The 57,178-nt window shown below is 72.2% G+C and carries 51 protein-coding genes (2 of these 51 only partly in view); 30 read left to right on the top strand and 21 right to left on the bottom strand.

Annotated elements, in window-relative coordinates:
* The 4 genes from OIE67_RS04830 to OIE67_RS04815 form a co-directional block, all read right to left on the bottom strand.
* Positions 1 to 300: the beginning of a S28 family serine protease gene (locus OIE67_RS04830; RefSeq protein ID WP_326637040.1), read on the bottom strand. Its footprint begins 1,083 nt before the window's first position; the window shows 300 of its 1,383 coding nt (coding positions 1-300); its start codon is at positions 298 to 300; its stop codon lies beyond the left edge, outside the window.
* A 151-nt stretch (positions 301 to 451) separates the two neighbouring features.
* Positions 452 to 2,290, bottom strand: a complete 1,839-nt coding sequence (locus OIE67_RS04825; RefSeq protein WP_326637038.1) for a DUF2264 domain-containing protein — start codon at positions 2,288 to 2,290, stop codon at positions 452 to 454.
* Between the two features lie 100 nt (positions 2,291 to 2,390).
* Positions 2,391 to 3,641: a phospholipase D-like domain-containing protein gene (locus OIE67_RS04820; protein ID WP_326637036.1), complete on the bottom strand. Its 1,251-nt coding sequence runs from the start codon at positions 3,639 to 3,641 to the stop codon at positions 2,391 to 2,393.
* A gap of 187 nt (positions 3,642 to 3,828) precedes the next feature.
* Positions 3,829 to 4,638 carry a helix-turn-helix transcriptional regulator gene (locus tag OIE67_RS04815; protein WP_326637034.1) on the bottom strand — a complete coding sequence of 270 codons (810 nt, stop codon included), beginning with the start codon at positions 4,636 to 4,638 and terminating at the stop codon, positions 3,829 to 3,831.
* Between the two features lie 73 nt (positions 4,639 to 4,711).
* Between OIE67_RS04815 and OIE67_RS04810 the strand changes: the two genes are divergently transcribed.
* Together OIE67_RS04810 and OIE67_RS04805 are read left to right on the top strand one after the other, a co-directional pair.
* A complete protein-coding gene (locus OIE67_RS04810) occupies positions 4,712 to 5,443 on the top strand; it encodes an SDR family oxidoreductase (protein ID WP_326637032.1) in 732 nt (243 codons plus the stop codon).
* 102 nt (positions 5,444 to 5,545) lie between these two features.
* Positions 5,546 to 7,063, top strand: a complete 1,518-nt coding sequence (locus OIE67_RS04805; RefSeq protein ID WP_326637030.1) for an ABC transporter substrate-binding protein — start codon at positions 5,546 to 5,548, stop codon at positions 7,061 to 7,063.
* A gap of 10 nt (positions 7,064 to 7,073) precedes the next feature.
* Here OIE67_RS04805 and OIE67_RS04800 read toward each other — a convergent pair whose 3' ends face one another.
* From OIE67_RS04800 to OIE67_RS04780, 5 genes are all read right to left on the bottom strand, one after another.
* Complete coding sequence (locus tag OIE67_RS04800) at positions 7,074 to 8,525, bottom strand: serine/threonine protein kinase (protein WP_326637028.1); 1,452 nt, start codon at positions 8,523 to 8,525, stop codon at positions 7,074 to 7,076.
* Positions 8,526 to 8,734: 209 nt separating this feature from the next.
* Positions 8,735 to 9,244, bottom strand: a complete 510-nt coding sequence (locus tag OIE67_RS04795; protein ID WP_326637026.1) for a hypothetical protein — start codon at positions 9,242 to 9,244, stop codon at positions 8,735 to 8,737.
* A gap of 88 nt (positions 9,245 to 9,332) precedes the next feature.
* Positions 9,333 to 9,704 (bottom strand): arsenate reductase family protein, encoded by a 372-nt coding sequence (locus OIE67_RS04790; RefSeq protein WP_326637024.1) that lies wholly within the window; start codon positions 9,702 to 9,704, stop codon positions 9,333 to 9,335.
* A gap of 24 nt (positions 9,705 to 9,728) precedes the next feature.
* Positions 9,729 to 10,220 (bottom strand): hypothetical protein, encoded by a 492-nt coding sequence (locus OIE67_RS04785; protein WP_326637022.1) that lies wholly within the window; start codon positions 10,218 to 10,220, stop codon positions 9,729 to 9,731.
* 27 nt (positions 10,221 to 10,247) lie between these two features.
* Positions 10,248 to 10,757 (bottom strand): DUF2231 domain-containing protein, encoded by a 510-nt coding sequence (locus OIE67_RS04780; RefSeq protein ID WP_326637020.1) that lies wholly within the window; start codon positions 10,755 to 10,757, stop codon positions 10,248 to 10,250.
* A gap of 119 nt (positions 10,758 to 10,876) precedes the next feature.
* On the opposite strand from OIE67_RS04780, the gene OIE67_RS04775 reads away from it, so the two are divergent.
* The 3 genes from OIE67_RS04775 (at position 10,877) to OIE67_RS04765 (ending at position 13,056) form a co-directional block, all read left to right on the top strand.
* The gene (locus OIE67_RS04775) at positions 10,877 to 11,572 is read left to right on the top strand and encodes a helix-turn-helix transcriptional regulator (protein WP_326637018.1); all 696 of its coding nucleotides are present in this window, start codon (positions 10,877 to 10,879) and stop codon (positions 11,570 to 11,572) included.
* A gap of 197 nt (positions 11,573 to 11,769) precedes the next feature.
* The gene (locus tag OIE67_RS04770; RefSeq protein ID WP_326637016.1) at positions 11,770 to 12,207 is read left to right on the top strand and encodes a nuclear transport factor 2 family protein; all 438 of its coding nucleotides are present in this window, start codon (positions 11,770 to 11,772) and stop codon (positions 12,205 to 12,207) included.
* A 180-nt stretch (positions 12,208 to 12,387) separates the two neighbouring features.
* Complete coding sequence (locus OIE67_RS04765) at positions 12,388 to 13,056, top strand: TetR/AcrR family transcriptional regulator (protein ID WP_326637015.1); 669 nt, start codon at positions 12,388 to 12,390, stop codon at positions 13,054 to 13,056.
* Between the two features lie 81 nt (positions 13,057 to 13,137).
* Here OIE67_RS04765 and OIE67_RS04760 read toward each other — a convergent pair whose 3' ends face one another.
* Positions 13,138 to 15,369, bottom strand: coding sequence for an MFS transporter (locus OIE67_RS04760; protein WP_326637013.1), 2,232 nt, complete (start codon positions 15,367 to 15,369; stop codon positions 13,138 to 13,140).
* Between the two features lie 111 nt (positions 15,370 to 15,480).
* Between OIE67_RS04760 and OIE67_RS04755 the strand changes: the two genes are divergently transcribed.
* Positions 15,481 to 15,981 carry a MarR family winged helix-turn-helix transcriptional regulator gene (locus tag OIE67_RS04755; RefSeq protein WP_326637011.1) on the top strand — a complete coding sequence of 167 codons (501 nt, stop codon included), beginning with the start codon at positions 15,481 to 15,483 and terminating at the stop codon, positions 15,979 to 15,981.
* Between the two features lie 10 nt (positions 15,982 to 15,991).
* On the opposite strand, the gene OIE67_RS04750 is transcribed toward OIE67_RS04755, so the two are convergent.
* Positions 15,992 to 16,453, bottom strand: coding sequence for a MarR family winged helix-turn-helix transcriptional regulator (locus tag OIE67_RS04750; RefSeq protein ID WP_106238630.1), 462 nt, complete (start codon positions 16,451 to 16,453; stop codon positions 15,992 to 15,994).
* Positions 16,454 to 16,557: 104 nt separating this feature from the next.
* On the opposite strand from OIE67_RS04750, the gene OIE67_RS04745 reads away from it, so the two are divergent.
* Together OIE67_RS04745 and OIE67_RS04740 are read left to right on the top strand one after the other, a co-directional pair.
* Complete coding sequence (locus OIE67_RS04745) at positions 16,558 to 17,238, top strand: GNAT family N-acetyltransferase (RefSeq protein ID WP_326637008.1); 681 nt, start codon at positions 16,558 to 16,560, stop codon at positions 17,236 to 17,238.
* Between the two features lie 72 nt (positions 17,239 to 17,310).
* Complete coding sequence (locus OIE67_RS04740) at positions 17,311 to 18,096, top strand: SAM-dependent methyltransferase (RefSeq protein WP_326637006.1); 786 nt, start codon at positions 17,311 to 17,313, stop codon at positions 18,094 to 18,096.
* Positions 18,097 to 18,115: 19 nt separating this feature from the next.
* Here the strand turns inward: OIE67_RS04740 and OIE67_RS04735 are convergent, their stop codons facing one another.
* A complete protein-coding gene (locus OIE67_RS04735) occupies positions 18,116 to 19,441 on the bottom strand; it encodes an alpha/beta hydrolase (RefSeq protein ID WP_326637004.1) in 1,326 nt (441 codons plus the stop codon).
* Positions 19,442 to 19,500: 59 nt separating this feature from the next.
* Between OIE67_RS04735 and OIE67_RS04730 the strand changes: the two genes are divergently transcribed.
* The 5 genes from OIE67_RS04730 to OIE67_RS04710 all read left to right on the top strand — a co-directional run bounded on the left by OIE67_RS04730 (position 19,501) and on the right by OIE67_RS04710 (position 26,012).
* Complete coding sequence (locus tag OIE67_RS04730; protein ID WP_326637002.1) at positions 19,501 to 20,052, top strand: helix-turn-helix domain-containing protein; 552 nt, start codon at positions 19,501 to 19,503, stop codon at positions 20,050 to 20,052.
* 76 nt (positions 20,053 to 20,128) lie between these two features.
* Positions 20,129 to 20,656, top strand: a complete 528-nt coding sequence (locus OIE67_RS04725) for a PadR family transcriptional regulator (protein ID WP_106238636.1) — start codon at positions 20,129 to 20,131, stop codon at positions 20,654 to 20,656.
* A complete protein-coding gene (locus tag OIE67_RS04720; protein ID WP_106238638.1) occupies positions 20,653 to 21,333 on the top strand; it encodes an ABC transporter ATP-binding protein in 681 nt (226 codons plus the stop codon). The genes OIE67_RS04725 and OIE67_RS04720 overlap by 4 nt, the downstream gene beginning before the upstream one ends.
* Positions 21,330 to 23,615, top strand: a complete 2,286-nt coding sequence (locus OIE67_RS04715) for an FtsX-like permease family protein (protein WP_326636999.1) — start codon at positions 21,330 to 21,332, stop codon at positions 23,613 to 23,615. The genes OIE67_RS04720 and OIE67_RS04715 overlap by 4 nt, the downstream gene beginning before the upstream one ends.
* Positions 23,616 to 23,624: 9 nt before the next feature.
* The gene (locus OIE67_RS04710) at positions 23,625 to 26,012 is read left to right on the top strand and encodes a penicillin acylase family protein (RefSeq protein ID WP_326636997.1); all 2,388 of its coding nucleotides are present in this window, start codon (positions 23,625 to 23,627) and stop codon (positions 26,010 to 26,012) included.
* A gap of 285 nt (positions 26,013 to 26,297) precedes the next feature.
* On the opposite strand, the gene OIE67_RS04705 is transcribed toward OIE67_RS04710, so the two are convergent.
* Complete coding sequence (locus OIE67_RS04705; protein ID WP_106238642.1) at positions 26,298 to 26,639, bottom strand: histone-like nucleoid-structuring protein Lsr2; 342 nt, start codon at positions 26,637 to 26,639, stop codon at positions 26,298 to 26,300.
* 267 nt (positions 26,640 to 26,906) lie between these two features.
* A complete protein-coding gene (locus tag OIE67_RS04700) occupies positions 26,907 to 28,436 on the bottom strand; it encodes a GNAT family N-acetyltransferase (protein WP_326636993.1) in 1,530 nt (509 codons plus the stop codon).
* Between the two features lie 175 nt (positions 28,437 to 28,611).
* On the opposite strand from OIE67_RS04700, the gene OIE67_RS04695 reads away from it, so the two are divergent.
* Positions 28,612 to 29,523: a LysR family transcriptional regulator gene (locus OIE67_RS04695; RefSeq protein ID WP_326636992.1), complete on the top strand. Its 912-nt coding sequence runs from the start codon at positions 28,612 to 28,614 to the stop codon at positions 29,521 to 29,523.
* Positions 29,524 to 29,538: 15 nt separating this feature from the next.
* On the opposite strand, the gene OIE67_RS04690 is transcribed toward OIE67_RS04695, so the two are convergent.
* The 3 genes from OIE67_RS04690 to OIE67_RS04680 form a co-directional block, all read right to left on the bottom strand.
* Positions 29,539 to 30,276 carry a class I SAM-dependent DNA methyltransferase gene (locus OIE67_RS04690; RefSeq protein ID WP_326636990.1) on the bottom strand — a complete coding sequence of 246 codons (738 nt, stop codon included), beginning with the start codon at positions 30,274 to 30,276 and terminating at the stop codon, positions 29,539 to 29,541.
* A 42-nt stretch (positions 30,277 to 30,318) separates the two neighbouring features.
* A complete protein-coding gene (locus OIE67_RS04685) occupies positions 30,319 to 30,915 on the bottom strand; it encodes an acyl-homoserine-lactone synthase (protein ID WP_326636988.1) in 597 nt (198 codons plus the stop codon).
* An 86-nt stretch (positions 30,916 to 31,001) separates the two neighbouring features.
* Entirely contained in the window at positions 31,002 to 32,852 is a 1,851-nt protein-coding gene (locus OIE67_RS04680; protein ID WP_326636986.1) for a glycoside hydrolase family 35 protein, read from the bottom strand.
* A gap of 46 nt (positions 32,853 to 32,898) precedes the next feature.
* On the opposite strand from OIE67_RS04680, the gene OIE67_RS04675 reads away from it, so the two are divergent.
* From OIE67_RS04675 to OIE67_RS04630, 10 genes are all read left to right on the top strand, one after another.
* The gene (locus OIE67_RS04675) at positions 32,899 to 33,114 is read left to right on the top strand and encodes a hypothetical protein (RefSeq protein ID WP_326636984.1); all 216 of its coding nucleotides are present in this window, start codon (positions 32,899 to 32,901) and stop codon (positions 33,112 to 33,114) included.
* A 23-nt stretch (positions 33,115 to 33,137) separates the two neighbouring features.
* A complete protein-coding gene (locus tag OIE67_RS04670) occupies positions 33,138 to 34,160 on the top strand; it encodes a LacI family DNA-binding transcriptional regulator (protein ID WP_326636982.1) in 1,023 nt (340 codons plus the stop codon).
* 138 nt (positions 34,161 to 34,298) lie between these two features.
* A complete protein-coding gene (locus OIE67_RS04665; RefSeq protein ID WP_326636980.1) occupies positions 34,299 to 35,624 on the top strand; it encodes a carbohydrate ABC transporter substrate-binding protein in 1,326 nt (441 codons plus the stop codon).
* 1 nt (position 35,625) lies between these two features.
* Positions 35,626 to 36,528, top strand: coding sequence for a carbohydrate ABC transporter permease (locus OIE67_RS04660; protein ID WP_326636978.1), 903 nt, complete (start codon positions 35,626 to 35,628; stop codon positions 36,526 to 36,528).
* A gap of 14 nt (positions 36,529 to 36,542) precedes the next feature.
* On the top strand, positions 36,543 to 37,415 hold the full coding sequence (locus tag OIE67_RS04655; RefSeq protein ID WP_326636976.1) for a carbohydrate ABC transporter permease: 873 nt from the start codon (positions 36,543 to 36,545) through the stop codon (positions 37,413 to 37,415).
* A 12-nt stretch (positions 37,416 to 37,427) separates the two neighbouring features.
* Positions 37,428 to 37,607 (top strand): DUF6903 family protein, encoded by a 180-nt coding sequence (locus tag OIE67_RS04650; protein ID WP_326636974.1) that lies wholly within the window; start codon positions 37,428 to 37,430, stop codon positions 37,605 to 37,607.
* A complete protein-coding gene (locus OIE67_RS04645; RefSeq protein ID WP_326636973.1) occupies positions 37,604 to 39,109 on the top strand; it encodes an alpha-L-fucosidase in 1,506 nt (501 codons plus the stop codon). The genes OIE67_RS04650 and OIE67_RS04645 overlap by 4 nt, the downstream gene beginning before the upstream one ends.
* Entirely contained in the window at positions 39,106 to 40,179 is a 1,074-nt protein-coding gene (locus tag OIE67_RS04640; RefSeq protein WP_326636971.1) for a peptidyl-prolyl cis-trans isomerase, read from the top strand. The genes OIE67_RS04645 and OIE67_RS04640 overlap by 4 nt, the downstream gene beginning before the upstream one ends.
* Positions 40,176 to 42,521, top strand: a complete 2,346-nt coding sequence (locus OIE67_RS04635) for a discoidin domain-containing protein (RefSeq protein ID WP_326636969.1) — start codon at positions 40,176 to 40,178, stop codon at positions 42,519 to 42,521. Before OIE67_RS04640 ends, OIE67_RS04635 begins: the two co-directional genes overlap by 4 nt.
* Before the next feature lie 202 nt (positions 42,522 to 42,723).
* The gene (locus OIE67_RS04630) at positions 42,724 to 43,533 is read left to right on the top strand and encodes a hypothetical protein (protein WP_326636967.1); all 810 of its coding nucleotides are present in this window, start codon (positions 42,724 to 42,726) and stop codon (positions 43,531 to 43,533) included.
* Positions 43,534 to 43,658: 125 nt separating this feature from the next.
* On the opposite strand, the gene OIE67_RS04625 is transcribed toward OIE67_RS04630, so the two are convergent.
* Positions 43,659 to 46,535 (bottom strand): AfsR/SARP family transcriptional regulator, encoded by a 2,877-nt coding sequence (locus OIE67_RS04625; RefSeq protein WP_326636965.1) that lies wholly within the window; start codon positions 46,533 to 46,535, stop codon positions 43,659 to 43,661.
* A 306-nt stretch (positions 46,536 to 46,841) separates the two neighbouring features.
* Here OIE67_RS04625 and OIE67_RS04620 point away from each other — a divergent pair, with 306 nt between their 5' ends.
* The 3 genes from OIE67_RS04620 to OIE67_RS04610 all read left to right on the top strand — a co-directional run bounded on the left by OIE67_RS04620 (position 46,842) and on the right by OIE67_RS04610 (position 50,611).
* Positions 46,842 to 47,336: a GNAT family N-acetyltransferase gene (locus OIE67_RS04620; RefSeq protein WP_326636964.1), complete on the top strand. Its 495-nt coding sequence runs from the start codon at positions 46,842 to 46,844 to the stop codon at positions 47,334 to 47,336.
* A gap of 267 nt (positions 47,337 to 47,603) precedes the next feature.
* On the top strand, positions 47,604 to 49,364 hold the full coding sequence (locus OIE67_RS04615; RefSeq protein WP_326636961.1) for a PP2C family protein-serine/threonine phosphatase: 1,761 nt from the start codon (positions 47,604 to 47,606) through the stop codon (positions 49,362 to 49,364).
* Positions 49,361 to 50,611 (top strand): cobalamin B12-binding domain-containing protein, encoded by a 1,251-nt coding sequence (locus tag OIE67_RS04610; protein ID WP_326636959.1) that lies wholly within the window; start codon positions 49,361 to 49,363, stop codon positions 50,609 to 50,611. Before OIE67_RS04615 ends, OIE67_RS04610 begins: the two co-directional genes overlap by 4 nt.
* Before the next feature lie 20 nt (positions 50,612 to 50,631).
* On the opposite strand, the gene OIE67_RS04605 is transcribed toward OIE67_RS04610, so the two are convergent.
* From OIE67_RS04605 to OIE67_RS04595, 3 genes are all read right to left on the bottom strand, one after another.
* On the bottom strand, positions 50,632 to 51,906 hold the full coding sequence (locus tag OIE67_RS04605; RefSeq protein ID WP_326636957.1) for a glycosyltransferase: 1,275 nt from the start codon (positions 51,904 to 51,906) through the stop codon (positions 50,632 to 50,634).
* Positions 51,903 to 54,119: a glycoside hydrolase domain-containing protein gene (locus OIE67_RS04600; protein WP_326645219.1), complete on the bottom strand. Its 2,217-nt coding sequence runs from the start codon at positions 54,117 to 54,119 to the stop codon at positions 51,903 to 51,905. Before OIE67_RS04600 ends, OIE67_RS04605 begins: the two co-directional genes overlap by 4 nt.
* 108 nt (positions 54,120 to 54,227) lie before the next feature.
* Positions 54,228 to 54,779, bottom strand: coding sequence for a GNAT family N-acetyltransferase (locus tag OIE67_RS04595; protein ID WP_326636955.1), 552 nt, complete (start codon positions 54,777 to 54,779; stop codon positions 54,228 to 54,230).
* Between the two features lie 187 nt (positions 54,780 to 54,966).
* Between OIE67_RS04595 and OIE67_RS04590 the strand changes: the two genes are divergently transcribed.
* The 3 genes in view from OIE67_RS04590 to OIE67_RS04580 are tightly spaced (at most 31 nt apart) and all read left to right on the top strand, a layout consistent with a single transcriptional unit that may run on beyond the window.
* Positions 54,967 to 55,965, top strand: coding sequence for a substrate-binding domain-containing protein (locus OIE67_RS04590; RefSeq protein WP_326636953.1), 999 nt, complete (start codon positions 54,967 to 54,969; stop codon positions 55,963 to 55,965).
* Positions 55,966 to 55,996: 31 nt separating this feature from the next.
* Positions 55,997 to 57,049, top strand: coding sequence for a galactitol-1-phosphate 5-dehydrogenase (locus tag OIE67_RS04585; protein ID WP_326636951.1), 1,053 nt, complete (start codon positions 55,997 to 55,999; stop codon positions 57,047 to 57,049).
* A 2-nt stretch (positions 57,050 to 57,051) separates the two neighbouring features.
* Positions 57,052 to 57,178, top strand: the start of a protein-coding gene (locus OIE67_RS04580; RefSeq protein WP_326636949.1) for an FGGY-family carbohydrate kinase. Its footprint extends 1,382 nt past the window's final position; the window shows 127 of its 1,509 coding nt (coding positions 1-127); the start codon lies at positions 57,052 to 57,054; its stop codon lies off the right edge, out of view.

Raw genomic sequence — 57,178 nt, 5'->3', positions numbered from 1 at the left:
GGCGGGCAGCCCGTACCCGCCGGTGTAGAGGACGACGGGCGCCTCGGCCGAGCGGTGCAGCAGGGTGAGCCGCTGCTGGAAGGTCCCCTTGCGGGGGTGGCGGTGGTCGGCCGGCTGGGTGAAGGTCAGGACGAAGAACCGGTAGCCGGCCGGCTGGGTCTCCGAGACCACGGTGAGTCCGGGGATGGCCTTGAGCCTGTCCAGCAGGTCGTCCTGCGCCGCGGCAGGAGGAGCGTTGAGCGTGAGGGCCGTCACGACGGCCAACGCGGCCGCCAGCACGGCCAGAAACCGGGATCGCACGGTATGCCGCTCCTTGAGGGGAGGAGGACCAGTATCGCCCGACCGTATACCGATCATTCCCGCCCGAACAGCCTCCCGCCGCTCCCGCCACCCCGCCGCTACGTCGCGTTCAGCGCGGGGGCGCTGACTCGTGCCGAGCGGGGCGACCAGGTCAGCCCAAGGTGGCGCGTTCGCAGGACGGGGTGCCGTTCAGGTGGACGGTCGCCGTGTCGCCGCCGGGCAGCGTCAGGACGACCAGGTCGTCCCCCTCGACGCGCACGCCGGGCGACGCCGGCGGGGCCCCGGCCAGCCAGACGAGGCTGACGTAGACGGCGGTGCCGCCGGGGTGGTCGCCGATCGCGTACGGGGTGGCCGAGCAGCGGCCGAAGGCGTTGGCCCCCTCGGCCGTGACGATCCCCGTGCCCGCGTACCCGTGCAGCGGCCGCACCCCGCTGCCGAGGCCGTCCGGCCGCCTGACCTCCCCTTCCTTCTGGTCGAGCGGCACCGGGGCGGCCAGGGCGTGACCGCCGTCGCGCACCTGACGCCCCTCGGGGGCGGTGACCCGGTGGATCCTGATCTCGGCCGCGCCGTCCACGACCGAGGCCGTCACCACCCGGACGGGACCGTCCTGGTAGGCGGAGGCGGCGAAGCGGTCGGCGACGGCCAGGGGCTCGATCCGCCGCCTGAGCGAGGCGGCGCCGTCGGGGGCGAGGACGGCCAGGTGGTTGTCCACGCCTCCCGTCTCGGGTCCCGAGTGGCTGGTGTAGGCGAACTTGAGGTAGTGCGGGTCGGGGATGTCCTGGTCCTGGACGCGGTCGCGGTCGCTGCCGTGGTTGATCAGCCGGACCACGCCGTCGTCGCGGGTGGCGTGCAGCAGCCAGCCGGGCGCGGGCATGGCGAGCGTCTGGTCGGCCAGGTCGACGGGCGCGGCCTGCTCGGGCGCCGTCCAGACGGGGTGCTCCGGGGGCAGCAGCAGGCCGAGGAACGCCTTGCTCGCCCAGTACGGCGACGCCGGGCCCGAGTACGACTGCGTGACCGGCTCGAAGGCGTCGTACCAGCCGAGGGTGAGCAGGCCGCGCTCGTCGGGCGCGCCGTGCTCGGCGAAGTGGCGCAGCGCACCGCTGGCGATGCGCCGGGTGCGGCCGGGCGGCAGCGGCGTGGCGCCGGTCAGCGCGCCCAGCCAGAACGGGACGACCGTGGCGAACCGGTACGTCAGCGACCGCCCCTGGTGCACAGGACCGCCGTCGGCCGCGAAGAAGTGCTGGTACTGGCCCAGGAAGCGGTGCAGCCGGGCGGCGTAGAGCTCCTGGCGGGCGGTGTCGCCGGCCATCCTGGCCCACAGCGACGGGTAGAGGTGCATCGCCCAGCCGCAGTAGTAGTCGAAGTTCTTGCCCTGGCCGTCGGAGTACCAGCCGTCGCCGGCGTACCAGTCCTCGATGCGCTCCAGGCCGCCCTGGATCTCGGCGGGTTCGTACGGCCCGCTCACCTCGGCCAGGAACTGCTCGACGACCACCCGGAACAGCACCCAGTTGTTGTCCGGGGTGCGCCGCCCGATGAACCCGGCCAGCCAGGCCACCACCCGCTCCCGCTCGGCCGGGGCCAGCCGGTCGAACAGCCACGGGCGGGTCTCGTGCAGGGCGAGCGCGATCGAGGCGGCCTCGACGAGCTGCTGCGACATGTCGGTCAGCGGCGGCCAGGCGTGCGGGTGAGCGGGGTCGGTTCCGGCCACCAGGCCGCTCGCGTACCGCTCGATCAGCGCGGGCGGCACCCGGCCGCCCGCGCCGGCGATCCTGAAGGCGGCGAGCAGGAACGTGCGGGCGAACCCCTCCAGCCCGTCACTGACCGGCCCCGACCTGCTCGCCCGGCCCGGCAGGCGGAACTGGGCGAAGCCGTCCGTCGCGTACGGGAGCACGGAGTCGAGCAGGTGGTCGGCCATGGCCTCCCAGTGCGCCCGGGTCCAGCCGGTATGACCGGACAGGTGGTCGTCGGGCGGCGGGCGGCGAAAAGACATGAAGCGGAGGATACTACGCCGGTAAACGCTTACCGATCGCGGTGCCGCGCGGTGAGACGGCTTCGCCGGCCAGTCCTGCCGCGCCCGTCCTCCCCGTGGCTCAGCCGCCGCGGCAGGCGCTGCGGATCTGGTAGAACCACGACAGGTACTGGGAGTGCACGTCACGGCCGCTGATCCGAAGCAGGGAGTCGTCGGCGTTCTCCAGCGTGGTGAAGTTCGCGCTGCCGGTGTAGACGCGGGGCGTGATGCCGCCGTCGTACGCGCCGTCGATCATCATCAGCTTCGTGTGCGGCACCACGGAACGATTTCCGACGGTGAACCGGCACGGCCTGACCTGCAGATACTTGCCGTTCGACGCCTTGCGGGCGAGCAGTCCCCTGATGTGGTCGGTGACGTTCCGCTTCGCGGGGTCGTCGTAGTAGACGATGTCGATCCAGCAGTTCTCGCCGCGCAGCCGGATCAGCTCGTCGGCGATCTCCTTCCTGGCGGCGTTCCAGGCCGTCAGGGCCAGGCGGACGTCCGTCTGCCGCTGCACGCCTTCGGCGTCCTTGTAGCCGCACTTGACCAGCTTGAGCACGTTGACGATCGGGTCGCCCGCCGAGCTGAGCCGGGGGAAGAAGTGCCCCTTGTACGTGGAGCCGGTGGGAGTCGTCCAGAAGTAGTCGGGGTTGACCGGCTTGAGGCGGCCGGCGCGCAGGTCCTTGAAGTAGCGGACGTAGCCGTCGTAGACCGTGGCGTCGGAGAGGGTGAACCCGTCGTTGTAGGAGTTGTACAGGTACCAGTTGGACAGGTTCGACGAGCTCTGGAAGACGACCTTGTCGTAGGTGGCGCCGCCGGCGATGACGCGGGAGAAGGTGGCGAACTTGTCGTGCAGGTAGTTGCGGGCGATGCAGCCTCGGTCGAGGTCCTGGCTCGGGTACTCGCAGCGCACCGCCCACGAGGCGGCCGTCTCCGTGGTGCCGAGCGCGGCGCTGAGCTGCCCGAAGACGGCGTCGTTGCCGCCGTCGTCCTGGCTGTCCATGATCACCTGGACGCCGGCGCCCCGCTCGTGCGCGGCGATCAGGGACGCGGCCACCTCGCTCGACCGGTCGCCGGGGGCGAACTCGTGCATCGCGAACCGGATCTCGCCGCCCGCGGGGACGGCCTTGATGAGCCTGATGAGCTGGTCCATGACGGCCGACTGCGCGGCGCTCGGGCTGCCGGCCACGCCCGAGTCGGCCGTCGGGTCGTTGAACACCGGCGCGTTCATCACCGGCGGCCCGCTCACGTCGGCCGCCGCCCCCGTGACCGGCGCGGCGGTGAAGGCTGAGGCCAGGAGACAGGCCAGGACGGTGGTTCGCTTCATTCGCATGAGGGGCTCCTGTACGAGATCGCGGACGCCTGGGCGCACCACCGCATGATCCCGCCTCCGGGCGGCACGCGGCCGGCGATCCGCATGATGCGCCCGATGCCGTTGAGCCCTCGTTGAGCATCCGTTGAGCCCGCCCGCCGCGCCAAGAGCCCCGAGCCGACCGCGCCGCAGCGGGCCGGGCGCGCCGTCAGCGCAGCGTGCGGTTCAGTTCGCGCAGCGCGCGGGCGGCGGGCGTGCCCGGGTCTCCCGTGATGAAGACGACCTGCTGATCGTCGTCGGGAACCACGAGAATGTCGCAGTTCACCCGCAGCGTGCCGCCGCCCGGATGCGGCACCGTCTTGGTCCGGTGGCCCGGCGCGTGCACCGGGTCGCTCTCCCAGAGCTCGACGAACTCCGCGCTGCCCACCCGCAGCTCGCGCAGCAGCCCGGCCAGCGCCGCGTCCCGCGGATACCGCTCGGCGGCCCGGCGCAGGCGGGAGACCACGACGCGGCCGAACTCCTCCCTGCCGGAGCTCTCGGGCAGCGGGCCGGTGCCCAGGAAGCGGCGGCGGGCCAGGTTCGGCTCGGTCTCGAAGTCGCCGCCCAGCAGGATGCGGGCGAGCGGGTTCGAGGCGATGACGTCGTAGCTCGCGTCGGTGACGATGGCGCCCGCGTCGGGGATGCGGTCGAGCAGCCCGGACACGTCGGGGCGGACCCGGCGTACCGGGCCGGGCGGCGGCGCGGGCGGCGCTCCGGCGAGCTGGAACAGGTGGGTGCGCTCGGCGCGGTCGAGCCGCAGCGCGCCGGTGAGCGCGTCGAGGACGCGCGGCGACGGGCGGGGCCCGCGCGCCTGTTCGAGCCTGGCGTAGTAGTCGACCGACATGTTCGCCAGCTCGGCCACCTCTTCCCTGCGCAGCCCCGGTGTCCTGCGCCGCCGGTCGGCGGGCAGCCCCACGTCGGCGGGACGCAGGCCCTCCCTCCGTGCCCGCAGGAAACGGGCCAGCTCCCGTTTGGCCACGTGCCTCTCCCTTCACTTCCAGGGATCGGTAGTCCCTGGCTGGGCCCCTGCCGCCGATGGCATCGTCGAAGCTATGAACGACTTCGTGGCACCGCAGGATTCCACCGCGCTGGTCACCGGCGCCAACAAGGGGATCGGCAAGGAGATAGCCCGGCAGCTCGCGGACGCGGGTTTCACCGTCTACGTCGGCTCGCGCGAGCTGGGCCGGGGCGAGCAGGCGGTCAAGGAGATCGGCGGCGATGCCCGGCCGCTGGTCATCGACGTCACCGACGAGGAGAGCATCGCCGCGGCGGCGCGGGCGGTGGACAGCCTGGACGTCCTGGTGAACAACGCCGGGATCATGGCCGACGACGCGAAGGCGCCCGAGGCGTCGATGGACGGCTTCCGCCGTACCTACGAGACGAACGTCTTCGGCGTGCTCGCCGTCACGAACGCCTTCCTGCCCGCGCTGCGCCGCTCCCCCAGGCCCAGGATCGTGAACATCTCCAGCGGCACCGGATCGTTGACCCAGAGCGCGGACCCGTCGCACCCGTTCGCGGTCTCCGTCGGCTCGGCCGCCGCCTACCGCTCGTCCAAGGCGGCGCTGAACGCCCTGACGCTCTACTACGCGCAGGCGCTCGACGCCGAGGGATTCAAGGTGAACGCCCTCGCCCCCGGGCTGCGCAAGACGGATCTCACCGCGCGAGCCGCCTCCGGCGGCGACCCGGCCGAGGCCGCGGAGGCGGCCGTGCGGCTGGCCCTGCTCCCCGACGACGGCCTCACCGGAGCGTTCGTCTCCTGGGACGGGAGCACCGTGCCCTGGTAGCGGCCGAGGGGACGCGAGCGCTCCCGGCCGGCGGGAGAATTGGCTGACCATCCGGAAGGGCGCCTCGCGCTGAGGCCGCTCTCGTGAGACGGAGTGAGTGCCATGCCCCCCGCACCCGCGCGGTTGCTCGCCCTGCTGGCCGCGGCGACGGTGCTGGCGGGCTGCGCGGTCCCCGGCGGCGCGGCGTCCGCCCCGGCCGACCCGTCTCTCGACCTCGCCACCACGACCCTGCTCACGAGCTTCGACACCGAAGACGCGACCGTCGCCACGCTGCCGTACTTCCAGGCGGTCTACGACACTTTGATCAGGCGGGAGCCGGACGGCACGCTCAGCCCCATGCTCGCCACCGGATGGGCCTACGACGCCGCCAGGACCGCGCTGACGCTCACCCTGCGCACCGGCGTGCGGTTCGACGACGGCACTCCTTTCGACGCGAGCGCGGTCAAGGCGAACCTGGATCACCTGCGGCGGGGCGACGGCGCCGTGGCCACCGTGCTGGCCGGGGTCGAGGCGGTCGAGGTGGTTGACGCCAGGCGGGTGAGGCTGGTCCTGCCGGAGCCCGACCCGGGGCTGCTCCCCTCGCTCAGCGGCCCGGCCGGCCTGGTGGCCGCCCCTTCCGGGCTGCCCGGCGAGGGGCTGCGGATCGACCCGAGCGGCACCGGCCCGTACGAGCTGGACCGGGCCAGGACGGTGGCCGGCTACACGTGGGTGTTCACGAGGGCGGCGGACTACTGGGGCGCGCGGCTCCCCTACGACACGATCACGTTCGGCTACCTCCCCGACGAGAGCGCGATCGTGAACGGCCTGACGGCCGGCCGGTTCGACGCCGCCCTGCTCCGCGACCCGGCCCAGCAGGCGGCGGTCAGGAACGACCCCAGGTTCAGCACCGTCGAGCAGGTCGCCGACCTCCAGGGCCTGCTGCTGTTCGACCGCGCGGGCACGGTGACGCCCGAGCTGAAGGATCCCCGGGTGCGCCGGGCGCTCAACTACGCCGTCGACCGCCCGACCCTGCTGAGCAAGCTCAGGCAGGGCCGCGGCCAGGTCACCGGCCAGGTCTTCGGGCCGCGCACGGCCGGCTACCGGCCCGAGCTCGACACCTACTACGCGCTCAACCGGGCCAGGGCGCGCGAGCTGCTGGCCGAGGCCGGGCTGGCGAACGGATTCACGCTCAGGCTGCCGCGCGACCCGGCGGTCGTGAGCCCCACGCTGGCCGCCCTGCTCCGGGCCGATCTGGGCGCGGTCGGCGTGGAGGTGGTGTGGGAGCCGCTCGACCACGGCTCGGCCCTGCGGCGGATCCTGCTGGAGCAGGCGTATCCGGGGCTGGTCATGAATCTGCGTCAGTCGGCCGACGACTGGGCCGTGCTGCGCGACCTGGTGCTGCCGGGGACGCTCAACCCGTCCGGCTACACCGACGCCACGGTCAGCCGGCTGCTGCCGAAGCTCAGGGACAGGCCGGCCGAGGCCGATTTCGAAGCGCTCAACCGGCACCTGGTGGAGGACGGCTGGTTCGTGCCCTTCTTCCGGATGACGTACCTGCACGTGTCCGACGGCTCGGTGACGATCAGCCCGCAGGACTGCATGGCGACGCCGTCCCTCTACGGCTACGCGCCCGCCCGGTGACGGGCCCGGGTCAGCTGAACCCGTTGGGGCACAACCAGCCGCGGATGGTCGCGGGGGCGCTCCTGAGCAGGGACGGCTGGTCGGTCAGCGAGCAGAAGTTGCTGCCGTACTCGCCGTCGGTGAAGCCGCCGGTGTTCCGGGTCGCGACCAGTTGCACGCCGCCGACGCTCGGCGACTCGATCTTGGCGGCCACCCACTTGCCCCAGCACTTCCTGCCGGTGACGCGGGCGTCGGCGGGCAGGCTGCCCTGGTTCATCCGCTTCAGGTAGCTCAGCACCGCGGACGCGCTCGCGCACGGGATGAAGGGCCGTCTGGTCCGGCTCGGGGTCGGGGTCTCGCTCTCCTCGGGAGTCTTCTCGGGGCTCTTGCTGCTCTTCTCGGGGGTCGGCTCGGCGGTGTCGTCGGGAGTCCGCTCCGGGGTGTCGTCCGGCTCGGGGGTGTCGGACGGCGTCTCGCCGGAGCTCCGCCCGGCGGCTTCGGCGGTTGCGGGGGACCCGTCCGGGGACACCAGCGCGCCCAGCACTCCGGACGAGCTCACCGCGATCACCACGCCGGCCACCACGACCGCCGTGACGGCCGCCGCCGCCGGCCAGAGCGGCATCGTCATCCGCTTCCCGCCCCCGGCCGGGTCGGCCGCGCCCGCCCTGATCGCGGCCGTCCTGGCGAGGAGTTCGTGCGCGGCGGGCCGGGCCGCGCGGTCCTTGGCCAGGGCCGCGCGCACCAGGGCGCGCAGCGGAGCGGGCACCTTGGACACGTCGGGGTCGGTGCTCATGACGCGGTAGGCGAGCACCTCGGGCGGCCCGGTGCCGAACGGCGGCCGCCCCGTCGCGGCGTACGTCATCAGCGCGCCCCACGCGAAGACGTCGGCGGCGGCGTCGGCCTGCTCGCCCCGGTACTGCTCGGGGCTGATCCACCCCGGCGTGCCGATCAGGCCGCCGGTGCCGGTGAGCCCGCTCTCGTCGAGGGCCCGCGCGATGCCGAAGTCGAGCACCTTCGCGCCGGACGCGGACAGGATCACGTTGCCCGGCTTCAGGTCGCGGTGCACGACGCCGGCCCGGTGGATGTCGGTCAGCGCCTCGGCGATGTCCACGCCGAAGTCGGTCAGCCGCTCGTACGCCAGCGGGCCGCCGCCGCGTACGTGGGCGGTCAGGGTCGGGCCGGGGACGTACTCGGTGGCCAGCCACGGCGGCATCGCGGCGGTGTCGGCGGCGAGCACCGAGACCGTGCACCGGCCCCGTACCCGGGACAGCATGTCGACCTCGCGCACGAAGCGGGCGCGGAAGTCGGGGTCGGCGGCCAGCCCGGGATGGATGACCTTGACCGCGACCCTGGCGCCGTCGGGCGCGGTGCCCGCGTAGACCACGCCCATGCCGCCGGCGCCCATCCGGCCCGCGATCCGGTAGGGGCCGATGACCTCGCGCTCGTCCGCCGTGAGGGGGCCGAAGCCGCCCGGGTCGCTCATCGAGGCTCCCGATCGCCGGATCACCGAACAGGGTGATCCTACTGATCAACGCGGGCCGGCCGACGGTCCGGCAGCTCATCGAGGCCCGGATCCCGCTGGAGGTCGGGATCGATCAAGAACGCCGTGCACGGGCCCGAGGACATCTCCCCCGTCGGCATGGCCGCCGCGATCCACCTGGACCTCGCCGTCCACAACTCTGGTAGCCGTGCTCAGAAGTACTGGCCGATGTGGAACTCACGCACCACGAGCGGCAGCGCGGCCCGGCTGAGCACCTTGACCTTCCGCAGGCCGCTCGGCTTGTGGATGCTCACCTTGACGCACTTCATCCGCACCTCGTGATCCCCCGGGGGTGCGTAGCGGGAGATGATCACGGCCCGCCTGCCGAAGCCCCGGCTCGTCAGGCCCACGCCGACCTCGCGGTAGCGGCGCCACGAGCCCTTCAGCATGAACGCGGTGGAGCCGAGGATCGCGTGGTTCGCCTCGGCAGGACAGTGCAACAGCACCCTGAGGACGTCGTTCTGGTGCGGCGCCTCGGGCGAGATGCGGAACGACGTGAGCTTGCGCCACTTCGGCTGGTCGTCGTCGGAGTCGTCGGTGGCGGCGGTGGCGGCGGTGGCGGCGGAGTCGTCGGTGGCGGCGGCGGGCGAGGTGGTCAGGGAGATGACGGCCAGCGGGACGGGCAGGGCGAGCGCCGCCGTCGCCCTCGTGATGGACCGCATGCGCCCCCTCGCAGATGGTGCTCAGACTGCTGCCCATTGTGACGAACGTGACCCCGCCCCGGCCTGCGCCACGCCGGACGCCGCCTCGTCAGCCCTTGTCTCGGTTCTGGAGCGTACGGCGTACGGCATCCTCGGACCGGCCGATCACCGCCGAACCGTCGTCGGCGGTGATGATCGGGCGCTGGATCAGGATCGGGTCCTTCGCCAGCGCCGCGATCCACCGGTCCCGGTGGGCGGCGTCGCGTGGCCAGGCGTCCATGCCCAGCTCGGCCGCCCGCGCCTCACCGGTCCTGGTGATGTCCCACGGTTCGAGGCCGAGCCGGGCCAGGACCTCGCGCAGCTCCGCCTCGCCCGGCGGGTCCTCCAGGTAATGCCGCACGGTGTAGTCGGCGGCCTCGGCGTCCAGGACCGACAGGGCGGAGCGGCACTTCGAGCACGCGGGATTGATCCAGATCTCCATGGCTCACGACCGTACCGGCCGGCCTCAGCCGAGGACGGTGAGCAGGACGAGCACGAGCGTGACGACGGCCAGCACTCCGTGCCCGATCACGACCGCGATCGGGAAGTGCCGCTCGGCCGGCGCGACGGCTCCGGCGGCGGCCCCGGGCGCGGTCCCTGGGGCGGTGGCCTGGAAGGCGGCGGTCGCGGGCGCGGACGTCTCAGGAGCTGCGCTCCCGGGGGCTGCGGCGCGGTGGACCGGGATCCAGCGGCCCAGCATGACGAAGCCCAGCAACGCCACCGGCACCAGCAGGACCAGCGCCGTCCAGCCGAGGGCGGCCGAGCCGGTCGCCAGGTAGAGGATCCAGGCGACCAGCCCCGCGGCGGCGAGCAGCAGATGCCCGAAGACCACGGGCGAGGGCAGCCGGGTGGGGGCGCCCTCGTCGCGGCGCAGGCCGCCCCGGGAGATCCAGATGCCCAGCATGGCGAAGCCGCCGAGCGCGGTGACGATCCAGGTGATGAGTGCGGCGATGTCCATGATCCTCCTTCGCGGATCAGGTGCTGATCAGGTGTGGAAACCTTCGGCCTGCGTCTTCTCGTCGGCGACGCGGACGCCGTACCGGTAGGCGAGCTTGCCTCCCAGGTAGCCCGAGACCGCCAGGGCGGCCAGGCTGACGGCCGCCAGGGCCACCTGCCCGGCGGGGACCGGCTCGGCCGTGGCGCCACCGGCGGCGCGCCAGGCCCAGGCCAGTCCGTACGCGGCTGTGACCGTCAGGTTGAGGCACATGTGCACGATGCCCGTGCGGTACGCGGCGGTCCCCCGCTCGATGCCGAGGAAGTCGAGGAACCCGAACAGGGCCGCCCCCAGCGCCCCGATCACGCCCGTCGCGATCAGCCAGAGCGAGCCCCTGACCAGGAAAGCCGGGTCGGGCACGACGTACGAGGCGAGGTCGAAGACCAGGCTGGTCACCCAGGCACCGATGGGCACGGTGACCAGGATCGGATGGAACGGATGCCCGTACGGGCCGGCGAGAGCGGTCGCCGGGCGCTTGGCGCGATGCAGTGGACTGGTCACGGCCCACCTCCTATTTGCCAATAAGTTTTAGCTTTATTCGATGGAAGGTCTATGGCCGCACAGTTAGAGGAGGCTGTCTTCATCATTTGACCCACCAGAATGGGTGTTACTGTCACCTCATGAGCTCAGCGCTGGAAGCCGTCGCGGTGCTCGGCGACGATCTGCGGCGCCGCCTCTACGACCACGTCCGCCGCTCGCCCGCCCCCGTGACCCGCGACGAGGCCGCCCGCGACGCGGGCATCTCGCGCAAGCTCGCCGCCTTCCACCTGGACAAGCTGGTCGCCGTCGGCCTGCTCTCCGTCTCCTACGCCCGTCCGGCCGGTCTGCGCCGCGCAGGCCGTACGCCCAAGGTGTACGCGCCGGCCGAGACGAGCCTGCAGATCAGCATCCCGCCGCGTGAGCACGGCTTGCTGGCCGGCATCCTGCTGCGGGCCGTACGCCACCAGGCCCCCGGCGAGAGCGGCACCGACGCGGCGCTGCGCTCGGCCGCCTCTCACGGGCGGTCGCTGGGCGCGGCCGACCGCGACCGGCTCAGCCCGGGGCGGCTCGGCCCGGAGCGGGCCCTCACCTACGTCGCCGACCTGCTCGAACGCCACGGCTTCGAGCCCGCCCGCGACGCCCCCACGCGGATGAGCCTGCGCAACTGCCCGTTCCACCCGATGGCGGCCGACGACCCCGACCTCGTCTGCGCCATCAACCACGCCTTCGTCTCGGGCCTCCTCGACGGCCTCGGCGCCACCACCCTCGACGCCACCCTCGCACCGAAGCCCGGCAACTGCTGCGTCACCCTCGCCGCCCGGCCACCATCCCCCTGACCGGAACACTGCGCGTCCGACCAGGACACCGTTCACCCGAACAGGACCCGTCTACCGGACCAGACCATCCGCCTGACCAGAACTCGTCCACCCGACCAGGACTTCGCCGGCCCGGCCCGGGCACCGTCCGCTTGACCTTGACACCGGCGTCAATGTCTACCCTTGGTGTCCGTCCCTGCTTCGACGAACGGACTCCCATGACCTCCGACCACGGCACTCCCGGCGGCGCCTCCCCCGGCACTCCGCCCGACTCCGTCCGCGACATTCTCCTCGATCACGACCAGAGCTTCTTCGACGCCCTGGTGAGCGGCGACGCCGGTCGCCTCAAGGAGCTGCTGTCGGACGACTTCCTCCTCGTGGGCGTCGAGGACGGGGCCGTCGCCGACAAGGAGACGGTGATCGGCCTGGTCGCGTCCGGGTCCCTGGAGTTCCCCCGGATCGAGTCGTTCCCCGGCGAAGCGGTCGTGCGGGTGGTCGGGGACGTGGGGATCGTCGTCGGACGTACCGGGATGTACTTCACCAACCCCGACGGCACCCCGTTCAGCGCCGCGAGCCGGTACACCCACGTGTACGCCGCCTCCTCCCCCGGCCTCTGGCACCTCGTCTCCGCGCAGGGCACCACGATCAAGGGATGAGGGTCTGAACGGCGGCGGACCGGGATCGAGTACGGGCTCATCGCCTGACCGCCCCACCGGGACGGGCCCACCCGATCGGCCGGGCGAACCACCCGTAACGGTCACCCGAAGCCGTCCTGACGTGGTCGGCCGAAGCCTCATAATGAGGGACCGGCCGACCGTGGCAGGAGAGGAGAACGGGTGAGCCATCCTGCGCCGACCGAGACCGCTGAGCCGGTCGTCGGGCGCCGTGAGCGTAAGAAACAGGCCACGCGAGCCGCGTTGCGCGACGCCGCGCTGCGCCTGTCGCTGCGGCACGGCGTCGAGAACGTCACGGTCGAGCAGATCGCCTACGAGGCCGACATCGCGCTGCGCACCTTCTTCAACTACTTCTCCAGCAAGGAGGAGGCGGTGGTGGCCTCGCTGTCGTCCGGGGCAGAGGTGCTCATCGCCGAGTTCCGGGCCCGGCCGCTCACCGAGTCAGTGCTCCAGGCGTTCCGCGAGGCGGTGCTCACCGTCATGAACCGCAGCGACGCGGCCGGTCGCGACTACCTCGCGGTGATGCGGCTGGTCCGGAAGGCGCCGTCGCTGGTGCCGCAGAAGCTGGCCGTGCTCGCCGCCCAGGAACAGGCCCTCGCCACCGCGATCGCCGACCGCCTCGGCCTCCCCCCTCCTGGCCACGGTCCGGGGAACGGCCCGGTCTATCCGGCGGTGTGCGCGGCTGCGGTACTGTCGGCGCTTCGTGTCGTCCTGGATCAGTGGCTGCTGCCGGGACCCGGCCCAGAGCTGACGCCGTCCATGGCCGTACTGGGCAAGCAGATCGACGAGGCCATCGCCGAACTGGCCACCGGCCTCGACCGCCACCGCTGACCTCCAGCCCGAACCCGACCCTCTGGCCTCCGCCTTGAACCCGACCGTCTGACCCCCGGCCCGATCAGGACGGCTGGCCCATCAGCGGTCGGCCAGGTTCTTCACCCAGGCGGACACGCTTCCCATGAGCACGTCGAGCTCCCGGCGCAGCTCCGTGTTCTCCTCGCGCAGCCCGGTGTTCTCCGCGCGGATCTCGGCGTTCTCGTCCCGTACGGTCGCGCACTCGCCGCGCAACTCCAGGTTCACCCGGCGCAGTTCGGCGTTCTCCCTGCGCAGCCAGCGCAGCTCGGCCAGCTCGTCCGCCGTCGGCCGGTCCTGCGGCAGGTACGCGGGCGACGGGTCCGGACGACCGGCCCCCTGAGGGGCGACCCGCTCCTCGCGCGACCGGAACGCGTCCCCCCAAGGCCCGAGCTCCTCGTGCACGATCGGCACGGGCTGCGCCACCCGCCCGAACGGCTGAGTCGCCTCGCCGGACGAACGCCGCCCCGGCTCACCATCCGCCACCCGCACGTCGCCGGCAGAAGCCCGATACGAGAACCCGCCACCGGCCCCCGCACCGGTACTCGCACCCGCACCCGCATCGGCACCCGCACCAGCACTGGAGTCTGCACCGGCATCGGCAATCGCATCGGCATTCGCACCCGCACCGGCGTAAGACCCGGCGGCCGACCGCGGGCCACTGGCCAAATGCGCACCGCTGGCTGAGTGCGGGCCGTCGGCAGGGAGCGGGCCGGTGGCCGAGTGCGGGCCACTGACCGAGTGAGGGCCGGCGGCCGAGTGCAAGCCGTTGGCAGAGAGCAGGCCACTGGCCGAGTGCGGGTCGGCGGCCGAGTGCGGGCCGGCGGCCAGGTCGGCGGCAGATCCAGCGGCTGGCCCAACTGCAGGCCCGGTGGCCAGTCCGGCGGGAGGTCGTGGGGTGGTGGGGCGGGGGTTGGGGAGGGTCAGGGTGACGAAGGAGGCTGCGAGGGCGACGCCGCAGCCGATCAGCAGCGCCGTACGGAAGCCGCCCTCCGACGGCAGGCTGTGCCCGCCGAGCGTCGTGCTCATCTGGGCCAGGACGACGCCCACCACGGCGGCGGAGACCGAGGTGCCGATGGAGCGCATGAGCGTGTTGAAGCTGTTGGCGGAGGCGGTCTCGGTCTGCGGTACGGCGCCCATGATGAGCGCCGGCATGGCGCCGTAGGCGAGCCCGACGCCGATGTTGGCCACGCAGCTGGCGATCATCAGCCCCCAGGCCCAGTCCATCAGCCCCAGCGAGGCCCCGTACCCGGCCGCGATGACCAGCGCCCCGGCGAACAGGCTGATCTTGGGCCCCCGGGCGGCCGACAGGCGGGCACCGAGCGAGGAGACGGCCATCATCATCAGCCCGGCCGGAGCCAGCCACAGCCCGGCCGCCAGCATCGACTGGCCGAGACCGTACCCGGTGGCCACGGGGAGTTGCAGGATCTGCATGACGACCAGCGACTGCGCGTACATCGCGAAGCCGACCAGGATGGAGGCCAGGTTGGTGAAGAGCACCTGCGGCCGGGCGGTCACCCGCAGGTCCACCAGCGGGTCCCGGACGCGCAGCTCGAACAGCCCCCACAGCAGCAGGACGACCACGGCGGCGCCGAGGAGCCCGAGGGTGGTGCCGCTGGCCCAGCCCCAGTCGGCGCCCTTGGACACGCCGAGCAGCAGGCAGACGAGCGCCGTGCCGAGCCCGACGGCTCCGACGACGTCGAGGCGGCCCCTGGCGGTGGCGGGCGTGGCCGGCACGAGGGTCCAGATCAGTACGGCGACCAGCACGCTGAGCGCGGCCGAGCCCCAGAACAGCATCCGCCAGTCCGCGTACTCGGCGACGGCGGCGGAGATGGGCAGGCCGAGAGCGCCGCCGATGCCCATCGAGGAGCTCATCAGCGCGATGGCGGGGCCGATCCGCTGGGGCGGCAGCAGGTCGCGCAGCGCGCTCACCCCGAGCGGGATCATGCCCACGCCGAGCCCCTGCATGCCGCGGCCGACGATCATGGGGATCAGCGAGCCGGACAACGCGCACACGACGGAGCCGGCCATGAGGGGGATCGAGCAGACGAGCATCATGCGGCGCTTGCCGTACAGGTCGCCGAGTTTGCCGACGACGGGGGTGGCGACCGCGCCCACCAGCAGCGTCGCGGTGAGCACCCAAGAGGTGTCGGCGGCGCTCGCGTTCAGCAGCCGGGGCAGCTCGCCGACCAGGGGCACCACCAGGGTCTGCATGAGCGCACCCACGATGCCGGCCACCGCGAGCACGCTGACGATCCCGCCGCCGGAACGCACGGCAGGCGCAGAGTGCACCATTCATCCCCCTCTTACCTGTTTATGCCGAATGCACCATACACACGCTATGCTCCATGCACAACTTGTGCATGATGCACATCACAGGCCAGCGGACGAAGAAAGAGACGGCTCGTGAACCAGTCCGTACGCGCGCTCGAGTACGAGGCCATGCTGCTGTGGCGGCACCGCGACATGAGGCAGCACAGCGCCCGCGGCGACGACCGGCACCTGGACCGCAGCGCCTACGTCCTGCTCAGCCGCCTCGAACTCGAAGGAGCGATGTCGATCGGGCAGCTCAGCGAGGCGTTCAAAGTGGCTTCTTCGACCATCAACCGGCAGAGCGCGGCCATGCTCTGCGCCGGGCTGGTGGAACGCATCCCCGACCCCGAGGGTGGCATCGCGCGCAAGTTCCGCGTCACCGAGGAGGGGCGGCGCCGCCTGAACGAGGAGCGGGACCGAAACGTGCGCGGGCTGGAACGCATCCTCGCGGGCTGGAGCGAGGAGGACACGGCCGCCTTCGCCGCCTATCTCAGGCGGTTCAACGCCGGGATGGCGAGCCTCGCGGCCAAGAGCGCACCCGGCCCTCTCGCCGGACGGCTCGGCGCGGATGCGGAAGCGGAAGCGGAAGCGTAGGGCGAGAAGGTCAGCGGGCGGGACGGGGCCAGGGGCGGCCTTCGAGCCGTTCGATGTCGGAGTTGAAGCGCCGCAGGTAGCCGGCGAAGGCCGCGGTGTCCTCCTCGCTCCAGCCTTCGAGCACCTTCTCCAGACCCTGGATGTTCTGCAGGCGCTCGGCCCGCAGGCGGTGCTCGCCCTCCTCGGTGACACGGAACTTGCGCGCGATGCCGCCTTCGGGGTCGGGGATGCGCTCGACCAGGCCGGCCCGCATCATGGCGGAGGTCTGCCGGTTGAGCGTCGAGGGGTCGAGCCGGAACGCCTCGCTGAGCTGGCCGATCGACATCGGCCCGTCGAGCTCCAGGCGGCTGAGCACGATGTACGCGCTGCGGTCGAGATGTCCGCCGTCGGGGTGAAGACGTGGCGCGGACAGGTAGCGGTGCCGCCCGAGCAGCATGGTCTCGTACTCGATGCGGTCGGTGGACTTGTCCATGGCCGGTCTTGATCCCTCCTCGCGGCCAGCCTACACAGGGACGCCCCCACCCGAGCCTGACATACCGGACGCGGATTGTCCGGAACGGCACCTAACATGCGGCCATGACCGAGCACCAGGCGGCAGGCCGGGCGGCAGGACCGGCCGGCCGGGCGGCAGGACCGGCCGGCCGGGGGCCGATCGCACCCGAGCGGCTCACCGTCGTCCCCGCGAACGAGGCGTCCTGGGCGGATCTGGACGCGATCTTCGACGCCAACGACGCCCGCCGCTGCCGCTGCCAGCGGTTCAAGGTGGCCGGCTGGATCTGGCGGGACACCACGCTGGAGGAGCGGGTCGCGATGTTGCGCGCCCAGACCGCCTGCGACGACCCGGCCGCGCCGATGACCAGCGGGCTGGTGGCCTACGTGGACGGGGAGCCCGCGGGCTGGGTGGCGATCGAGCCGCGCCCGGCGTACGTGAAACTGCGCAACTCCCGCATCCCGTGGGCCGGCCGGAACGAGGACCGTGACGACGACGGCGTTTGGGCGGTGACCTGCTTCGTGGTCCGCCGGGCCTACCGAGGCCGCGGGCTCACGTATCTCCTCGCGCGGGCCACGATCGGCTTCGCCCGTGACCGCGGCGCGCGGGCGCTGGAGGCGTACCCGATGGTCACCCATGCCGGCAAGGAGATCACCTGGGGCGAGCTGCACGTGGGTGCGCGCCAGGTGTTCGAGGAGGCGGGCTTCGCGGAGATCACCCATCCGACGACGCGACGGGTGGTCATGCGGCTCGACTTCACCCCCTGATCGAGTCCGGAAACACGCTCCCCACCCGACCAGAACCTGATCATTTACAACGCTGTCGGGTAATCTGCCGAAATGGACGCCGACCCCCGGATCGACCACACGAAACCGCATTCCGCACGGGTCTGGAACTACCTGCTCGGCGGCTCCGACAACTTCCCGGCCGACCGCGAGGCCGGTGACGGGCTGCTGCGCATGTTCCCCGACTTCGCGCAGGTGGCCGGGTTGCAACGCGAGTTCCTGCGGCGGGCCGTGACCTATCTCGTCGCCGAGGCCGGCGTACGCCAGTTCCTCGACCTCGGCTCCGGCCTGCCCACCGCGGACAACACCCACGAGGTCGCGCAGCGCCTGGCTCCCGAGTGCCGCGTCGTCTACGTCGACAACGATCCGCTGGTGCTCCCGCACGCCCGCGCCCTGCTGTCCGGCACGCCCGAGGGCAGGACCGACTACATCGAGGCCGACGTCCGCGACGTGGACGCCGTGCTCGGGCAGGCCGCCGCGACGCTCGACCTGTCGCGGCCGGTCGGCCTGATGATGCTCAGCATCGTCGGCCAGGTGCCGGGCACGGGACCGGCCACCGACCTCGTCCGCCGATACGTGGCGGCGCTGGCGCCGGGCAGCCATCTGGCCCTGTCGGACGGCGTGAACGTCAATCCGGCGCTGGTGGAGGCGGTGAGCGCCTACAACGCGCGAGCCGCCTTCCCCTACACGCTGCGCACCCCCGGCCGGCTGGCCGACCTGTTCGGCGGGCTCGACCTCGTGCCGCCAGGCGTGGTGTCCACGCCGCTGTGGCGCCCGCCGCCCGGCCAGGACCCGCCGCCGGCGGTCAACGCGGTCTGCGGCGTGGCACGCAAGCCCTGATCGACACACCCGAGGGTGGTCAGCGTCTGAAGGTGGACAGGAGCCGGGCGAGCGCCGGTCGGCGCGGTGCCAGCCAGTCGGCGATGTCGGCGACCACGGCCGCGTCGACGTGCTGGGGCCGGTCGTAGTCCGCGGGCGTGGACGGTCCTGAGCCGGGGAAGAACAGGTGGTCGTCGGCGACGTGCACGCGGATGGTGACGTCTTCGCGGTGGCCGAGGCCCGCCTGCCAGCCCGCGAGGTCGTCGGCGACGGTGACCTGGTAGTCGCGGCCGCCCTGGAGGATGAGCATCGGCTTGTCCAGCGCGGCCGCGGTCGCGACCGGGTCGTAGTCGCGCAGGTCGAGCCAGTACGCCCCGGAGTAGCCGAACGGCAGCTCCGCGGCGGGGGTCTCGGCCGACAGGTGCGGGCTGTCGACACGTGCGGCCTGCCGCGTGATCGCCTCGACCGCGGCCTGCGCGCCGGGATCGAGCGAGGCGAGATGGCGGACGACGCGGACGGCGGCCCGGTGCATGGGCTGGGTGTCGGCGGCCAGGAGCACCAGCCCGGCCACCGACGGCTCGGCGGCGGCAACCCGCGGGGCGACCTTGCCGCCCATGCTGTGGCCCGCGACGAACACCCGCGCGGCGTCGACGGCGGGGTGGCTCTGGAGCAGGTGGACGGCCGCGACGGCGTGCGGGACGTACTCGTCGCTCATCGTGAAGCCCGGGTCCGCGGCCACCTGGGCGGCGTGGGTGTGGGTCACCTTGTCGAAGCGCAGCACGGCCACGCCGCGGCCGGCCAGCCCCCAGGCCAGGTCCTTGAGGGGCTTGTTGGGGCCGGTGGTGGCGTCCCGGTCGAACGGCCCGCCGCCGCTGAGCAGCACCACGGCGGGCCACGGGCCGCGCCCGCGCGGCAGGCTCAACGTGCCGGGTACGGCCGGCGTGCCGGAGCCCACGGTGACCTCGTGCTCGTCGAATCTGCTGCGGCGGGCGTACGGCGGCGGCGTCCACGATTCGGTGAGCGGTGGCTTGAGCTGCAGATCCTGCAGCAGGCCGACCTCGTCGACCGCCATGACCACCGTCAGCCCGCCACGTTCGCACGTCACCGGGACGCTCACCTTGACCAGATCGGCCTTCCCGATCACGGTCACCCAGCTCTCGGGGGCCGGCTCGCTGATCGGCGCACCTACCTCGCCGATCGCCCCGAGCCTGGAGAGCTGACTCTCCCAGCCGACCTGCAGCGTCTCGGCGGAAGCCACCGCCCGCAGCGCCGGGGCGAACGAAAGCTCGATGTCGGCGAAGCGTCCGCTCCGCGCCATCTCGACGACCGCCGTGGCGATCGCCGCCGGATCTGTTTCCCTGATCATTCCGGCACCCTGCTTTCTACTGTTTTGCGAACGGTAACACACCATGAGAACGTTGCATCGTGGACACTTTGGAGCTACTGGCACACCCGGTGCGGCTGCGGATCGTGCACGCGATGCGCGGAGAGCGGGAACTCACCATCGGCCAGTTGTGCGCGCGGATCCCCGACACCTCGAAGGCCATGGTCTACCGGCACGTCGACCTGCTCGCGGCCACCGGGATCCTGGAGGTGGCGGGCGAGCGGCGGGTGCGCGGCGCGGTGGAGCGCCGCTACCGGCTGAGCCACGGCCGAGCCGTCCTCGACGCCGACGTGCTCACGGCCATGACGCCCGACGACCACCGGCGCACCTTCGCCACGGCGCTGGCCGTCCTGGTCACGGAGTTCAACGCCTACCTCGACCGCGAGGGCGCCGACCCGGTGGCGGACCTCGTCGGCTACCGCCAGCACGCCGTGTGGCTCACCCGCGACGAGCTGGAGACGATGATCCGCGAGTTCCGTCGCGTGATCCTGCCGCTGCTGGGCAACCAGCCGACGCAGGAGCGCACTCAGCACCTGCTCAGCCCGATCTTCTTCCCGGTCGAACAGCCACCCTCCGACGCCGAGTCGTCCTGACCCAGGCGCGCGACTCCGGACCCTCGGCAGGCTTTGTATACACGGGGTATATACCCCTGGTGTATAGTTCCGAGCCATGAGCGTTCCCCTTGCGCTGCTCGGCCTGCTGGAGCGCGAGCCCAGCCACGGTTACGACCTCAAGCGCGACTACGACACCTACTTCGGCCGGGGCAAGGCGCTGCCGTTCGGCCAGGTGTACTCCACGCTCGGCCGGCTGGCCAGAGACGGGAAGGTCACGGCGGGCATGAGCGAGCCGGGCGACGGGCCCGACCGCAAGCGCTACGCCATCACCCCCCTCGGCCAGCAGCAGGTCGAGGAGTGGCTGTCGGAGCCGGTCGCGGCCGAGCCGTACCTGCAGACGGTGCTGTTCACCAAAGTCGTGCTGGCGCTGATGCTCGGGCGCGACGCGGCGGCCTACCTCGACCTGCAACGGGCCACGCACCTGCGGCGCATGCGGGAGTTCACCCAGATCAAGCGCACCGGCTCGCTGGCCGACGCGCTGCTCGCCGACCACGGCATGTTCCACCTGGAGGCCGACCTGCGCTGGATCGACGTCACACAGGCGCGGCTCGGGGCGCTGGCCGACATGGTGCGCGAGTCATGATCATCGAAGCGCGCAGGCTCAGCCGCTCGTACGGGAACACCCTGGCGCTGCGCGAGGCCGACCTGGCCGTGGAGGCCGGGGAGATCCTGGCCGTCATGGGGCCGAGCGGCTCGGGCAAGTCGACGCTGCTGCACTGCCTGGCCGGGATCTTCACCCCCGACAGCGGCGAGGTGTGGTTCGGCGGGCGGCGCCTGGACACGATGAGCGACGCCCGGCGCACCAAGCTGCGGCGCACCGCGTTCGGGTTCGTCTTCCAGTTCGGGCAGCTGGTGCCGGAGCTGACCGTGGCCGACAACGTCGCGCTGCCGCTGCTGCTGGGCCGGGTCAGGCGCAAGGAGGCCTACGCGCGGGCGGCCGGCTGGCTGGAGCGGCTGGGGCTGGGAGAGCTGGGCGGCCGGCGTACCGGGCAGTTGTCGGGTGGCCAGGCGCAGCGGGTGGCGATCGCCCGCGCGCTGGTGCTCGGGCCCCGGGTGCTGTTCGCCGACGAGCCGACCGGCGCGCTCGACTCGCTCACCGGCGAGCACGTCATGGAGCTGCTGGTCGGCCTGGCCCGCGAGGAGGGCACGACGGTGATCGTGGTGACCCATGACGCCCGCGTGGCCGCGTTCGCCGACCGGGAGGTCATCGTCCGCGACGGCCAGGTCACCAACCCGTTCGCCGGCCAGGCCGTACGATGATCGCCCTGGGCCTGCGCCTGTCGCTGCGCGGCGGCGGGGAGGCGGTGGCCAGGCTCGCGCTGATCGTGGCGGGAGTGGCGGCCGGCGTCACCGTGCTGCTGGTCACGCTCTCGCTCTTCAACGCCTTCCAGGCCACCTCCGCCCGCCCCTGCTGGGAGTGCACCACCGGCACCGCGCCCAGCGGCTGGGCCCTCGACGCCACCGCCGACGGCGCGCTGTGGAACTACCGCCAGGACTACCACGCCGGTCAGAGCATCAAGCGCCTGGACGCCGCCGCGCTCGGCCCACGGGCGCCGATCGTGCCAGGGCTGGCGCGCATGCCCGCCCCCGGCCAGTACTACGCCTCCCCCGCGCTGGCCAGGCTGCTCGCCTCGGTGCCGCCCGAGCAGCTGGGCGACCGCTTCCCCGGCACGCTCGCGGGCACCGTCGGCCGGGCCGCCCTGTCCGGGCCCGACGAGCTGACCGTCGTGGTGGGGCGCACTCCGCTGGAGGTCGCCGCCATCACCGGGACGCGGCAGGTGGACACGGTGGAGACCGGCACCGGCTACGACGACTTCGGCGACCTCTACCGGTTCGGGTTCGCCGTCGCGGCCATCGGATTGTTCGTCCCGCTGCTCGTGCTCGTCGGCACCGCCACCCGGCTGGCCGCCGCCCGCCGCGAGGCGCGCTTCGCCGCGATCCGGCTCGTCGGCGCCACGTCCCGCCAGATCAGCGTGATCGCCGCGACGGACGCGGCGATCGGCGCCTTCCTGGGCGCGCTGCTCGGTCTCGCGCTCTTCCCGCTGGTACGCCCGGCCGTCGCGGACCTGCGCATCACCGGCGCCCGCTTCTACCCCGACCTGGTCACCCCCGAGCCCTGGCAGTACGCGGCCGTGCTCGTCGGCGTGCCCCTCCTGGCCGGTGGCACCGCCCTGTGGTCGCTGCGCCGGGTACGGGTCTCGCCGCTCGGCACCGTGAGGAAGGCCGCGCCCCGGCCGCCGCGGATCTGGCGGGTGATCCCGCTGCTGGCCGGGCTCGGGCTGTTCGCCGGGCCGGTGTTCCGTGACGAGGGCCACAAGGCCGACGAAGGGCTGGCCGCGGTGGCACTCGCGCTGGTCATGGTCGGACTGGTGCTGGCCGGTCCGTGGGTGACGATGCTGGCCGCGCGGCTCGCGGCCCGCGTGACCGGGGGCGCGGCCACGCTGCTCGCCTCGCAGCGGCTGGCGGCCGATCCCAGGGGCGCCTTCCGCTCGGTGAGCGGGCTCGTGCTGGCGGTCTTCCTGGGTACGGCCATCGCGGGCATCGTCCCGGCCGTCGTCTCCGGGCAGCAGGCCGTGGCCGGCGGCGCGCTGACCGGCGTGCTGCGTGCCCCCCTGGGTCTCGGCGGGCTGCCGCCCCGCGAGGGGGCCGAACTGCTCGACCGGCTGCGCTCGTACCCGGGGGTCGGCGTGCTGCCCGTCTACGCGCTGGCGGAGTCGGCCGAGAACCACCTGATCAGCCCCGACGGGCCGCCGCCAAGGACGGCCGTCGGGTGCGCGGAGCTGGCCCGCTTTCCCGCCATCGGGACGTGCCCGGCGGGCGCGCGGGCCGTCATGGGCAACTTCGAGCGCCTGGTGGGAGTCGACAACCCCCTCACCGTCGACCGCCTCCTGCCCCTCGCCGGCCCCTCCAGCCGCCCCGCCACCACCACCGGCCTCAGCCTCGCGGCGGTCCTGGTCCGCCTCGACGCCACGAACGGTGCCGACGCGAGCGGCACCGGGACAGGCGACGTGGAGCCGGGCGGAGAGCGTACCGGCGCGGACGGAGCCGCGACCTTGGAGCGGGTGCGGACGCTGCTGGCGCGTTACGGCGCCGACGCGCCGATGACCTTCGCCGAGGTCGCCCAGACCAGGGCGACGTTGTTCACCCAGATCGAGAACATCGCGCTGGGCATTGTGGCGCTGACCCTGCTGACCGGCGGATGCAGTCTCGTCGTGGCGGTCGGCGGCGGGCTGATGGAGCGCAGGCAGCCGTTCACCCTGCTGCGGCTGGCGGGCACGCCCGCCCGCACCCTGGCCTCGGTGGTGCTGCTGGAGTCCGCGCTGCCGCTGGTCCTGGCCGCCGCCGTCGCCGCCGCGGCCGGTTTCGGCGTCGCCGGCCCGATGATCGACGGGCTCGCGATGAAGAACGCGTCACCGGCCATGCCGGGACCCGTCTACTTCGCCACCGCCGGCGCGGGACTGGCCGCGTCACTGCTGGTCATCCTCATGGCGCTGCCGTTGCTGCGGCACATGACCGCGCCGGACAACGCGCGTTTCGAATAGGAGCCCCCCTTGAAGTTCAGACCCTGGCCGGCCGCGGTGACGGCCCTGGCCCTGGCCGCCACCGTCACGGTGGCGGCCCCGGACACGCCGGCCGCCGCGACCTCGATGGGACTCACCGCCTCGGCCGCGGACGGGCCCGTCCCCTCGGAGCAGGACGGGCCCGTCACGACGGAGGACCTGCCCGCCGCCGGTGGCTACGCGGCCGAGATCCGGCGCACCGAGTACGGCATCCCGCACATCTCCGCCAAGGACCACGGCGGGCTCGGCTTCGGCTACGGCTACGCGTTCGCCCAGGACAATCTGTGCGTCCTGGCCTCGTGGGTGACGACGCTGCGGGGCGAGCGGTCGATGTTCTTCGGCCCCGAGGCGGAGTCGGACGACCCGGTCCGCCCGGTCGCGAACCTCACCAGCGACATCTACTTCAAGAGCGTCGCCGACTCGGGCGTCGTACCGCGGCTGCTGGCCAGGCCCGCGCCGATCGGCCCCACCGAGGACATGCGCCGGCTCGTGGCCGGTTACGCCGCCGGCTACAACGCGTACCTGCGCGACACCGGAGTGGCGAACCTGCCCGACCCCACCTGCCGCGGCCAGGCATGGGTGCGGCCCATCACCGCCACCGACGTCTGGCACAACCTGCTCGACCTCAACCGCCTGGCGGGCGGCTCCGGCCTCAAGGAGGCCGTCGCCGGAGGCGGCGGGGCCGGGCCGGACGGGCCGGCCCCCGGCAGCAACGCCTGGGCGCTGGGCCGTCAGGCCACCAGGGACGGCCACGGCATGCTGCTGGCCGACCCGCACTTCCCGTGGAACGGCATCCGCCGCTTCTACCAGGTGCAGCTCACCATCCCCGGCGTGCTCGACGTGGCGGGCGCCAGCCTGTACGGCACCCCGGTCGTCCAGATCGGGCACAACGCGAGCATCGCCTGGACGCACACCGTCTCCCACGCCCACCGCTTCAGCGTCTACCGGCTGAAGCTGGCCGGCGGGCGCGGCGGCTACCTGGTGGACGGAAAGACCGAGCCGATGGGACGCCAGGAGATCGAGGTACGCCTGAAGGACGGCGGCATCGTCACCCGCGCCCTGCCCACCTCCCGCTACGGCCCGGTGCTGGCCGCCGGCCAGAGCGACGAGTACGCCTACGCGCTGGCCGACGTCAACGCCGCCAACCTGCGCTCGGCGGACACGTGGCTGGCGATGGCCAAGGCGCGAAACCTCAAGGAACTGCGCGCCGCCCAGGACACCCACCAGGGCCTGCCGTTCGTCTACACGCTGGCCACCGACATCGGCGGCACCACCACGTTCGCCGACGCCTCGGTGGTTCCCCACGTGACCGACGCCATGGCGCGCCGCTGCACCGTGCTGTCGCCGGATCCGTCGCTGGAGGCGTACGTGCTGGACGGCTCCACGTCGGCGTGCCAGTGGGGTGAGGACGGCGACGCCGTCGTGCCCGGCATCTTCGGGCCGGGCAGCCAGCCCCGGCTGACCAGGGCCGACTACGTCGCCAACAGCAACAACACCCCGTGGATGACGAACCCGGCGGCGCCGATGACCGGCTACGACGAGGTGTGGGGCAAGGTCCGCACCGACGTCGAGCCGCGGCCCCGGGTGAGCCTCGACATGATCGACCGGCGGCTGTCCGGCGCCGACGGGCTCGGCCCGCGCGGCTTCACCCTGGGCACCCTGAGCGCCACCGTCCGGTCGAAGCGCAACTACACGTTCGAGCTGCTGCGCAAGGACGTGGCGGCGCTGTGCCGGGACCATCGCGTGCTGAAGACGGCCGCCGGCGAGCGGGTGGACGTGCGCGCGGCCTGCCGGACGCTGACGGCCTGGGACGGGCGCGCCACCCTGGACGGCGAGGGGGCGATCCTGTGGCGCGAGTTCTACACCGGGCTGCAGCGCCCGACGAAGCCGGGTGAGCCCATCTGGCGCTGGTGGCGGGTGCCGTTCGATCCCGAACATCCGCTCACCACGCCGCGCGGGCTCAAGCGGGACGCCCCGCAGGTGCGGCAGGCGCTGGCCGAGGCGGTGAAGTCGTTCGAGGACGGCGGCATGCCGCTCACCCTCACCCCCGGCCAGGCCCAGCGTTACGGCTCGCACCCGATCCCCGGCTGCACCGAGGCCGAGGGCTGCTTCGACCGGGTACGCATGCGCGGCAGGCTCAGCGGCGGGCGTTATCCGGACGTGGACACCGGCTCCAGCTTCATGATGGCCGTCGAGCTCACCCCTGACGGACCGAGGACGCGGACGATCCTCACCTACTCGCTGTCCGCGAACCCGTCCTCGCCGTACCACGCCGACCAGACGGCCCTGTTCGCGCGCGGCGGATGGGTGACGGAGCGTTTCACCGAGGCGGAGATCAAGGCGGATCCGCGGCTGCGCGTCACCACCGTACGGGGATGAGAGAACGGCCCCGGACGGTTCGGCCGGCGATCTCCGGGTGGTTCAGCTGGTGATCTCCCGGATCAACGCCGGCCATCCGCCAATTAGCAATTAACCGCGCAGTTAAGGGACGCCGAATGGCGTGAGGCGCTCCCGGCAAGGCGTCGCCGAGGGCCGCGGCTAATGGCGAAGAAAGGAAGTCAGGCGAAACTCGTGGCCCGCGGGCGGGGTCCCGGCCGAATCAAGCCGGCCGAATCGGGGCGGCCGGTTGAACGCGACGGGCGGGGCGGGACCCCGGACGCTCGCTCAGTGGGCCGCCTCGTACTGCTCCACGACCGTGGAGGCGATCCGGCCGCGCTCGCTCACCGGCAGCCCCTGCGCCTTGGCCCACCGCCTGATCTCGGTCGACTTCTCCCTGCTTACGGCCCTGGAGGAGACGGCGCCCGCACGACGGCCGCGCGCGCCCCTGTCGGCGCGGACGGCACGCGCCTTGGTGATGAAGGGGGCCAGGGCCCGCTCCAGCTTCTCCCGGTTGGAACCGGACAGGTCGATCTCGTAGTTGGTGCCGTCGAGGGAGAACCTCGTGGTCCCCTCGGCGTCACTGCCGTCGATGTCATCGAGAAAGGACTCAACAATACGCTTCGCCATAAGGGTGCTCCAATTTACGTCACGGTTGCACGTACTGTAGCCACCTTCAGCAGATCATGCACCTCTCGGGGGTGCCTTCGCGATGAAAAAGCACGGATGCGCCGCGGCCTTCGGGCATGAAAGACACTTGCCCAAAGGCGCCCGCGTCTGTACGGATCCGGCATGGCATCACCGTGTTGAAGGGCAATTCAATGGCCGTTCCGGCCGCCGTCTCCGTCAGCCCGCGCGCCGGTTCTCGCTCAGGTCCTCACTCAGGTGCTCGCGCCGCTACTCGTGACGGTCCTCGCGGCGGTAATGGTAGTGGTGTGACGTCGTGAAGCCGAGCCCTTCGTAGAGCGCGCGGGCCGGGTGGTTGTCCTCCTCTACCTGAAGATAGAGGCGGGGCGCGCCCCGCTCCCGCGACCACCGGGCGAGCTCCGCCATGACGGCTCCGGCCACGCCCCGGCGCCGCCGGTCGGGATGGGTGGCCATGCAGAACACGCCCGTCCAGCCGTCGTCCATGACCGCCAGCCCCAGACCGGCGCCGTCTCCGGCGACCAGCAGCATCGTCTCGGGCTCGATCCGCCGGACGACCGGCATGCTGTCCGCCGCACCGGTCACGGCCTCGAACAGTTCGGCCCAGCGCCCCCGATCGGCGACCCGCTCGACACCGCCGGCGCCGGCCGTGCCCGGCTCTCCTCCCGGACGTGGATCTCCCGTCGGACCGGTTGCCGGATCCTCGTCCAAGGCGGCGGGCTCGTTCTTCGTGGCGGCGGCGATGACCGTATCGGCGTCCGCGGTCATGACCAGCGTCTCGCCTGTCTTGGCAAAGCCGCGGGCGGCGAGCGCCGCGTCCAGTTCGGCGTGCTGCTCCGCCGGGCTGACCTGGACGATCGCGGGCAGTCCGCGTCCGGCGTAGAAGGTCTCCATGGCGGCGACGGACGGGGACTCGGCCGCGAGCGGGAGCGCCGAGTTGGATCGCTTGCGGTTGACGCCGGGCGTGTGGCGCAGCAGCCAGCCGTCACGTTCCTCCGCGTGCCCGGCGGGCCAGGCCGCGGCGGCCCGCCGCTCGATCTGCCGGGCGCCGGAGCTCGCGCACAGCCGGACCAGCTCGGGCACCAGCCGCTTGAGCAGGTCCTCGTCGGTGGGGTCCGCGGGGGCGTACTCGGTGATGCCGAGCCCGACGATCTCGTGCCGGGCGGCCAGTTCGGCGACGGCCGCGATCAGGGCGTCGGGGCTCAGGCCGTCGGGTTCGGGATAGCCGACGGAGCTGAAGCCGTCGAGGACGTCGAGATCGACGTGGACGTAGACGAGAGCGCCGTCGGCGACGCCGGCCGGGCCGCCGATGCCGGCCAGGCGGATGTAGTCGGCCTCGGCGGGGTCCAGCGCCCGCGTTCCGGCGAGGGCGAGCCGGTCGGGGCGCAGCGCGGGTGAGGGGACCAGGTCCGGCGGGCCCTCGCCCAGCAGCGTACGGACGATCATGCCGTGGAAGGCGCCAGACGGGGAGGACTCCGGGGTGTTCAGGTCGCCGTGGGCGTCGAACCACACGACGTGCAGCCGGTCGCCGTGCCGGCGCAGCGCGGCCGCGACCGGTTCGAGCTCGACGCCGCAGTCACCGCCGACCGTGACGGTGAAGCCGCCGGCCGGCAACGCCCGCCGGACCCGCGCGGCGGTCTCGGCCAGGGTGCCGCCCGTCTCCACCCGGACGTGCGCGTCGGCCGGGATCATCGCCGCCAGCCGGGCCGCGCCTTCGACCAGCTTCGGCGCCGTGGGCGAGCGCGAGCCTTGCCACTGGGGCACCTCGACGACGGTCCGCATGACGTTTCTCCTCGCCTCGATCTCCGGTGCATGCCGGTGCTGATGCCGGTACTGATGTCTGTGCATGCCGGTGCTGGTGTCCCGTGCTGATTCAGGGTGGTGCGACGACAGTCTCGCGTGGTCGAATCGGCAACGTCCACTTAGTAATCGTGCGCTGATCTGTAAGGATCGCTTGATGCTGGATCCCACCAGACTCCGCCTGCTGCGCGAGTTCGCCGAGCACGGCACGATGACGGCCGTGGGCGAGGTCTGCGGAATGACCTCCTCGGCCGTCTCCCAGCAACTGGCCACGCTCGAACGCGAGGCCGGGGTGCCGCTGTTCGAGCGTTCCGGGCGCCGGGTCCGGCTCACGGCGGAAGGACGGCGGCTCGTACGGCACGCCCACATCGTGCTCAACGCCCTGGACGCGGCGGAGGAGGACCTCCGCTCGGCCACGACCCCGCGCGGACCCGTCCGCGTGGCCTGTTTCGCCACCGCCGCCGTGCACCGCCTGCTGCCCGCGATGGCCGTGGCCAGGACCCGTCATCCGGGCCTGCGGGTCATCATGGCCGAGCTCGAACCTCGCGAAACCGTCGAAGCGCTCCGCCGCGGCGCCTGCGACCTCGGGATCTCCTTCTCCTACAACCTCATCCCCGAGGATCTGCCGCCGGGCATCTCCCGCTGGTTCGTGGGCGCCGAGCCGATCCTGCTCGCCCTTCCCGCCACCCATCCGGCGGCGGGCCCAGCGGACGACAGCGCGGTGGACCTGGGCACGCTGCGCGGCGATCCGTGGATCGCGGGTTCCCGGGGCACCACCGACCACGTGCTGCTCGGGCGGGCCTGCGCCATGGCGGGCTTCCATCCGGACGTCATCCACACCGCCGACGACTACGCGCTGGTCCTGCGCATGGTGCGCGAGGGCCTGGGCGTCGCGCTGGTGCCCGAGCTGGTCGCCTCCGTGGTCGGCGTGCCCGACGGCGTGGTGCTCAGGCCGATCGCCACGGTCGAGATCACCCGGACCACGTACGCGCTCGTCCGCACCGTGACGCCGGCCGTCACCGCCGTGCTCGACCTGCTCGGCGCCCACCCCGACGCCGAGCGTCTGTGACGGACGGCCCGACGTTCAGGCGGGCAGGCGGTAGACGGAGACGTGGGAGCGCGACTCCGCGGTGAACTCGGCTCCGGTCCAGTCGGCGTGCCTGCTCTCCAGCTCGAACCCGGCCAGCTGGGCCATGAGGTCGAGCTCGGCCGGCCAGATGTAACGGTGCGGGCTGCGGAACAGCTCGGCCCGCCCGCTGTCGTCGAACCTGAAGTGGTGGGAGACGACGTGCTGGCGCAGCACGTCGACGGTGTCGAGGCCGATGTAGCCCGGCTCGGACGCGAACACGACCGCCTGCTGGCCCGGGGGCAGCTTACGCAGGTCGGGCACCCAGAGCTCGATCACGAAACGTCCGCCCGGCACCAGGTGCCGGGCGGCGTTGCGGAAGCACTCGACCTGCTCGGCCTGCGTGAGCAGGTTGGAGATCGTGTTGTAGACGAGGTAGACGAGCGTGTGGTCGCCCGGCACGAAGACGGTCGCCATGTCGCCTTCGACCACGGGGATGACGGCTTCGCTCACCTTGGTCCGCAACTGCGCGATCATCGCGGGTGACAGCTCGACGCCGGTGACGGGCACACCGCGCTCGGCCAGCGGCACGCCCACCCGTCCAGTGCCGATGGCGAACTCCAGCGCCCGCCCTCCCTCCGCGAGCTCGGCCAGGCGGTCCACGGCGGGGCCCAGCACCTCGGGCGCGAACATGCCGGTGCCCGGCGTGTCGTAGCCCTTGGCGACTTCGTCGTTCCAGATCTCCTGCTGTCGCATCCGCCCACCATGGTCATCCGGATGGGCGATGTCCACCGGATTTCACCGGCCGGGCGCGGCGTGGGCCAGGTAGTCCCTGGTCGAGGTGGCGTAGGCGGAGCAGAGCACGCTGCCCACGCGGGTCGCCCGGCCGTCGCCGAAGCGCCGGGTGCGCACGCCCATGCCGTTCACGATCCGTTCCACGGCCACGCTGGAGACCGCGACGACCGTGTCGCCGTGCCGGTCGACCCAGCGGAACGCCTCCCAGATCAGCGCGCGGGCGAAAGGGCCGAAACCCGCCGACACCGTACGCGACCAGCCCCGGCCGATGGCCAGCCGGCTCATCTCCCATGTGGCCGGATCACGCGGCGCGGGCCCGCCGCGCAGCGTCTCGGGGAAGACCTCGGGCAGCATGTACGGGCCGTCGGTGCGCAGCAGGCGGCAGCAGCCCGTGACCTCCCGGCGCTCCTCGGCGTAACCGATCGCGTAGACCGGGTCGCAGTCGTCGTAGGCGTCGCGTTCCCTGCCGTCCCTGCTGCCGACGTCCCAGCGCAGGCGTTCGCGGAACACCTCGTGACGGAGCCGGTACATGCCGTCGAGCAGCCATCCGGGCACGTCGTCCGCCCGGCCGACGACGATCTGCTGCGCGCGCTGATCCACGGACACCCCCAGGAAGGAATCGGCGTCTTCGCCGATCACTGGTTCGCCGGAACGGGGGCGCTGGATGGCGGTGGACGGCGGCGGGATCAGTCGAACTCCTCGACGTACTCCTCCGGCGGGCCCAGCTCCGGCCGGTCGCGCAGTTCGAGGACGTCGCCGGGGCGTTCGAGTTCGAGCACGGTGACGGCGTTGTCCCCCTCGCGCAGCAGCGGCGCGGGGCAGTACAGCGTGGCCTGGGGGCCGATGTCCCAGTAGCGGCCGAGCAGGAAACCGTTCACCCAGACCAGGCCGCGGCCCGACCCCGGCAGGGCGAGGAAGGTGTCGGCGGGCGTCCCGACGCGCACGATCGCCTCGGCGAACCCGCCGCCGGCCGGCGCGAGCTCTCCGGCGGCGAGGCCGGCGGCAACGGACTCGCCTGCGGCGGCTTCTCCGGCGGCGGTCGCGGTGGCGAGGTCGGCAGGGGTCCACTCCTGGAGGGCGATCGGGGTGCTCTCCCAGCCCTGCACGATGCGCCGGTCGATGAGGACCGGGCCGAGCAGGCCCTTGTGCCGGCCGAGGCCGGGGCCGTAGTTCACCCGGCCGAGGCTCTCGGCCAGGATCTCCAGCCGTACGACGGCACCGGTCCCGCGTACGGACAGCTCAGACAGGCCGGGCCCGGCCACGCCGAGGAACGTGCCGTCGCAGTAGACCATGGCCCGGTCGCGCACGTCGATGAGCGTGAGCCGATGCTCCCCCTTGGGGACACGCGGGTGCGCGGTGTGCAGGACCATGCCGGCGTCGAGCCCGAGCCGTTCGAACGAGGCCGGCCGCGGCTCGACCGTGGCGGGCGCGGACACGGCGCGCAGGCCGGGCAGCAGTCCGGCGCGGCGGACGAGCGGCACCCGCGCCGGCGGCAGCACCGGCGGGCGTTCGGACACCCGGACGGGCCCGCGGGCGCCGAGGGCCGCGCGCATGGCGTGGAACTTGGGCGTGAGGCTGCCGTCCTCGGCCACGGGCGCGTCGGAGTCGTAGCTGGTCACGGTGGGTTGCAGCCGGCCCTCGTGCTCGTTGGCGCCGGCCCAGAGCCCGAAGTTGGTGCCGCCGTGGGCCATGTAGACGCTCACGCTGCCGCCGTCGGCGATGATCCCTTCGAGGGTGCGCACGGCGCTGTCCACGCCGCGCACGTGGTGCCGTTCGCCCCAGTGGTCGAACCAGCCGTTCCAGAACTCGGCGACGACGAACGGCTCGTCCGGCCGCCGCGCCGCCTGCAGCCGCCGGGCGGCAGCGGGTTTGGAGCCCAGGGTGACGGCGGCCAGCGTGCCGGGCAGGGTGCCGCCGTCCAACATCAGCTCGGTGGGGCCGTCGGCGGTGAACAGCAGCTCACCGATGCCGCGTGAGATGAGCGCCTCGCGGTTCCAGCGCAGGTAGGCCTGGTCGTCGCCGTAGCTGCCGAACTCGTTCTCGATCTGCACCGCCACGATGGGCCCGCCCACGCCGGCCTGGAGCGCGGCCAGGCGCGGGATCAGCTCGTCGAACCAGCGGCCGACGGCCGCGGTGAAGGCGGGGTCGGAGCTGCGCAGCGCGACGTCGCGGGCGGTGAGCCAGCTCGGCAGGCCGCCGTTCGACCATTCTGCGCAGATGTACGGCCCCGGCCGCACGACGACGTCGAGCCCCTCCTCCCCCACCAGCCGGATGAACCGTTCGACGTCGCGCCAGCCGTCGAAGCGCGGAGCCGCGTCCTCGCGGGGCTGGTGGAAGTTCCACGCGACGTAGGTGTCGATGGTGTTGAGCCCGAGGTCGGCCAGGCGGCGGATGCGGTCGCGCCAGAGATCGGGATGGACGCGGAAGTAGTGCAGCCCCCCGGACAGGATGCGGTGCGGGACCCCGTGCCGGTGCAGGCGCCGTCCGCGCCAGGTGAGCGCGCTCGTGGCCGTTCCGGCCTCCACGCCGGCCTCCACGCCGGCCTCCACGCCGGCCGGCGCGTCGGCCGGGGCCGCGGATGCCGTGGACGCCGCGGATGCCGTGGATGCCGTGGACGCCGTGGACGCCGTGGACGCCGTGGACGCCGTGGACGCCGTGGACGCCGTGGACGCCGGAGGTGCCGTGGATGCCGTGGGTGCCGCGGAGGTCGTCGGGGTTCGCGTCGCAGGGAGCTCGATCACGAGGGGAGACCTTATGTTATCGATGCCATATGTAACAAGCGCGGTAGGATCCCCCTGACGAAGCCGCGAGAGAGGAGCGCCGTGACCAAAGCCACCGAGCGGCCGACGAGGCAGCCCAGCATGGCTGACGTGGCCAGGACCGCCGGGGTGTCGGCGCAGACGGTCTCGCGCGCGCTGCGCGATTCCCCCAACGTCAACCCGGAGACCAGGAAACGCGTGCTGGCCGCCGTGGAGCGGCTGGGCTACCGGTTCAACAACGCCGCGCGGGTGCTGTCGTCCGGCCGCAGCCACACCATCGGGCTCGTGCTGCTGCAGTCCGGCGGCTACTACTCGCGCTCGGCGGTGACCGCCGGCGTCGAGGCGGCCGCGGGCGAGGCGGGCTACGCGGTGAGCATCGCGACCATCGCCAGGCTCGACACGGGCCTGATGGAGCGCTCCCTGTCCAAGCTGGCCGACCAGGGCGTGGACGGCATCGTCATCGCCGTGCCGCTCATCTCCGTGACGCAGAAGATGGAGGACATCACCCGCGACATCCCCACGGTCACGCTCGACGGCTCCCGTACGGCCAGCGCCAGGGTGCTCGGGATCGACCAGAAGGAGGCGGGCCGCCTGGCCACCCAGCACCTGCTCGACCTGGGCCACCGCCAGGTGTGGCACGTCGCGGGCCCCGACGAGTGGATCGAGGCCCGCCAGCGCCGCCAGGGCTGGCAGGAGTGCCTGGCCGCGGCCGGGATCCCGGCGCCGCCCCCGCTGGAGGGCGACTGGTCGCCCGACTCCGGCTACCGGCAGGGCCAGGTCCTGGCGATGATCCCCGACGTGACCGCCGTCTTCGCGGCCAGCGACGAGATGGCCTTCGGCGTGATCCGCGCGCTGCGCGAGCGCGGCAGGAGCGTGCCCGAGGACGTGTCCATCGTCAGCGTGGACGACATCGAGCTGGCCGCCTACTGCTCGCCGCCGCTGACCACCGTGCGGCAGGACTTCTACCGTTCCGGCGAGGCGGCGGTCGCCCTGCTGCTGCGTGAGGACGGGGCCGAGTCGGAGGAATCCCTGGTCACGGCCACGCTCTCCGTGCGCGCGTCCACGGGCCCGCCCCGCGCCTCCTGAAACCCGGGTGAGCGGCACTTGGACAAGTGCCACTTGCGCCATCCATGTTATCGATGCCACTGTAACAACGTCCGGCTCCGGACTCGTTCCTCCGCCCCAGTCAGGTGGGCAGAGTGCCCACGGAAGGATCCCAGAACCATGAGGAGATCACTCGTCCTCGCGACCGCCGCGGTCGCGACGCTCGGACTGCTCACCGGCTGCTCGGCCGAGGGGGACGGCTCGGACACCGGCGGCAAGACGACCCTCAACGTCGCCGCGCTCGAAGGCGGCTACGGCCGCGACATGTACACGCAGGTCGTCCAGGCCTACGAGAGCGCCCACCCGAATGTGGACGTGCAGCTGCAGATCTCGAAGAGCATCGAGGACGAGATCACGCCGAACATGAAGGCCGGGCGCTTCCCCGACGTGGTGGTGCTCGGCCAGGGCCGCAAGGCCGCGCTCACCGAGACCCTGATCAAGGACAAGGCGCTCGAAGACCTCACGCCCGTGCTGCGGGCGAAGGTGCCGGGTGAGGACAAGACCGTCGGCGACAAGCTGATCGACGGCATCGTCGGCAACCTCAACACCAACCCGTACGGCGACGGCAAGACGTACACGATGCCGATGTACTACGCGCCGACCGGCCTGTTCTACAACAAGGGCCTGTTCGACAAGAAGGGCTGGAAGGTCCCGGCCACCTGGGACGAGATGTTCGCGCTCGGCGAGACGGCCAAGAAGGACAAGATCTCGCTGTTCACCTACCCGACCGCGGGCTACCTCGACTCCTACTTCTTCGCGCTGCTGGCCGACGTGGGCGGGGAGCAGTTCTACACCGACGTGATGACGTACAAGCAGGGCGTGTGGCAGACGCCGCAGGCCAAGCAGGTGCTCGACCTCACCACCCGGCTGCTGAAGTACGCCGCGCCGACCACGGTCGGCTACGCCAACGAGCAGGACTTCACCAAGAACCAGCAGTCCATCCTGGACGACAAGACCCTGTTCATGCCGAACGGCACCTGGATCGTCGGCGAGATGGCCGACGCCCCGCGCGCCGACGGCTTCGCCTGGGGCCTGACGCCGCTGCCGGCGATCACCGAGGACGGCAAGCGTTACATCACCACCTCGGTCGAGTCGGTATGGGTGCCCGCCGCCGCCAAGAACAAGGACGCGGCCAAGGAGTTCGTCGCCTACCTCTACTCCGACGCGGCGGCCGCGATCTTCGCGAAGTCGGACGCGATCCAGCCGATCGACGGCATCGTGAGCAGCCTGACCGGGGAGAACGCCGAGTTCTACCGGGTCTACGAGGACCCGTCGGTCTCCGCGCTCGTCGGCGGCTTCGCCGGCACCGCGCCCGTCGAGGGCGTCGACATCAAGGGCACGCTCTTCGACACCGCCAACAGCATCATCAGCGGCGACAAGACCCAGGAGCAGTGGCAGACCGCGCTGAACGACGCCAGCGAGAAGCTGCGCCAGGCGGGTAACTGAGGTGGCCGGTCCCGCGGCCCGCAGGCGGGGCAGCGGCCCGTTCGTGCTCGCCTGTCTCCTGCCCGCGCTCGTGCTCTTCGTGCTGTTCATGATCGTCCCGACCGTGAACGTGTTCCGGATGTCGTTCTACACGTGGAGCGGCTTCTCCCCGGACATGCGCTTCGTGGGGCTCGACAACTTCGTCCGCCTGCTCGACGACACCCAGTTCGTCCGCGCGTTCCAGAACACCGTGGCGCTCCTGGTCGTCGTGACCGTCGTGACGATGGGCATGGGCCTGTTCCTGGCGGCGATCATGACGCGGCAGCGGCTGCGGGGCCGGACCCTCTACCGGTTCGTCCTCTACGTCCCGAGCGTGCTGTCCGTGGTCGTCATCGCGGCCATCTTCTCGGCCCTCTACGACCAGGAGAACGGCCTGATCAACGGCACCCTGCGGCTGCTGTCGCTGGACGGCCTGCGCCAGGTCTGGCTCGGCGACCAGGACATCGTGCTCTGGTCGCTGGCCATCGCGATGGTCTGGCAGTCGCTCGGCTACTACATGGTGCTCTACATGTCCGGCATGGCGAGCATCCCCGAGGAGATGTACGAGGCGTCCGCGCTCGACGGCGCCTCGGCCGGCCGCCAGTTCTTCGCCATCACGCTGCCGCTCATCTGGCAGAACCTGCGCACGACGCTGACGTTCTTCGTGATGAGCGCGGTCAACCTCAGCTTCGTCCTCGTCCGCGCGATGACCGGCGGCGGGCCCGACGGCTCCTCCGAGGTGCTGCTGAGCTACATGTACAAGCAGGCGTACACGAACTCGTCGTACGGCTACGGCATGGCCATCGGCGTCGTCATCTTCGCCTTCTCGTTCCTCGTGTCGCTGCTGGTGAGCCGCGCGACGCGGCGCGAGCCCCTCCAGTTCTGAGGACTTCTCCCACCATGACACCTTTCCCCAAGGCGAGGACGGGCCGCGCGCTCACCTACATCCTCGTCACGGCGATCGCGCTGGCCATCGCGGTGCCGGTCGCCTGGGTGCTGTTCGCCTCGGTCAAGCGCAAGGGCGAGTTCTACGGCAGCCCGTGGACGCTGCCCGAGGGCCTGCACCTGCAGAACTACGTGGACGCGTTCGTGGGCGCCCGCATGGGCCAGTACTTCTTCACCTCCCTGCTGGTCACCGTGCTCGGGCTGGTGTTCGTCGTGGCGGTGTCGGTGCCGGCCGCGTACGTCATCGCCCGCTACGAGTTCCGCGGCCGGAGCCTGGTCGAGGTCGCGCTGCTCGCGGGGTTGTTCGTCAACGTCAACTACATCGTGGTGCCGATCTTCCTGATGCTCGTCGACTGGGACCGCGCGCTGGTGGACGTCCTGCCCGGCGGCTTCTTCATCGACAACCCCGGGGTCCTGTCGCTCGTGTACGCGGCCACGTCGATCCCGTTCACCATCTACCTGCTGACCGCGTACTTCCGCTCGATCCCCGCCGACTACGAGGAGGCCGCGGCCCTGGACGGGGCCTCGCGCTTCCAGATCATGACCAGGGTCATGCTGCCGATGGCGCGGCCGGCGCTCACCACCGTGATCCTGTTCAACTTCCTGGCCTACTGGAACGACTTCATCATCGCGCTCACCCTGCTGCCGGGCGAGGGCAAGACGCTGCAGGTCGGGCTGCTCAACCTGATGACCGCGCAGAAGGCGGCGGCCGACTACGGGCGTCTTTACGCCGGCATGGTCATCGTCATCGTCCCCGTCCTCATCCTGTACGCGCTCATCCAGCGCCGGCTCATCGAGGGCATGGCCGCCGGCGGCGTGAAGGGCTAGAAGGAGACACTCATGAAGGATTCGACGCGCGGCGTGCTGCTCGTCACCGCCCGGACGATCATCGCGGCGGCCTGCGTGGCGGCGGTCGTCGTCGCCCGTACCACCGTCGGGTGGGGCAGCCTGGCGATCATGCTGGTCGCGCTGGCGGTGCTGCTGGGCGTGCTGGCCTCCTACAACCGGCGGTTCCGGTGACAGCGATCCCGGAATCGACCCCGGAGCCGGCCCCGGAGCTGGCCTCGGTCCGGCCGAGTGCCCGTCAGCTCGCCTGGCAGGAGATGGAGTTCTACGGGTTCGTCCACTTCGGCATGAACACGATGACCGACCGGGAGTGGGGCGAGGGGCACGACGACCCGGCCGGCTTCGACCCGGCCGATCTGGACGCCGACCAGTGGGTCAGGGCGCTCAAGGCGGCCGGGATGACCGGGGTGATCCTGACCTGCAAGCACCACGACGGGTTCTGCCTGTGGCCGAGCGACGTCACGTCGTACACGGTGGCGTCGTCGCCGTGGCGGGGCGGCCGGGGCGACGTGGTGGACGAGGTCGCGCGGGCGGCGCGGCGGCACGGGCTGAAGTTCGGGGTCTACCTGTCGCCGTGGGACCGCACAGAGGCGTCGTACGGAGCCGGGGGCGCGTACGACGACTTCTACGTCGCCCAGCTCACCGAGCTGCTGACCCGCTACGGGCCGGTGTTCACGGTGTGGCTGGACGGCGCGAACGGCGAGGGCCCGAACGGCAGACGGCAGGTCTACGACTGGGAGCGCTACTACGCGGTGGTCCGCGACCTGCAGCCGGACGCGGTCATCAACGTGTGCGGCCCGGACGTGCGCTGGTGCGGCAACGAGGCCGGCGCGACCCGCCCCGACGAGTGGAGCGTGGTCCCGCGCGCGTTGCAGGACGCCGAAAGGATCGCGGACCGCTCGCAGCAGGCGGACGACGGCGCGTTCGCCCGGCTCGTCCGCAGCGACGAGCGCGACCTGGGCAGCCGGGCCGCCCTGGCGGGGCACGAGGACGACCTGGTCTGGTATCCGGCCGAGGTGAACACCTCGATCCGCCCCGGGTGGTTCCACCATCCGGCCGAGGACGGCCGGGTCCGCTCCGCCGACGAGCTGTTCGAGATCTACCTGCGTTCCGTCGGCGGCAACGCGTGTTTCCTGCTCAACGTCCCGCCGGCCCGCGACGGGCTGGTGCGCGCGGCCGACGTGGCGGTGCTGGCTGAGCTGGGCCGGCGGATCGAGGACTTCCGCGCCCGGCGCGTCGAGGCGTCCGTGACGGTGACGTCCGGCAGCCCCGGCGACGTCACGACCGCCTGGCCCGGGGGGAAGCAGGCTCCGGGCGGGGCGGACGACGCCGGACGACGGCCCGCCGGAGCGCGGACGCCGTGGCGGCCGGACGCCGCCGACCCCCGCCCCGGACTCACGCTCTCCTTCGACCGGACGCGACCGGTCGAGGCGGTCGTCGTGGGCGAGGACATCGCTGAGGGGCAGCGCGTCGAGCACGTGGTCGTGCGAGGTCGGGCGGACGGCCGGTGGACGACGCTGGCCGAAGCGAACGCGGTGGGCCACCAGCGCATCCTCACCTTCTCGCCGGCGGAGGTGGACGCCGTGCGGGTCGAGATCACCCGCACCAGGGACACACCCGTCATCGCCCGAATCGCCGTCATCGGGACGGCCACCCCAGGAACGGCCACCTCATGAAGGTCGCATCGACGAAAGCCCGCCCATCGAGCGGCCGTCCGTCGCGGCGGGTGCTGGTCGTGGCGGGTGTGCTGGCCGTGCTCGCCGCCCTCCTGGTCACCGGCGTGGTCGTGCTGGCCCAGCGCACCGACCAGGTCGCCGCCATCGACGGCCGGCCGGTGACCCGGGACGAGCTGCTCTTCCACATGCGCAGGCTCGCCCCCAGAGTGCAGAACGAGTTACGGAACACGTACCACCTCCAGAGCCCGGCCGACTGGAACGCGAAGGCCGGCGACCGCACCGCGCTCCAGCGGCTCGCCGCCCGCGCGCTCGACCAGATCGAGCGGGACCGGGCGGTGCTCGCCCTGGCCGGGGAGCAGGGCCTGCCCGCGGCCGCCGACCACGCGGGTTTCCTGGCCGAACTGGCCGCCGAGAACGAGCGCCGCTCCGCCGCCATCGCCAAGGGCGAGGTCGTGTACGGCCTGGCGGAGTTCTCCCCCGAGGAGTTCTACTCGCACCGGCTCACCGAGCTGGCCACGACGCTGAAGCAACGGCTCAGTGCGAACCGGGACGGGCCGCTGCACGTCACCGACGCCGAGGTCAGGAAGGCGTTCGAGCAGGACAGGGACGCGTGGAGCGCCAACGCGACCACGTACACGTACGCCAAGCTCGTCGTCCCGGTGCCGGAAGGAGCCGCGGGCGACTACGCGGAGAAGCTGCGGCGGCGGGTGGCCGCCGCGGACCGGCTGGCGCGGGTCGCCGAGCGCGAGCCCGGCGCCGAGCTCAGCACCGACACCCGGCGCGGCGGCGGCTCGGCCGTGCACGACCAGGACCTCATGGCGGTGCTCGGCGCCCTCGATCCGGGCCAGATCTCCGCCCCGGTCACCGGCGCCGGCCAGATCACCTACTACGAGCTCACCGGCAAGACCGTCGACGAGGACGCGGCGTTCGCCGAGTACGCCCGGCGGATCAGGCAGTCGCTCGTCGAGGAGAAGTTCGACCAGTTCATCCGCCGTCGCGTCGACGCCGGCGACGTCGAGATCGACGCGGCGGCGGTGGACGCCATCAACGCAGAGGATGTGCAACAGTGAAACCTGTCGGTACCGCACCCCCCGAGCCGGCCCGCCGCCGGCCTGTGGCGCGGGCGCTGCGCGCGGGCCTGACCGCCCTGCTCGCCACGCTCGTCGCGGGCTCGCTCGCCCCCGCGGCCGCCTCGGCCGCGCAGGCGCCCGGCCGCCCCTCCCCCGCCACCGAGCGCGCGCTGCCGGGCAACACCCCGAACAGGACCGGCGGCACGGACTACTACATCGACGCCACGAACGGCCGCGACGAGGCGGCCGGCACCTCGCGCAAGACCGCCTGGCGCACCCTGGCCAAGGCGAGCGCGACGACGTTCCGGCCCGGCGACCGCATCCTGCTCAAGGCCGGCGAGGAGTGGCACGACGAGCAGCTGTGGCCCAAGGGCTCCGGCCGGGCGGGCAAGCCGATCACCATCTCGGCGTACGGCGACCCGCGCGCCCGCCGCCCGTACATCGCGGCGAACGGCAAGGTGCCGAACCCGTTCAAGGCGGACGGCACGAAGAACCCGGAGACGGTCGGCCTGACCGGCGCCATCGTGCTGCGCAACCAGCAGTACTTCGAGATCGACCACGTCGAGCTGTCCAACGACGACGACTTCGCCACGAACATCACCACCGGCACGTACGTCAGGGACGGCATCGCGGTCTCCATCAACGCCGACCTCCTCCCGGCCGGCGCGGACAGCGTCATGGACCACTTCCGCATCACCGACGTGTACGTCCACGACCTCGACGGCCCCAGCACCTGGCAGAAGATCCACTACGGCGGCGTCAACTTCCAGGTCTTCGGCGCCAAGAGCTACAAGGAGTACGGCACCGGCGGCCATCACTTCAAGGACGTCAAGATCGAGGACAACACGTTCGAGAACGTCGAGCTGCACGCGGTGCAGTTCGCGTTCAACTGGTTCGCCGCCGACGGCCAGGACGCCGGCGAGTACGACGAGGCCGGCAAGTTCCACGAGGGCTGGGAGCAGCTCTGGGTGCGCACTCGCGACCTGTACAGCCGGGACGTCTCCATCAGCCACAACTACGCCGAGAGCATCGGCCAGGGCGCGTTCCAGTTCGCCAACAGCAAGAACATGACGGCCGAGTACAACGAGGTCAACGGGTTCCTGCAGCGCTACGACGCGGTCTCGTGCGGGCTCTACCTCTGGGCCGGCGCCGACTCGGTGATGCAGTTCAACGAGGTGTACGGCGGCCCCGACAACGAGTACGACGGCACCCCCTGGGACCTGGAGTACACCAACTTCAACGTCACCTACCAGTTCAACTACTCGCACGACAACGCGGCGGGCTGGATGGCCTACATGGGCAACAGCTCGAACTCGGTCGCCCGCTACAACCTGAGCGTCAACGACAACGGCGTGCTCGTGAAGAACATGCTCTCGACGAACTACACGCCGACGTACTTCACGAACAACACCTTCGTGTACGACGGCGCCGACCTGGACTACGTCCACGACGAGACGTTCCTGAGCCGGGTCTACTTCCTGAACAACATCTTCTACAACACCTCTGAGTCCGAGTCGACGCCCTGGTACCGCCGCACCGGCGCCCTGCGCCAGGCGGTCTTCTCCAACAACGCCTTCTACGAGGCCGGCGGCACGCACTCCACCCAGGAGCCGGCCGACAAGGCGGGCGTACGCGCCGATCCGAAGTTCGCCGGCGACCCGGCGAAGTACGTGACGGGGGCGGGCGTGGACCGTATCCGCACCGCGGCGGCCCACTTCAAGCTGCGCAAGGACTCCCCGCTCATCGACGCCGGCCGCTACAACTCCCACCTCGGCACCGAGGACTTCCTCGGCACCCACATCTACTACGGGGACGCGCCCGACATCGGCATGGCGGAGAGCCGGATCGGCAGGAAGGTGAGCAATCCGGTCGACGAGCACCCCATCGAGGACGAGCAGGGCGGCCGTCCCAACCTCGCCCTGGGCAAGCCGGTCACCGCGAGCTCGACCCATCCCGGCGCGAACGGCACCCTGGTGGCCGCGAACCTGACCGACGGCGACCCGGCGACCCGCTGGGCGGCGGCCGACGACGCGGCGTACCCGATCACCCTGGACGTCGACTTCGGCGCGGACACGACGTTCGACGAGGTGTATCTCGACGAGTACACCGACTCGGGCACCAACCCGCGGGTGCGGACCTTCGACCTGCAACGATGGGACGCCGGAAGCGGCGCCTGGGTCACCTTCGCGAGCGGCTCGGACGGCGTCGGCCACGACCGGTCGGTGACCGGTTTCGGCGACGTCACCACCGCGAAGCTGCGGGTGGCGCTCACCGGGCTGCTGCCGTCGGAGGTCTACAGCCCGACCCTCACGGAGATCGCCGTGCACCGCGCCGGCGCGTAGAGCCCCGGCGCAAGGCAAAGGAACGGGTGGGCGCTATGGTGTCCACCCGTTTACCTTTCGTCAACAAGTCGTATATGTGAAAGGTCTATCTTCGAGCGCCATGTCCCATCACCAGGTCGCGGTTCATGACCGCACCGATATACCCCAGCCTCCCGCGTCCGACACCTCTGCCGAGGAAGAGGGCAGCAGCAGCGTTCTCGGAGTGCTGGAGAGCATCAGCTCGGTCATCGTCCCCATCGGCGTGACGCTCTACGCGGTGCTCTACCTCGGGGTCGAGCAGATGTACGGCATCTTCGGCATCACCCCCCAGCAGGCGGGCATCGACCAGTCCGTGCTCCTGGGCCGGCTGATGGGCACTCTGATCCTGATGCTGCTGATCCTGCTGCCCACGATCGGCCTCGTCGTCGGGCTCTGCTGGCTCGCCGACAAGGTCACCTTCGGCCTGCTCAGCAAGATGATCACCGGCATCAGACGGCGGCCGTGGATCGCCGCGCTGGTCGCGGCCCTGTGGTGCGGCGCCACCTACTGGGGTCTGTTCAACCTCGTCGGCGACCTCAACCTCGCCGTCATGGTGCTCATCGCGGGCGGGCTCGGCGTGGCCGCGTTCGTGGTGCCGTTCCGGCTGCTACGCAGAAAGCCCGTCGGCCGCGCCGCCACGAAGGTCCTCGTCGGCGCCCTCACCGGTGTCGGGCTGGGCTTCCTGCTGATCCTCGCGATGGTTCAGGGCGCGGTCGAGGTCCAGGAGACCGGCCAGGCCAACGAGCTGCTCGGCTACGTCGGCTTCCAGGACCAGTGGACGGTGATCAAGAACGCGGAGGACGACAAGCCGCTCTACGACGGCCGCTGGATGATGCTGCTGGGCGAGAGCGAGGGCACGTACGTCTTCTTCGACTGCGACAAGCTGGAGACCATGCGCCGCCCGATCGAGACGACCAACCTCTCCGACATCCAGCTCGACCCGGAGCGGGAGAAGGGCTTCACCTGCGGCGAGCTGGCCGACAAGGAAGAGTAGCCACCCGACCGGCAGCCGGGCGACCGAACCCTGGGATCACCGCCCGAGGATCAGCCGCCTATGGATCGGGCGCTCGGGGATCGGGCGCTCGGGGATCGGGTGTCCGGGGATCGGCTACCCCAGGATCAGGCGCCCGGGGACGGGAGTTCGGCCAGCAGGGCGCGCACGTCGTCCGCGTCGGGGAGGCGCTGGCGCTCCAGGATCTCCAGCGCCTCCGACAGGCAGGCCCGGCCCCTCGCGGCGCGGCCCAGCTGAATGAGCGCCCGGCCGAGCAGGGCGAGCACCCTGCCCCGCGCCCACACCTGAGCCACCTCCGACAGAATCGCCAGCGCCTCCTCAGCACGTTCGACAGCGCTGTCAGCCCGGCCCGTGCGGAGGTGGATCTCGGCGATCCGGCGCAGCGCCAGCCCCACCCAGGTGTGCTGCTTGAGCCGGCGGAACTCCGCGAGGCACTCCTCGAACCGGGCCAGCGCCTCATCCGGCCGGCCGGCCGCGCCGAGGGCCACGGCAAGCTGGTAGACGATCTGCGGATGCGGCCGGCCCGCCCCCAGGTCGCGCGAGATGCCCACGGCCGTCTCCGCGACCCGCACCGCCTCCGCGCCGGAGCCGGCCTCGGCCAGCACGAGCGCCAGGTTGCCGAGCACGACGGCCTCTTCCGAGCGGTGGCCGAGCGAGCGCCAGACCTCGATCGACTCGTTGTACATCGCGGCCGCCTCGTCGTACGCCCGCCGCTCGTGCGCGATCATGGCCAGCAGGTTGACCGCGTAGGCGTGGTGCAGGGCCAGCCCACCGGCCCGGCCGGCCACGCGGACGGCCATGCCCTCCTCGACCGCCGCCTCGATCGCCCGGCGGGCGTGCAGGATCTCGCCGCGCTTGCGCCGGGCGTACACCTCGGCGGCCAGGTCGCCGCGGGCGGCCGCCGCCTCGATGATCCGGCCCACGACCTGCTCGTAGCCGCTCGTGTCGGACTCGAAGTCGAAGACGTCGGTCATCATGTCGATCAGGGAGACGGCGTCGTACAGCGCCGATCCCGGTGTCTCGGCGACCTGGTTCACGCAGCAGAGCATGCCGTACTCCTCGGCCGTCCCCCATTCGAGGCCCGCCTCCAGGTCCGCGAACGCCGGGCCCGCGCCGGTCAGCCTGACCGTGTCGAGCAGGGGCGCGCCGGGGTACATCATGCCGAAGATCTCCGCCATGGCGGTGAGGAAGTAGCCGAGCATCCGGTCCAGCGCCGCCCGCCGCGACTCCTCGTCCAGCCGGCAGCGGGCGAAGATCTTGAGCAGGTCGTGGTGGCGGTAGCGGCCGGGGGCGGGCGACTCCAGCAGGCTCACGTTCACCAGGGCCTCGCAGAGCTCCTCGGCCTCCGCCTCGTCCATGCCGAGCACGGCCGCCGCCATCGCCAGCGGCAGGTCGGGCCCGTTCGGCGCGGCCAGCAGCCGGAACGCGGACGCGTGCGCCTCGTCGAGCTGGTCGTACCCGAGCGCGAACGTGGCCTCGACGGCCAGATCGTCCACCCGCAGCTCGGCCAGCCGGCGGCGTTCGTCGGCCATCCGGTCGCGCATCCTGGCCAGGCTCCAGCCCGGCCGCGCCGCGAGCCGCGCGGCCACGATCCTGATCGCCAGCGGCAGGTGCCCGCAGGCCCGCATCAGGTCGTACGCGGCCTCGCGCTCCGCCGCCACCCTGGGCTCGCCGACCACCTTGACCAGCAGCTCCATCGCCTCGTCCGGGGGCATGACGTCCAGGTCGACGTGGTGGGCGCCGGCCAGGCCGGTCAGCCTGGCCCTGCTGGTCACCAGCACCGCGCAGCCGGCCGCGCCGGGCAGCAGCGGGCGTACCTGGACCGTGCCGGCCGCGTTGTCCAGCACCACCAGCACCCGCCGCTCGGCCAGGATCGAACGGTAGAGCGCGGCCCGCTCGCCGGCGTCGTCGGGCAGCGACGCGGCGTCCACGCCGAGCGCGCGCAGAAACGCGCCCAGCACCGCCTCGGGCGCCAGCGGACGCGGCCCCGCGCCCTGGAGGTCCACGAAGAGCCGGCCGTCGGGATAGGCGTCGGCCAGCCGGTGCGCCACGTGCACGGCCAGCGCGGTCTTGCCCATGCCGCCCGCGCCCGCCACGGCCGCGACGACCAGCGCGGAGCCGTCGGCGGGGAGCAGGGTCCGCGTCACCTGCTCGATGTGCGCCCGCCTGCCGGTGAAGTCGGCGGTGTCGGCGGGCAGCTGGCGCGGCACCGGGGTCGAGGCCGCCCGGTCCTCCTGCGGCCCCGCTCCGAGGCTCGGATCCGCGGTGATGATCCGCTGATGCAGCCGGACCAGGTCGGCGGACGGGTCGAGGCCGAGCTCCCCGGCCAGCAGCTCGCGGGTGTCGGTGAACACCCCGATCGCCTCCGCCTGCCTGCCCGAGCGGTACAGGGCCAGCATCAGCAGGCCGGCCAGCCGTTCCCTGGTGGGGTGCTCGGCGCAGAGCGGGGTCAGCTCGGCGACGGCCTCGGCGTGCCGGCCCTGCTCGACGTCCTCGCAGATCCTGCGCTCCAGCAGGGTGAGCCGGCGCTCGGCCAGATGCGCCCGCTGCGCCTGCGCGTAGGCGCCCTCCAGGCCGGCCAGCGGCTCGCCCTGCCAGAGCGCCAGGGCCTCGCCGTACCTGCCCTCCTGCGCCAGCCGCTCCATCGCGGCCAGGTCGGACGTGCTGTCGGACGGGCCATCGGACGGGCCATCGGACGGGCCGGAGCCGAGGGCGTACCCGTGCCCGGCGGAGACGATCGCGCCGGCGCCGAGCGCGGCGCGCAGGCGGGAGACGTAGGTCCGCAGGGTGCTGAGGGCGGTACGGGGCCGCCGGTCGCCCCAGACGGCGTCGAGCAGCAGGTCATGGCCGACCACCCGGCCACGGGCCAGCAGCAGCGCCGCCAGGACCAGCCGTTGCTGGGGCGAGCCGAGGTCGATCTCGGCCCCGTTCCGGCGGGCGCGCACAGGGCCCAGCACCGACAGCCACAGCTCGGGTTCGCTCACCGGCAAAGGCAAGCAGGTGAGCGTGATGATCGGTATCGATTCCACCGAATCGTGACCTGCTCACTCGGGTATCCGCCTGCGGTGAAGGTGACGTTCGTCCGGCTTCGGAGGATCCGGCCGGCCGCCGGGCGGGCGTCGCTCGTGCGGTAGCGTGTGCTTCGGCACGTGACCGCGCCGGCAAGGGAGGTCGATGAATATGGCTCGCCGAGAGCTTCACCGGCATGCCCTTGACCGGGTCGCGCGAGTCTGAGAAGCGGCTCGCCTGCCGCGTCCCGGTCGTCATTCGACAACGACCAGGAGTGTCACGTGTCCACATATTTCCTGACCGGTGCAGATCTGACCACTGACCGCCTCGTGCTGCGTCCGTGGCCCGCCGGTGACCTCACCGCCGTCCTCGACGGCAGCCGCTCCGCCGGCTGGGCGGACGACTTCCCCGCCGAGGGCGACCGCGTGATCGCGGGCGTCATCGACGGGCGGCCGGACCTGCTCGGCGCCTACGGCCACCGCCAGATCGTCGAGCGCGAGAGCGGGCTGGTGGTCGGCTCCATCGGCCTGTTCTGGCCGCCGAGCGACGGTGTCGTGGAGCTCGGGTACGGGGTCGTGCCCTCGCGGCGCGGCCTCGGCTACGCGCCGGAGGCCACCCGGGCGCTGGTCGAGTTCGCCCTGACCGCACCGGAGGTCTCCGTCGTCCGGGCCACGGTCGAACTGGCCAACCCCGCCTCTGTCCGCGTACTGGAGAAGGCCGGCCTCCGTCGCACCGGCGGTGACGCGGCGACCGCCGAGTACCGCAGCGTCCGGTAACACCACCTCGCTGTGATGGCGGCTCTCCTCCCCCTCGGAGGAGAGCCGCCATCCATCCTTCAGGGAACGGCGCGCCCCGTGCCGATCACCTGGTGGGAGACCGTATCCGGCGGTGGTATGCCGGGGGTATGCGTGCGGGCGGCCCGGCCGCCAGGACCCCCACGTCCAGAATGGGACGGCAAAGATGCGCAACGGAGCGACAAGCGATGACCAACCGCTTGCAATGTGGCGACTACACAGATCCGTCGGGGGCAGAGCAGGGGCCGGATGATGTGGGAGGACTCGCCGTACCCCATGCTGACGATCGACGCCACGGGCGTCGTCGCGCAGGCGAACGAGGCTGCCCGGCTGCTGCTCTCCAGCACGGCCGACGGCGACCGGACGCCGCGGACCGCACCCGGCTGGCTCACCCGCGCCCACGACGGGCACGGCGCGGTCGAGGGCGAGATCGGCGAACGCACCTTCCAGGCCCACCCCGTCCACTCCGGCGGCGGCCGGATCGTCTGGTGGCTCGTGGACGTCACCGAGCAGCGAGCGGAGGCCGCGGCGCGACAGGCCGAGCGCGAACGGGCCGTGTCCGCCGCGGAGACCGGGACACGGCGGGGTGAGCGGGAGTGGGCCGCGTGCATGGTGGAGGCCGCCAACGAGCTGCTGCCGTCGCTGAACCTCGATCGCTGCCTGGACTCCGTCGCCCGGCTGTCCGTCCGGTACCTGGCCGACGTCGCGTTGGTCGTGCTGCCGGTGTCCGGTCGTAAACAGCTGCTCACCTGGTACGAGCCGGATCGCGGCGTGCTGCGCGAAAGCGTGAGCGTCGATCCGCGGACGATGCCGGGGCTCGCCGAGGCCCTGCAGTCCCTTCCGCCGGCGCCCGTGCACTGGATCGACCCGGCCGAGCTGCCCGCGTGGCTGCTCCCCCACCGGCCCGATGAACACCAGCCCGATGAACACCGGCCCGATGAACACCGGCCCGATGGAGTGACGTCCGTGGCGGTGACCACGCTGCCCGGGCACGGGCTGCCCGTGGGCGCGCTCGTGCTGCTGCGCCACGGACGCCCGGCCGCGTTCGAGGCCGGGGAGCAGGTGTTCCTGCGGCTGTTCACCGCGCTGGCCGGGTCGGCGATCTCGGCCGCCCGCCTCTACACCGAGCAGGTGACCATCACCGAGGTCCTCATGGCCGAGCTGCTGCCACCGCCGACCCCCCGGCTGCAGGGGGTGGAGCTGGCGGCGCTCTACCGGCCCGCGGGGCCGGCCGAGCGGGTCGGGGGCGACTTCTACGACGTGCACGCCGTCGCCGGCACGGGCGGCGAGTCGCTGGTGGTGCTCGGGGACGTGGCCGGCAAGGGGCTGGAGGCCGCCGTGCTCACCGGGCGCATCCGTAACACCCTGCGCGCGCTGCTGCCCCTGGCCGACGATCACCGGTGCGTGCTGGAGCGGCTGAACAGCGTGCTGGTCAACGATGGCGATCCGACCCGTTACGTCACTCTCGTCCTGGTCTCGTTCGAGCGACACGGCCGGCGCGTCTCGCTGCGGGTGACCAGCGCCGGCCATCCGCCACCGCTGATCATCAGGAACGACGGCCGCGTCGAGACGGTGCCCGCCGAAGGCACGCTGATCGGCGCGATCGAGGAGGTCTCCAGCGTCACCACGCCCGTCGTGCTGGAGCCCGGAGAGACGTGCCTGCTCTACAGCGACGGCATCATCGAGGCCAGGGGCGGCCCGCTCGGCCAGGAGTTCTTCGGCGAGGAACGGTTGTGCGAGCAGTTGCTCATGTGCGCGGGCATGCCGCCGGAGGCGCTGGCGGAACGGGTCCAGATGCTGGCCTCCCAGTGGGTCCGCGGGGGCGAGCACGACGACATGGCCGTCGTCGCCATCACCGCCCCACGCGACTCCCCGCCGAACGGGCCGGCCCAGGACACATCGGCGCAGGGGGCGTCCTCGCAGGGCACGCCCGCTCAGGGGGTGCCTGCTCAGGGGACGCCCGTGCATGGGACGCCCGCTCAGGGCACGCCGACGGGAGGAACGCGGTGAGGCACGACATCGAGGAGCGCGCCGAGGCGTTGTGGGCGGCGGCGACGGCCGGCGACGAGTACGCCGCCACCGGCGTGGCGATGGCCGCCCTCGACGCCGGCGTCCCCATGGAGACGTTGCTGCTGGACATCGTCGCGGCGGTGCAGTCGCGCGTCGGCCACGAGTGGGCGGCCAACCGGATCACGGTGGCCCAGGAGCACACCACGACCGCCGTCAACGAACGCGTGCTCACCGCCCTCGCCGACCGCACCACGGAACGCACCACGGAACGCATCGCCGACCAGAGCGCCGACCAGACCGCCGGCCACACTCCTGGTCGCGGCGTCGCACGCGCCGGCGCCCGCGCCAACGGTCGTGACGCCGAACGGGGTGCCGGGCGGGGTGCCGGGCGGGGTGCCGGGCGGGGTGGGGCGGCGGGGCTGGGGCGGGTGACGGTGGCGTGCATCGACGGTGAGTGGCACGCCTTCCCCGCCCGGCTGCTGACCGAGGTGCTGCGGGCGCGGGGATGGGACGTGGACTACCTGGGGGCGCAGGTGTCCACGCCGCAACTGGTCGCGCACCTGCACCGGACGAACCCCGACGCGGTGGCCCTGTCCAGTTCGCTGGCCGTCCGGCTGCCCGCCGCGCACACGGCGATCACCGCGTGCCGGGCGGCGGGCATGCCGGTGCTGGCCGGAGGACCCGCGTTCGGGGTGGACGGCCGCTACGCCCGCCTGCTCGGGGCCGACGCCTGGGCGCCCGACGCGCGGGCCGCGGCCGACCTTCTGGCCGCCGGGCCGCTGCCCCGCCGTTCCGATCAGGCCCAGGACGACCTGCCGCGCCTGGACGGCCGCGAGTACCGCCACGTGACCCGATCCGCCGCCGACCTCGTACGGGCCGTGCTGGACGACCTGACCCAGCGGCTTCCGGAAACCGCGTCCCGGAACGAGCGGCAGACCGAACAGCGGGCCCCGCAGCCGGCGGAGCAGCGGGACGGGCGGTGGTTCGAGCAGACAGCCGACGAGGTCGCTCACACCGTCGACTTCCTGCGGGCCGCCCTGTACGTCGAGGACCCCGAGATCCTCTCGTCCTTCGTGCGCTGGATGGCCGACACGCACGAGGCGCGTGGCGTCCCCCCGCACCTGCTGCGGTCGATCCTGGGGTCGCTGGCCGCCCGCCTCGCCGATTTCCCGCACGCCCTCGACGCCCTCTCCCGAGCCGAAGCCGCCCTGCGTCTCCCCCACCGCACCGAGCCGCCCGGCGCATGACCGGGCTCGACGGGCGCGGCTCAGGCGACTTCGACGGCGGGTTGCGGCCGCGGGAACAGGTCGTCGAAGACCGCCGCCCGGTCGAAGCGCATCGCGCGGGCACGGGCGCGCCGTTCGAGGTCACCCCGCTCGGCCGGGGACATGTCGAGGACCACCCGGTCGAGGGCCGCGGCCAGGCCGGTGACGTCCTCGGGCGCGACGATGACGGCGGTGTCGCCGACCGCCTCCAGGGTTCCGCCCGTCATGGTGGTGATGATCGGCCCGCCGCCGGCCAGCATCTTCTCGGCCAGCGCGATCCCGAACGTCTCGACGAACTCGGGCACGGGCTTGGTCGGCAGGACGTAGGCCGCGCAGCCGCGCATGAGCAGCGCCTTCTCCTGGTCGTCGACGTCGGTCATGAAGACCACCCGCTCGTCGCCCGCGGCCAGCGCGCGTACCTGATCCAGAGCGGGCCCGGTGCCGGCGACGACGAGTTTGACCCGCGACCGGCAGCGCGCCCTGCCGAAGGCGGCGATCAGGTCGTGGACGCCCTTGGCCCGGGTCACCCGGGACAGGAAGAGCACGTATCCGTCACGCGAGAGGCCGCGTCGTTCGAGCGCGGCGTCCATCCGCGCGGGGTCCAGGCCGAGGAAGGCGGAGGAGTCGATCGGCGGGTAGCTGACACTGACGCGGCGCCGGCACTGCTCGGCGAACGTGGTGCCGCACCGGGCGTCCACCTGCTCGGCGGAGGCGATGATCTCCTGCCGGGTGTACTCGGAGACGGCGACGACCTCGTCGTTGGCCAGGAACGTGGTGAACAGCACGGTCGCCGCCCCGAACCGGCCCTCCCGCAGGCACGACCGGATCACGTTCGTCACGTCGGAGCCGACCGCCTTGGCCACGGTCCGCACGTCGGGCGCGAACCCGGCCGTGCGGGCCGCCGCCACCGCGTCCACGACCACCGCGGTGTGCGGCGCGAGGTACATGGACAGGCAGACCGTGGGCACCGGCTCGGCGAGCAGTTCGACGAGCCGGCCGGTGAGCCCGGCCTGGTGGCGTCCGTCCGGGACCCGGTAGTCGCCGACCGCGTCCGGCCGCTCCACGGTGATCCCGGCGCTGTACGGCAGCAGCCGGTCCAGCGGCTTGAGCGGTAACCCGGCCGCCTGGAGCGTGGGGATCGGCCAGGTCAGCAGGCGTACGTCGGTGAACCCGCGAGTGAGGGCCACCTCGGCGAGATTGCGCGCCTCGCCGGAGTGGCCGCAGATGACCGGATCGGCCCTGACCACGATGACGAGACGACGAGGGGGGTGGGTCATCGCGTTTCCTCCGGTGTCGCGGGCGGATGGGAGAGGGAGGGCGGGCGGACGGCGCGCCCCCACGCCGACGGCTCCGGGCCCAGCCGCAGGTGCAGCCGGCCGCCGCGGTGCAGCGTGGTGGCGCTCAGGTGGGTGGCGTGCAGGGGTTCGCCGTTGAGCGTCGCCGCCTGGACGTACTGGGCCGGCGGGTCGCGGTCGAGGCCGTCGGCGCCGACCGGCGTCTCGCGGTGCCCGCTGGTCTCGATGACGAACTCGTTGTCACCGGCCCTGAGCACGGCCCGGTCGAACGCGGGCGCGTTGACGAGGAACAGGTTCTGCCCGGCGACGGGGAAGAGCCCCAGTGACGCCCAGACGTACCAGGAGCTCAGGCCGCCCGAGTCGTCGTTGCCCGGCAGCCCGCCGGGCCCGGTGCCGAATTGCCAGGTCAGCGCCGCCTGCACCACCTGGGCCGTGCGCTCGGGCCGGCCCGCGTAGTGGTAGGCCCACGGCGCCTCCATGTCGGGCTCGTTGTTCAGCCCTTCGAACCGGTTGAGCGCGTAGCCGGCCAGCATCTCCGCCGGATGGGGGCGCCGGCCCGGCTGCCGCACCGGCGGGGCGCCGAACCCGAAGAAGCGGTCGAGCCTGCCGGTGAAGGCCTCGTCGCCGCCGGCCAGGGCGATCCGCGGCGCCATGTCGTGCAGCAGGCGGAAGGAGTAGTTCCACTTGCCGCCCTCGTAGAACTCCGAGTCGCGCAGCAGCCCGGTGCCGGGGTCGAAGGCGTTGGACCACCGGCGGCCGCGGTCCTCCAGGTCGTCGGCCAGGCCGCGGTCGTTGAGCGCTCTGGCGACCCGCGCCGTGCAGTGGTAGGCGTAGGCCAGGTCGAGAGTGTGCGTGATCGGGTGCACCAGGCCGTGCTCGAAGAAGTCCTCGCCGTACATCCGGCGCAGGTCGCCGACCATGTGCACGAGCGCCCAGTTCCAGTCGAAGCTCTCCCAGCCGAGCGCGTGGGCGTCGGCCAGCGCGGTGTGCACGAGCGCGCTGGCCTGCCGGAAGAACCTGTCTGCGCCGCGGGCCATGCGGTAGCCGATGGGGAAGTTGCCCTCCTCCTCGCACACCCTGATCAGCGATTCGAGCAGGTCGGCGGCCCGGCCGGGGGCGATGGCGGCGAGCAGGGGGAGCTGCGTCTTGTAGATGTCCCACATGGTGCAGACGTCGAACGCGAACGGCCCCGAGGCCGGCCAGAACGGGCTCTCGTCGTCGGCGAAGCACGGCTTGACGAGCGCGTGGTAGAGCGCGGTCGCCATCACGGTACGCCGGGCCGGGGTGCCGCCTTCGACCTGGACCCGGCCGAGGTGGTCGGCCCAGCGGGCCCTGGTACGCGCGCGTACGGCGTCGAAGGCGGGCTGTGCGGACCCGCACTCGCGTTCCAGGTTCCGCCGGGCCTGGTCGCATCCGCGCAGCGAGAATCCGAGCCGCACCTCGATGGTCTGTCCCGCCGCGGCCGGACCCATGAAGAGCAGGCCGAAGGGCCGCAGAGTGGTGTGCCGGATGCTGTCGAAGTCGAGGCGGGTGCCGCCGTCGATGAGGCGCCGGTCGTACCAGAGCATCTGCCGCCAGCCCGGGCTGTCGACGTCGACGCAGACCGACAGCGGGACGCCCTCCATCACCACCGTGGCCTGGGCCCGGCCGTGCCCTGCGCTCTCGACCTGGGCCCGCAGCGGCACGGTTCGGCCGAGATCGATGTCGAGGCCGCCGCAGGACAGGTCGACGACGACGCGGGCGCTGCCGTGCTCGGGGAAGGTGTAGCGGTGGACGGCCACCTTGGCGCCGACGGTCAGCTCGCAGCGGATCCCGGTGTCCAGGGTGGCCGCGTAGTAGCCCGCCTCCGCCACCTCGTCGCGCAGCGGCCACGCCTGGCCGAGCACGTCGAGTGCCTGCACCATCGGGGTGACCCGGACGTAGTTGTAGTACTTGCGGATCGCGCCGGTGCCGGACTGCTGGAAGTGGGTGAAGCCGGACGCCTGCAGCCGCTCGTACATCTCCTCGGGCACGCCCTCGGTGTTCTTGGCGTAGCGGCCGTAGCCGGTGGGGTAGGCCCCGGAGTAGGCGCAGGCCGACACCATGCCGAGTGGCGACGTGGCGCCCGGGTGGGTGTTTCCCACCTGCGGTTTCGGCCACCACCAGGTGGCGGCCAGACCGCGGGCGCGTGGCAGGTCGGTGGCCGCTGTGCCGATGAAGGGGTCAACGTTGTCCAGGATGCGGGGACTCTACCCAGCGTGACCTCGTCGTAGGTTTCGCCGAGATGAAATCCTGTCCCACGATTCCGTCCGCCTTCCTGCGGGTCAGCGGCGGGCCCGCCACTCGGGCGCGAGCACCGACCAGATCTCCATGTCCGCCCGTACGCCCCGGTGCGGATAGCTCTCGCGCAGCACCCCGTCCCTGGTCATGCCGAGCCGCCTGGCCACGGCGATGCTGGGCTCGTTGGCCGAGGAGACCACCCACTCGACACGGTGGATGCGGCGCTCCTCGACGGCCCAGTCGATGAGCACGCGTACGGCCCTGGTCACCAGCCCCTTGCCCGCCGCCGAGGGCTCCAGCCAGCAGCCCGCCTCGGCGTTGCCCTGCCGGACGTCCATGGTGCGGAAGATGACCCCGCCGACGAGCTTGGCCTCGGCCCAGATGCCGTACAGGCGCGCGGTGTCGTCCACCGCCTTGAGCGCGTACTCCCGCAGGAAGGCCCGCGCCGACTCCAGGTCCTGGACCCGGTCGGGCAGCCCGACGTGGCGCCCGATGAACTCGCGCCCGCGCTCGATGTGGGCCAGGAACTCCTCGGCCTGCCACGGTTCGAGCGGGCGCAGCTCGGCGCCGTCGCCCCCCAAGGACACTGCGAACATTCTTCATCTCCAAAGATCGACATAGAGGTGTACGGAACAACGTACGCCGCCCGGCACCCACGCGGCACGCCTCTCATCAGGGCAACCTTCGCACTCGTGCTCATATGAGCAAAATCTGGCTCAAGTGTTGCGATCAGGTTAATAGCCGACTTACGGTGCGTTACCTACGTCACATACGGAGGCCCCCATGAGTGCATTCCGGTCGTTCACCATTCCTGCCCTGCTCCTGGTCACCGCCTTGACCGCGTGCTCGGTGTCCACCTCCCCCGGTGGCTCCACCAGCGGCTCCACCGGGGCCACCGGGCAGAAGGACGACGGTCCCGTCGCCATCGGCTTCAGCCAGGCGACCCAGCAGTCCCCCTTCTACGTACAGCTGCGCGAGGGCGCGGAGGCCGCCGCCGAGAAGGCCGGTGGAACGCTCTATTTCGCCGACTCGGGCGGCGACGTCACCAAGCAGAACAACGACATCCAGGACCTCATCACCCGCCAGGTGGACGTCCTGCTGATCAACCCGGTGGACCCGAAGGGCGTCCAGCCCGGCATCGCCGCGGCCAAGGCGGCCGGGATCCCGGTCGTGACCGTGGACCGGCCGGTGCCGGAAGGTGCGGTCGCGCACGTCGGGCGGGACAACAAGGCGATGGGCGCGCTCGTCGGCAAGCGGCTGAGCGAGCAGCTCGGCGACAAGGGCGGCACCGTCATCGAGATCCGCGGTGACGCGGGCGGCGCGGTCGCGCGTGACCGTGGCGCCGGCTTCCACGAGGCCGTGGCGGGCAACCCCAAGATCAAGATCGTCGAGGGGCCGTACTCGGACTACGTGCGCTCCAAGGCCGTCACCGCGATGCAGGACCTGCTCCAGGTCCACCCCGACGTCGCCGCCGTGTACGCGCACAACGACGACATGGCCCTCGGCGCGCTCCAGGTGCTGAAGGAGAACGGCAAGGACAAGGTCCTGGTCGCCGGGGTCGACGGCCTCATGGAGGCGGTCAAGCAGATCCCCTCGGGCCAGTACGTGGCCACCGCGCTCAACGACCCCATCTCCCTCGGCTCCAAGGCCGTCGAGACGGTGCTCAAGGTGCAGAAGGGCGAGCAGGTCGAGCCGAACATCGACGCGGGCACGGCGCTGATCGACACGGACAACGCGGCCGAGTACGCGGGCTCGGGCGAGTTCGCCCAGGCCGCCAAGTAAGGCCGGAAAACGAAGGATGGAAGGCGCAAGGATGTCGGAAACCATGCAGGCCGCGGTGCTCCACGCCCCCGGCGACATCAGGGTCGAGCAGGTGCCCGTGCCGGAGCCGGGTCCCGGCGAGGCGCTCGTCCGCGTCGCGGCCTGCGGCGTCTGCGGCTCGGACGTCCCCCGCATGCTGCACGCCGGGGCGTACCACTTCCCGATCATCTGCGGCCACGAGTTCTCCGGGCACGTCGTACGGCTCGGCGCGGACCTGGCCGCCGCCGACCGGGTCCGCGAGGGTGACCTGGTCACGGTGCCCCCGCTGATCCCGTGCCACGAGTGCGACCCCTGCAGCCAGGGTCACTTCAGCCTGTGCAAGAACTACGGCTACTTCGGCAGCCGGCGCGACGGGGCGTACGCGCAGTACGTCACCGTCCCCGGGGAGAACCTGATGGTGCTGCCCGCGGACCTCGACCCGCGTGCGGCGGCCATGCTGGACCCGGCCGCGATCGCGCTGCACGCCCTGTGGCGGACGAAGATGCGCGGCGGCAAGCGGGTCGCGGTGGTAGGAGCGGGCCCCATCGGGCTGTTCGCCGTGCAGTGGGCCCGGCTCGCCGGCGCCGCCGAGGTGCTGGTCATCGAGCTCAACGAGCAGAAGGCGGCCATGGCCACGGAGGCGGGCGCCACGCACACGGCGACAAGCGCGCAGGCCGCGGCGGAGACGGCCGGTGACGGCTACGACGTGGTCATCGAGTCGGCGGGCGTGCCCGCCACCGTCGACCAGGCCGTGGCGCTGACCGCCCGGCACGGCGAGGCCGTCTTCATCGGCATCCCGCACGAGCCCGTGGTGCTGCCCAAGGCCACGTTCAGCTCGTTCCTGCGCCGCGAGGTCACCCTGCACGGGGCCTGGAACTCCTTCTCCGCGCCCTTCCCCGGCGACGAGTGGCGGGTGGCGGCGCGGTCGCTGGCCTCGGGCGACCTGGCCTGGAAGTTCATGATCACGCACGAGCTGGGGCTGGACGCGCTGCCCGAGACCATCGCGAGCCTCGGCGACCGCTCGATCTTCAGCTCCAAGGTCCTCTTCCTGCCGAACGAGGGCTGACGATGGCTGCCTTCCTCGCCCTCGACCTGGGGACCGAAGGCGCCCGCGCGGCGGTCTACGGCGTCGACGGCACGCTCATGGGGTCGGGCGCCGACCGGTACCCGACCCGTTTCCCCCGGCCCGGCTGGG

It is taken from the genome of Nonomuraea fuscirosea, from assembly GCF_035917475.1.
In the GTDB taxonomy this organism is placed as follows: domain Bacteria; phylum Actinomycetota; class Actinomycetes; order Streptosporangiales; family Streptosporangiaceae; genus Nonomuraea; species Nonomuraea fuscirosea.
The sequence above is the reverse complement of the archived record's forward strand: the minus strand, read 5'-3'. Positions and strand labels throughout refer to the sequence as shown.

Coding starts and splice junctions, on each gene's coding strand:
- OIE67_RS04825 (WP_326637038.1), bottom strand. CDS start 2,290: ATGTCTTTTCGCCGCCCGCCGCCCGACGACCACCTGTCCGGTCATACC.
- OIE67_RS04820 (WP_326637036.1), bottom strand. CDS start 3,641: ATGCGAATGAAGCGAACCACCGTCCTGGCCTGTCTCCTGGCCTCAGCC.
- OIE67_RS04810 (WP_326637032.1), top strand. CDS start 4,712: ATGAACGACTTCGTGGCACCGCAGGATTCCACCGCGCTGGTCACCGGC.
- OIE67_RS04805 (WP_326637030.1), top strand. CDS start 5,546: ATGCCCCCCGCACCCGCGCGGTTGCTCGCCCTGCTGGCCGCGGCGACG.
- OIE67_RS04800 (WP_326637028.1), bottom strand. CDS start 8,525: ATGAGCGACCCGGGCGGCTTCGGCCCCCTCACGGCGGACGAGCGCGAG.
- OIE67_RS04795 (WP_326637026.1), bottom strand. CDS start 9,244: ATGCGGTCCATCACGAGGGCGACGGCGGCGCTCGCCCTGCCCGTCCCG.
- OIE67_RS04790 (WP_326637024.1), bottom strand. CDS start 9,704: ATGGAGATCTGGATCAATCCCGCGTGCTCGAAGTGCCGCTCCGCCCTG.
- OIE67_RS04785 (WP_326637022.1), bottom strand. CDS start 10,220: ATGGACATCGCCGCACTCATCACCTGGATCGTCACCGCGCTCGGCGGC.
- OIE67_RS04775 (WP_326637018.1), top strand. CDS start 10,877: ATGAGCTCAGCGCTGGAAGCCGTCGCGGTGCTCGGCGACGATCTGCGG.
- OIE67_RS04770 (WP_326637016.1), top strand. CDS start 11,770: ATGACCTCCGACCACGGCACTCCCGGCGGCGCCTCCCCCGGCACTCCG.
- OIE67_RS04760 (WP_326637013.1), bottom strand. CDS start 15,369: ATGGTGCACTCTGCGCCTGCCGTGCGTTCCGGCGGCGGGATCGTCAGC.
- OIE67_RS04750 (WP_106238630.1), bottom strand. CDS start 16,453: ATGGACAAGTCCACCGACCGCATCGAGTACGAGACCATGCTGCTCGGG.
- OIE67_RS04745 (WP_326637008.1), top strand. CDS start 16,558: ATGACCGAGCACCAGGCGGCAGGCCGGGCGGCAGGACCGGCCGGCCGG.
- OIE67_RS04740 (WP_326637006.1), top strand. CDS start 17,311: ATGGACGCCGACCCCCGGATCGACCACACGAAACCGCATTCCGCACGG.
- OIE67_RS04735 (WP_326637004.1), bottom strand. CDS start 19,441: ATGATCAGGGAAACAGATCCGGCGGCGATCGCCACGGCGGTCGTCGAG.
- OIE67_RS04725 (WP_106238636.1), top strand. CDS start 20,129: ATGAGCGTTCCCCTTGCGCTGCTCGGCCTGCTGGAGCGCGAGCCCAGC.
- OIE67_RS04720 (WP_106238638.1), top strand. CDS start 20,653: ATGATCATCGAAGCGCGCAGGCTCAGCCGCTCGTACGGGAACACCCTG.
- OIE67_RS04715 (WP_326636999.1), top strand. CDS start 21,330: ATGATCGCCCTGGGCCTGCGCCTGTCGCTGCGCGGCGGCGGGGAGGCG.
- OIE67_RS04705 (WP_106238642.1), bottom strand. CDS start 26,639: ATGGCGAAGCGTATTGTTGAGTCCTTTCTCGATGACATCGACGGCAGT.
- OIE67_RS04700 (WP_326636993.1), bottom strand. CDS start 28,436: ATGCGGACCGTCGTCGAGGTGCCCCAGTGGCAAGGCTCGCGCTCGCCC.
- OIE67_RS04695 (WP_326636992.1), top strand. CDS start 28,612: ATGCTGGATCCCACCAGACTCCGCCTGCTGCGCGAGTTCGCCGAGCAC.
- OIE67_RS04690 (WP_326636990.1), bottom strand. CDS start 30,276: ATGCGACAGCAGGAGATCTGGAACGACGAAGTCGCCAAGGGCTACGAC.
- OIE67_RS04665 (WP_326636980.1), top strand. CDS start 34,299: ATGAGGAGATCACTCGTCCTCGCGACCGCCGCGGTCGCGACGCTCGGA.
- OIE67_RS04655 (WP_326636976.1), top strand. CDS start 36,543: ATGACACCTTTCCCCAAGGCGAGGACGGGCCGCGCGCTCACCTACATC.
- OIE67_RS04650 (WP_326636974.1), top strand. CDS start 37,428: ATGAAGGATTCGACGCGCGGCGTGCTGCTCGTCACCGCCCGGACGATC.
- OIE67_RS04640 (WP_326636971.1), top strand. CDS start 39,106: ATGAAGGTCGCATCGACGAAAGCCCGCCCATCGAGCGGCCGTCCGTCG.
- OIE67_RS04615 (WP_326636961.1), top strand. CDS start 47,604: ATGATGTGGGAGGACTCGCCGTACCCCATGCTGACGATCGACGCCACG.
- OIE67_RS04605 (WP_326636957.1), bottom strand. CDS start 51,906: ATGACCCACCCCCCTCGTCGTCTCGTCATCGTGGTCAGGGCCGATCCG.
- OIE67_RS04595 (WP_326636955.1), bottom strand. CDS start 54,779: ATGTTCGCAGTGTCCTTGGGGGGCGACGGCGCCGAGCTGCGCCCGCTC.
- OIE67_RS04590 (WP_326636953.1), top strand. CDS start 54,967: ATGAGTGCATTCCGGTCGTTCACCATTCCTGCCCTGCTCCTGGTCACC.
- OIE67_RS04585 (WP_326636951.1), top strand. CDS start 55,997: ATGTCGGAAACCATGCAGGCCGCGGTGCTCCACGCCCCCGGCGACATC.